Source organism: Bartonella sp. AA2SXKL (assembly GCF_042197205.1).
Taxonomy (GTDB): domain Bacteria; phylum Pseudomonadota; class Alphaproteobacteria; order Rhizobiales; family Rhizobiaceae; genus Bartonella.
This window is the reverse complement of sequence record NZ_JBHIRN010000001.1, coordinates 1-50,452: the sequence shown is the minus strand read 5'-3', so window position 1 is coordinate 50,452 and position 50,452 is coordinate 1. Positions and strand designations below refer to the sequence as shown.

General features: G+C 36.2%; 29 protein-coding genes, 3 tRNA genes and 3 pseudogenes. 18 read left to right on the top strand and 17 right to left on the bottom strand.

Translation table 11 applies throughout. The annotated features are described in order from the left end of the window. Window positions 1-248, top strand: a pseudogene (locus tag ACFINS_RS00175) (cytochrome o ubiquinol oxidase subunit IV); the annotation flags it as partial. 232 nt (window positions 249-480) lie between these two features. After that, a complete protein-coding gene (gpsA, locus tag ACFINS_RS00170) occupies window positions 481-1,488 on the top strand; it encodes an NAD(P)H-dependent glycerol-3-phosphate dehydrogenase (RefSeq protein WP_375629261.1) in 1,008 nt (335 codons plus the stop codon). A gap of 1,938 nt (window positions 1,489-3,426) precedes the next feature. On the opposite strand, the gene fabI is transcribed toward gpsA, so the two are convergent. Genes fabI through fabA form a run of 3 tightly spaced genes read right to left on the bottom strand, consistent with a single transcriptional unit; the run spans window position 3,427 to window position 6,081 of the window. Continuing rightward, a complete protein-coding gene (gene fabI, locus ACFINS_RS00165; RefSeq protein WP_375611437.1) occupies window positions 3,427-4,245 on the bottom strand; it encodes an enoyl-ACP reductase FabI in 819 nt (272 codons plus the stop codon). Between the two features lie 48 nt (window positions 4,246-4,293). Further along, complete coding sequence (gene fabB / locus ACFINS_RS00160) at window positions 4,294-5,514, bottom strand: beta-ketoacyl-ACP synthase I (RefSeq protein WP_375649182.1); 1,221 nt, start codon at window positions 5,512-5,514, stop codon at window positions 4,294-4,296. Between the two features lie 57 nt (window positions 5,515-5,571). Further along, window positions 5,572-6,081: a 3-hydroxyacyl-[acyl-carrier-protein] dehydratase FabA gene (gene fabA / locus ACFINS_RS00155; protein WP_375637191.1), complete on the bottom strand. Its 510-nt coding sequence runs from the start codon at window positions 6,079-6,081 to the stop codon at window positions 5,572-5,574. A gap of 233 nt (window positions 6,082-6,314) precedes the next feature. On the opposite strand from fabA, the gene irrA reads away from it, so the two are divergent. Next, window positions 6,315-6,827: an iron response transcriptional regulator IrrA gene (irrA, locus tag ACFINS_RS00150; RefSeq protein WP_375611439.1), complete on the top strand. Its 513-nt coding sequence runs from the start codon at window positions 6,315-6,317 to the stop codon at window positions 6,825-6,827. 46 nt (window positions 6,828-6,873) lie between these two features. Here the strand turns inward: irrA and ACFINS_RS00145 are convergent, their stop codons facing one another. From ACFINS_RS00145 to ACFINS_RS00130, 4 genes are all read right to left on the bottom strand, one after another. Then, the gene (locus ACFINS_RS00145) at window positions 6,874-7,440 is read right to left on the bottom strand and encodes an SH3 domain-containing protein (RefSeq protein WP_375611440.1); all 567 of its coding nucleotides are present in this window, start codon (window positions 7,438-7,440) and stop codon (window positions 6,874-6,876) included. 1,470 nt (window positions 7,441-8,910) lie between these two features. Then, window positions 8,911-9,144 (bottom strand): 30S ribosomal protein S21, encoded by a 234-nt coding sequence (gene rpsU / locus ACFINS_RS00140; RefSeq protein WP_012754552.1) that lies wholly within the window; start codon window positions 9,142-9,144, stop codon window positions 8,911-8,913. Between the two features lie 188 nt (window positions 9,145-9,332). Next, entirely contained in the window at window positions 9,333-11,006 is a 1,674-nt protein-coding gene (locus tag ACFINS_RS00135; RefSeq protein ID WP_375638168.1) for a formate--tetrahydrofolate ligase, read from the bottom strand. Window positions 11,007-11,762: 756 nt separating this feature from the next. Beyond that, window positions 11,763-11,839 (bottom strand) — tRNA-Arg (locus tag ACFINS_RS00130). A gap of 367 nt (window positions 11,840-12,206) precedes the next feature. Here ACFINS_RS00130 and ACFINS_RS00125 point away from each other — a divergent pair. From ACFINS_RS00125 to pgi, 3 genes are all read left to right on the top strand, one after another. Further along, the gene (locus ACFINS_RS00125) at window positions 12,207-13,346 is read left to right on the top strand and encodes an efflux RND transporter periplasmic adaptor subunit (protein ID WP_375705744.1); all 1,140 of its coding nucleotides are present in this window, start codon (window positions 12,207-12,209) and stop codon (window positions 13,344-13,346) included. Then, complete coding sequence (locus ACFINS_RS00120) at window positions 13,343-16,477, top strand: efflux RND transporter permease subunit (protein WP_375611443.1); 3,135 nt, start codon at window positions 13,343-13,345, stop codon at window positions 16,475-16,477. Before ACFINS_RS00125 ends, ACFINS_RS00120 begins: the two co-directional genes overlap by 4 nt. A 189-nt stretch (window positions 16,478-16,666) precedes the next feature. After that, window positions 16,667-18,331, top strand: a complete 1,665-nt coding sequence (pgi, locus tag ACFINS_RS00115) for a glucose-6-phosphate isomerase (RefSeq protein ID WP_375611444.1) — start codon at window positions 16,667-16,669, stop codon at window positions 18,329-18,331. 347 nt (window positions 18,332-18,678) lie between these two features. On the opposite strand, the gene ACFINS_RS00110 is transcribed toward pgi, so the two are convergent. Continuing rightward, a tRNA-Ser gene (locus tag ACFINS_RS00110) sits at window positions 18,679-18,768 on the bottom strand. A gap of 285 nt (window positions 18,769-19,053) precedes the next feature. Between ACFINS_RS00110 and rplU the strand changes: the two genes are divergently transcribed. The 4 genes from rplU (at window position 19,054) to ACFINS_RS00090 (ending at window position 25,098) form a co-directional block, all read left to right on the top strand. Continuing rightward, window positions 19,054-19,533 carry a 50S ribosomal protein L21 gene (gene rplU / locus ACFINS_RS00105; protein ID WP_375611445.1) on the top strand — a complete coding sequence of 160 codons (480 nt, stop codon included), beginning with the start codon at window positions 19,054-19,056 and terminating at the stop codon, window positions 19,531-19,533. Window positions 19,534-19,545: 12 nt separating this feature from the next. Further along, window positions 19,546-19,815, top strand: a complete 270-nt coding sequence (gene rpmA, locus ACFINS_RS00100; RefSeq protein ID WP_273723965.1) for a 50S ribosomal protein L27 — start codon at window positions 19,546-19,548, stop codon at window positions 19,813-19,815. A 1,404-nt stretch (window positions 19,816-21,219) separates the two neighbouring features. Beyond that, entirely contained in the window at window positions 21,220-23,751 is a 2,532-nt protein-coding gene (gene ptsP, locus ACFINS_RS00095; protein ID WP_375611446.1) for a phosphoenolpyruvate--protein phosphotransferase, read from the top strand. A 1,257-nt stretch (window positions 23,752-25,008) separates the two neighbouring features. Next, window positions 25,009-25,098: transfer RNA gene (locus tag ACFINS_RS00090), tRNA-Ser, on the top strand. A 475-nt stretch (window positions 25,099-25,573) separates the two neighbouring features. Here the strand turns inward: ACFINS_RS00090 and ACFINS_RS00085 are convergent. From ACFINS_RS00085 to ACFINS_RS00055, 7 genes and pseudogenes are all read right to left on the bottom strand, one after another. Then, a complete protein-coding gene (locus ACFINS_RS00085; protein WP_375705743.1) occupies window positions 25,574-25,864 on the bottom strand; it encodes a hypothetical protein in 291 nt (96 codons plus the stop codon). A 53-nt stretch (window positions 25,865-25,917) separates the two neighbouring features. Beyond that, window positions 25,918-26,286, bottom strand: a complete 369-nt coding sequence (locus ACFINS_RS00080; protein ID WP_375705742.1) for a hypothetical protein — start codon at window positions 26,284-26,286, stop codon at window positions 25,918-25,920. Between the two features lie 184 nt (window positions 26,287-26,470). Continuing rightward, window positions 26,471-26,794, bottom strand: a complete 324-nt coding sequence (locus tag ACFINS_RS00075; RefSeq protein WP_375705741.1) for a hypothetical protein — start codon at window positions 26,792-26,794, stop codon at window positions 26,471-26,473. Between the two features lie 365 nt (window positions 26,795-27,159). After that, on the bottom strand, window positions 27,160-27,330 hold the full coding sequence (locus ACFINS_RS00070; RefSeq protein ID WP_375611449.1) for a hypothetical protein: 171 nt from the start codon (window positions 27,328-27,330) through the stop codon (window positions 27,160-27,162). Window positions 27,331-29,126: 1,796 nt separating this feature from the next. After that, window positions 29,127-29,300, bottom strand: a pseudogene (locus ACFINS_RS00065) (YqcI/YcgG family protein); the annotation flags it as partial. A gap of 76 nt (window positions 29,301-29,376) precedes the next feature. Beyond that, window positions 29,377-29,466 (bottom strand): YqcI/YcgG family protein, encoded by a 90-nt coding sequence (locus ACFINS_RS00060; protein ID WP_375611451.1) that lies wholly within the window; start codon window positions 29,464-29,466, stop codon window positions 29,377-29,379. Then, window positions 29,432-29,692, bottom strand: a complete 261-nt coding sequence (locus ACFINS_RS00055; protein WP_375611452.1) for a hypothetical protein — start codon at window positions 29,690-29,692, stop codon at window positions 29,432-29,434. The genes ACFINS_RS00060 and ACFINS_RS00055 overlap by 35 nt, the downstream gene beginning before the upstream one ends. 848 nt (window positions 29,693-30,540) lie before the next feature. Here ACFINS_RS00055 and ACFINS_RS00050 point away from each other — a divergent pair. Next, a complete protein-coding gene (locus tag ACFINS_RS00050; RefSeq protein WP_375638174.1) occupies window positions 30,541-31,752 on the top strand; it encodes an MFS transporter in 1,212 nt (403 codons plus the stop codon). Window positions 31,753-32,070: 318 nt separating this feature from the next. Here the strand turns inward: ACFINS_RS00050 and ACFINS_RS00045 are convergent, their stop codons facing one another. After that, entirely contained in the window at window positions 32,071-32,340 is a 270-nt protein-coding gene (locus ACFINS_RS00045) for a hypothetical protein (RefSeq protein ID WP_012754562.1), read from the bottom strand. Between the two features lie 2 nt (window positions 32,341-32,342). Beyond that, window positions 32,343-32,789: a hypothetical protein gene (locus tag ACFINS_RS00040; RefSeq protein WP_375611456.1), complete on the bottom strand. Its 447-nt coding sequence runs from the start codon at window positions 32,787-32,789 to the stop codon at window positions 32,343-32,345. A 493-nt stretch (window positions 32,790-33,282) separates the two neighbouring features. Between ACFINS_RS00040 and ACFINS_RS00035 the strand changes: the two genes are divergently transcribed. The 7 genes and pseudogenes from ACFINS_RS00035 to ACFINS_RS00005 all read left to right on the top strand — a co-directional run. Further along, a complete protein-coding gene (locus ACFINS_RS00035; RefSeq protein WP_375705740.1) occupies window positions 33,283-33,789 on the top strand; it encodes a helix-turn-helix domain-containing protein in 507 nt (168 codons plus the stop codon). Window positions 33,790-34,856: 1,067 nt separating this feature from the next. Beyond that, on the top strand, window positions 34,857-41,168 hold the full coding sequence (locus tag ACFINS_RS00030; protein ID WP_375705739.1) for a Vomp family autotransporter: 6,312 nt from the start codon (window positions 34,857-34,859) through the stop codon (window positions 41,166-41,168). A 632-nt stretch (window positions 41,169-41,800) separates the two neighbouring features. Continuing rightward, window positions 41,801-47,296, top strand: coding sequence for a YadA-like family protein (locus ACFINS_RS00025; protein ID WP_375649237.1), 5,496 nt, complete (start codon window positions 41,801-41,803; stop codon window positions 47,294-47,296). 489 nt (window positions 47,297-47,785) lie between these two features. Further along, window positions 47,786-47,995 carry a hypothetical protein gene (locus ACFINS_RS00020; RefSeq protein ID WP_375649240.1) on the top strand — a complete coding sequence of 70 codons (210 nt, stop codon included), beginning with the start codon at window positions 47,786-47,788 and terminating at the stop codon, window positions 47,993-47,995. Continuing rightward, complete coding sequence (locus tag ACFINS_RS00015; protein ID WP_375649243.1) at window positions 47,982-48,281, top strand: hypothetical protein; 300 nt, start codon at window positions 47,982-47,984, stop codon at window positions 48,279-48,281. The genes ACFINS_RS00020 and ACFINS_RS00015 overlap by 14 nt, the downstream gene beginning before the upstream one ends. 4 nt (window positions 48,282-48,285) lie before the next feature. Next, window positions 48,286-48,588: a hypothetical protein gene (locus ACFINS_RS00010; RefSeq protein WP_375611461.1), complete on the top strand. Its 303-nt coding sequence runs from the start codon at window positions 48,286-48,288 to the stop codon at window positions 48,586-48,588. Between the two features lie 426 nt (window positions 48,589-49,014). Beyond that, window positions 49,015-50,452: pseudogene (locus ACFINS_RS00005) on the top strand (hypothetical protein); the annotation flags it as partial.

Genomic DNA, 50,452 nt, shown 5'->3' with positions numbered 1-50,452 from the left:
TAGATCAAGCACCTGGTTCAGAAATGCCCATGGGGCAGGGTCTAGGTACGCAAACTCCTGTAGATCAAGCACCTGTTTCAGAAATGCCCATGGGGCAGGGTCTAGGTACGCAAACTCCTGTAGATCAAGCACCTGTTTCAGAAATGCCTATGGGGCAGGGTCTAAGTACGCAAACTCCTGTAGATCAAGCACCTAGTTCAGAAATGCCCATGGAGCAAGATCCAAATACGCAGTTTCCTGTGGAGTAGTTGTTAGAAATATCTACGGAGCTGATGCGGCATGTATCAGCTTCGTAGAAGAAATTTGTAGGATATAAAGCAGTAGATAAGTACAAGATATCAGTGGAATGAGTATCATTATTTTGAATATACTTTTAATTTTAAAGAGAAAGTCCGTGGGGTATTTAGTATAGCATTAAAATTATTTGTAATAATAATATGCAATTGAAATCAAAAATTTAGAGAATAATCAGAAAATTTAATGAAAACCGTTGCAATGACAGTTATAGGTGCTGGTTCTTTTGGTACTGCATTAGCGATAGCTCTTGCCCGTAATGGTCATAATGTTTTACTTTGGGGATATAGTCCTCAACATATCAAAGAATTACAGGAACAACGTTGTAATCAAGTATATTTACCCGATGTTCGATTTCCTGAAAATTTATTACTTGAAGCTTCCCTTGAAACTGCAATAACGGCAAGTCACAATATATTAATCGCTGTTCCAAGCCATGTATTTCATCAAGTTTTGTATAATATTCAGCCTTATTTAGATCAGCATTCACGCGTTATCTGGGCTACAAAAGGTTTAGAACATGGTACTGGACGTTTCTTACAAGAGGTTGCTCGTGAGATTTTAGGTGAAAAAATTCCTTTAGCTGTTTTTTCTGGACCAACTTTTGCTCAAGAACTAGCTATTGGTTGGCCTACTGCAATGACGATAGCAGCTTCTGATGTTGAGTTTGGTAAAGAATTGCAGCAACTTTTTCATTGTGACAAAAGTTTTAGAGTTTATAAAAGTTCAGATATGATTGGTGTTCAATTAGGGGGGGCAGTCAAAAATGTTATTGCTATTGGTGCAGGAATATCAGATGGCATAGGTTTTGGGGCAAATGCACGAATAGCTCTTATCACACGAGGACTAGCTGAAATCAGTCGTTTAGGGGGGGCTATGGGTGCTGAGCTTTCCACATTTATGGGAATGACAGGCTTAGGTGATCTGGTTTTGACATGTACTGATAATCAGTCGCGTAATCGCCGTTTTGGAATACTTCTTGGTAAAGGAATAGATATAAAAGAAGCAGAAAAACAAATTGGTCAGGTTGTGGAAGGATACTTAAATACCAAGGAAGTATATACGTTGGCGCAGCGTATTGGGGTAGAAATGCCCATTGTAGAACAAATTTATCAAATTCTCTATTGTGGTAAAAATATAACTGAAGCGGCAAACACATTACTAAGCCGCGCTCTCAAGGACGAAATTCAATGATATCCTGTTTTTTAATAATTCCAATCGTAAAAAATAGAAACATGCTATGATAGACATATAAAATAGATTTTATTGATGGTTGTATAAGGCAGTCATATTCCAGAAAATTATAGATTCATATCATTCGATTCTTTATGAAACATGGCTGAAATATAAAAGTTTTGGCTTTTGTCTAAGAGCTATCTCTTTGAAGATAAATTGTCGTTTCCACTTATACGTGTTTATGTAATGTAATGAACAAGATATTTTTATTGTCTCTTAAATTCATCTCACAATGATATTTGCAAACAGAATAATACAAGACTCATTAGGTAGAAGCATCTTATTTATGTAACGTATAAGCTAAGAATATCGGGGCAGGGATATTGCGAATCTCTGTTTTTGTAATTCTTTAAAACAAGAAGACAATCTAATTTGGGAAGAAGATGAAATTTTAAAGCTGAAAATCTGTTCCCATTTCTACAATCATTTTTAAATTCAGTTTTACGCTATCTAAAGCAATATCTTTTAAATAATAGAGATTATCTCACACCTTTATTTTCTCATTTTCTAATGAAAGCATTTCTCTGATGTGTCAGGTAAAATAGAATGCCCAAAAAAACACGATTGCTGTTGTATATTCATGTTCTTGTTTTAAAGAGACCTCTCTCTTAAAACTTCCAAGTCCACTTCGCGACGGTGACCGTGAATAGTATAACGATAAAGCCATTGTGCACATCCCCATCTTTACGTTTATGAAGGAGGAAGCCGAGCATCATTACTCCCCAATGTTGAAACAGCTCTTGGCACTTGAAGCTGTTCAGTAGAGATATTTAAGCCTTTTATTTTCTCACATGTCAATTCTGTTTTTTATATGCAAGAAATGATTTTTGGAATTATAACTTTGAAAGTCTAAGATTGAGAAAATGTTATTGTACTTGTTTGTGACTGTCAGTTAAACTAAAAAATAATGTGATTATAAAGATAAGAAATTGATTTATATAAATAATTCATTTTATTTTTGTATTGAGTTAATTAAAAATATGTGTTTGCTTGTCACAAGCGGGTTAGTACGTGGATAAAAATTATTAAAGATACTTCTAATGAATCATCTCAAGTATCAAGGGTTGTTTCAATATTAGAACATGGCAAGTAAAATGATGGTGTCGGTTTGTCATCTGTATAAACATTAAAATGGTGGTAAAAAAAGGATTTTATATACTTCACAGGGATTTTTTATACGTTTTACAGGTACCATTGTGAAATGGAATGGCATGCATTGAGAGATATCTTAAAAAAATGCATGAAGGAGCAACAGCTATAGTGTTTTTGGGTGTTCTATTTTACCTGACATATCAGAGAAACGCTTTCATTAAAGAACGAGAAAAATAAAGGTGTGAGGTAAAGAGTAATCTCCATTATTAAAAAAACATTGATGTAGATGCTTTTAAAATCGTAAAGTCTCATTAAAGAATAATAGTAAAATTAACGATTGATTTCTTTACGCCTTCATATTCTTCCTAAATTAGATTGTATTTGCGTTTCAAGAATAAATCAAACGGTAGAAATATTTTTTTTCAATTTGCTACACAAAAGCTGAAACTAAAGATTTTAATAATTCTCTAATCTCTGTCTCAAACTGCGGTGGCATGAGGGTTGGATATTGATTTATAAGCAATGGCAAAAGCGTATACTTTAGTAAGGTAAATGACGTCATAAAACACAAACTTTATCAACCATGAATTGAAGAAATACTCCGGCTTTTTATAAAATATTTTGCGAAACAAGGCATCGTACATCTGGTTTTGTATTCACTTATTCTTACAAACATTTGCACATATTCCTTACGTCATATTATTATAAGTCAATACACTATTATATAGCTGAGAAAGTACTCAATACCCGATTAAAGCACTATGCACATGATTGATTTTCTTTTTTAGTGCAATGAAATAAATTTTATTCTTCTTGGGAATCGTCACTTTTTTTCAGTTCTTCAAGTATTGGCATAGACATGATGTTATAGCCTGAATCAACATAATGGATTTCACCTGTAACACCTGATGACAAGTCAGAGAGTAGATAAAGAGCAGATTTTCCAATTTCATGAATATCTACAGTACGACGTAATGGGGCATTACGGCGTTGATGTGAAAATATTGCCCGTGCAGCTGCAATACCATTACCTGCTAAAGTTCTAACAGGACCAGCGGAAATCGCATTGACACGAATATTTTGAGGACCAAAGTCCGCTGCTAAATAACGTACCATAGCTTCTAAAGCTGCTTTAGCAACACCCATGATGTTATAATTAGGCACAACTTGCTGTGAAGCACCATAGGTAAGAGTTAAAAGTGCTCCTCCATTCGGCATAAGCTTACCCGCGCGCTGGGCAATTTCAGTAAAGGAATAAGCTGAAATAACCATCGTGCGTTGAAAGTTTTCACGTGTTGTAACATCAACGTAACGCCCTTTTAGCTGAGTTTTATCTGAAAAACCAATGGCATGGACAATAAAATCAATTGTTTTCCATTCTTTTTCAAGTTGCTCAAAGACGTAATCAATATTTTCACTTTTTTCAACGTCACACTCTAGCACTAATTTGCAGCCAAGTTTATCTGCTAGGGGATGAACACGTTTTCCAAAAGCATTTCCTTGATAAGTCAACGCTAATTCCGCTCCTGCTTGTGCGAGCTGACAGGCAATGCCCCAAGCAATTGAATGGTCATTCGCAATTCCCATAATAAGGCCGCGTTTGCCCTCCATCAAACCTTTCATATTATTCTCCGTAAGACCGTACTTTTTTCAATTACTAAGAGCTTTTGTTTATACATAACGTTGGAAAACAAGCGTTGCATTGGTACCGCCAAAGCCAAAAGTATTCGACAATACGGTATTCAGTTGTTGATGATCACGTCGTTCACGAACGATTGGCATATCAGCAAAAGCTGGATCAAGTTCTTCAATATGGGCACTTTCACAAATAAAATTATGATTCATCATTAACAATGTATAGATTGCTTCGTGAACACCTGCTGCTCCCAAGGAATGTCCTGTTAGAGACTTGGTAGCGGAAATGGGGGGGCATTGATCACCTGCTCCAAAGACACGACGGATAGCTTCTATCTCAGGAGGATCACCAACAGGAGTTGCTGTCGCATGGGGATTGATATAATCAATTTTATTATTGATTGTTGCAAGAGCCATGCGCATGCACCGCTCTGCTCCCTCTCCTGATGGGGCAACCATATCATGTCCATCGGATGTCGCACCGTATCCAACGATTTCTCCGTAGATTTTTGCACCACGTGCTTTAGCAAGTTCTAAATCTTCAAGGACTAAAACGCCAGCCCCTCCAGCAATGACAAAACCATCACGATTAACATCATAAGCACGTGAAGCTTTGTGAGGGGTGTCATTATATCTGCTGGACATAGCACCCATGGCATCGAATAAAACAGATAGTGTCCAATCCAAATCTTCACAGCCTCCGGCAAAGATGCGCTTCTGTTTACCATATTGAATCATTTCGTAAGCATTACCAATACAATGATTGGAGGTAGCACAAGCTGAAGAGATTGAATAATTGATCCCCTTTATTTTAAAGAAAGTTGCTAATGTTGCAGATGCTGTAGAACTCATCGCTTTAGGGACAACAAAAGGTCCAACACGTTTTGGGCCTTTTTGGCGTGTAATGTCAGCAGCTTCTACGATTGAATGTGTTGAAGCACCTCCAGAACCCATAATAATACCCGTGTGTTCGTTCGATACTTCATGCGGTTCTAGACCCGCATCAGCAATTGCTTGATCCATGGCGATATGATTCCATGCTGTTCCACGCCCATGAAAACGTAGAGCACGTCGATCTACGAGTTCTTCTATATTAATATCGGGCTTGCCATAAACTCTGCTACGAAAGCCTAATTCAGCATATTGAGGTGCGTAAGAAATTCCGGATTTTGCTTCACGTAAATTGGTTAAAACAGCTCCAGGGTTATTTCCAATTGCGGAGACAATTCCCATTCCGGTTACAACAACTCGACGCATTCATACCTCCTCGTTCCATACAGAATAGTGAAAAGTTCTTTCTGACGGAAATAACGTTCAATCTTCTTTGAATAAAGCAACGCGTAAATCGTTCGCCTTATAAATAGTCTCTCCATCTGCTTTTAGCCACCCATCAGCTATTCCTAAGACTAAATTTCCACGTCGAATACGCTTAAAATCTATTTCATATTCAAGAATTTTGGTTTGTGGAGTTACCATCCCTGATAACTTTACTTCACCTGTTGATATTGCTCTTCCTTTACCTAGTTCGCCTAGCCAACCAAGAAAAAAACCTGTTAATTGCCACATACCATCCAGTCCGAGACATCCTGGCATGACGGGATCGCCTATAAAGTGACAATTAAAGAACCACATGTCTGGTGTAATGTCAAATTCGGCGCGAACCATTCCTTTATCGTATTTACCATCAGTTTCACTAATTTGAGTGATTCGATGAATCATCAACATTGGCGGTGCTGGCAATTGCGCATTACCTCTACCAAACATTTCGCCGCGAGCGCAGCTTAGAAGCTCTTCATATGTGTAGCGAGACTTTTGTTCAGCCATTGTTACTCCATTTATTTGCATATATCTTTAATTTCTGCGCTTTTCCCAACCTACTTTTAGAGCAAATTTTAAAGAGAGGGAAATGATTTTATATCATTTTTAATGACAAAAGCCTTTTTTTATGTATTCTACATAGGTAATTATTTAAAAATGGAATACAAGATTACACCATACTATTCCCATTTTTTTGTATTTTGATCTTATTTAGCAGGAATGTATTTGGGTTTGTAATTATGTCAGTGAGTGCAGACAATTTAGATATGAATGAAGAGCAGCAGTTCACAAAAGAGTGTGGAAAAATTGTGCAATATTATTCCATTTCTATGTTAGAAAAACGTTTGCGTCAAAATGGTCTGCGTCCAACACGTCAGCGGTTGGAACTTGCACATATGATTTTTTCTCAAGGAAATCGTCATATTACTGCTGAAGAGCTCTATGAGGAAGCGATGAAGGCAGGTGTACCTGTATCTTTAGCAACGGTTTATAATACGCTTCATCAATTTACGGAAGCGGGATTATTACGGATTATTGCCGTAGAAGGCTCAAAAACTTGGTTTGATACAAATACCTCTGATCACTACCATTTTTATATAGAAGGTGAAAATCGTATTCTTGATATTCCTTACAATTTGGAAGAATCTCCCATTATTAGAAATTTGCCTAAGCCACCAGAAGGTATGGAAATTTCACATGTTGATTTAATCGTGCGATTGAAACCAAAAAATCAATCTTGTGATAGGCAGTGAGGATATTCAATGAGGAATAAAAATTAAACTTGTTGAGTTTGATTATTCACCAGCCTTTTACTTTTACTTTTTCATCAGGATAGATTCCCCATAACTGGGGTTGTTGAAGCCATCCGCGTGTATTATTAATGTTTAATTCGCACCATTGTCCATCACATTGGCGGATATTACCAATGACATTAGGTTCTACTTCTGCCACAAGTTCTGCGTTGTCGGTGGGATTTTTTCGTAGCATTAGTCTTTTAGTTTTATCTTTTTGCCATGGAATAGTTATAGCAGTTCGCTTTCCCGATAAAAGCGATTGATACACCCACCCCTCATCGCCTTCGGCATCACGAATTTTGCGCCATTGATCATATTCTTGAATGATTTCAATAGGTAAGCCCTTCTTTTTGTAGGTAAAAATGATAGAATAGTTGCTTCCTGGTCCGACGCGTACATTAACGCTGGTGGGTTTAATCGAAGCAAATCGCGGAAGTGGTAAACCACTGGGCCCTAAATTTTGATTAAATGTTTGTGCATGCAACAAATGAGGTGAAACTAATACAATGACTGTTGCTATTAAGATACATGATGCGAGTATTGAAACGCGAAACAAACGAGAATTTTGCACACCGAACTCCTTTATTTCATCATATATTGGAAATTTAAAATCTGAAAGATAAGACTGGAAACTGATAAAAAGTATGACACACTGCTCGTTAAAGAGATCTAAACGATGAGAAAATTGCTACAAAAATATCAAAATAAGGAAAACAAAAGCTTGTATCTCTTTTCTGGGTTTATTTTTCGAAATAAAAATATAGGTATACATATTATGAACAAAAAACTGTTCAGTGAAGGGGTTATTGTATAGCTTGAAAAGAAATTTTAAATGAACCAAATAATACGATGAATGAAACATTTAAGCGTAAAAATATGAGCAACATTATAGAGTAGATTGATATATGAAGGGCTAACAGAACACTTTTTCGTGATAATCCATTTTATAAAATTTGCTATAATCTTATGCCATGATAATGCTTATCCGTATTAGTAGATAAGCTGGCTCCATTGTTCTATTTACCAGCTTTCAATGTTATGCAGTTCCTATTATTTATGGTGTTCATAGGAAGCCTTTTTGTTTTTTCTTAAATAGCTTTTATTCTATTTGCGTACGAATCCCGCTTATGATGTACAAGAAAATAATCTTCATTGATTCAATATGAGAAGGTGTTGAGAAATTTTATGTTATTAAGAATTATTACTTAATATGAAAAATGATTACTTATAATAACAAATCTCCGCGTTAAAAACTTTAACTCGTTATTTAAATTTTAAAAACATTTCCATCAAAAATGGTAATAAAAGGCACATTCATCCATATTAAAAAACAGTGTTTTCTCTGTTTATTATCAATTTTCTTTTCTCTAACTCAGTATAGAAGAAAGTTGAATGAAATAGAAAGGCTTATTCGATACACTGATGAGGGTAATTACATAAGTGATGAATAGAAGAATTTTATCAAGAAAAAAGAATCTGTAGTGCAGTGGTTGAAATTCGTCATCCTTTAGAGAGACAGAATCAAGGGATATAAAAGTTATGGAATTATATCGTTTTGTTACATAACTGAAGGTAAAGAGGATTATGCATTTAATATCATATACTTACACACAATCGCATATGGCGATAGTTGTTTTTGTTTTGTAAAAAGACCTAGGATGATCGAAAGATGTAGAATATTTAATGACAAAAAAGAAATTCATCATGAAATTTATACATAAGAAGCGGTTATTTAAGAGATATCCAGAAGGAAAAAATTATAGCGAGAAGTGATAATAAAACATCCCGCACTCAATTTACATAGGAAAAAGTCGCTTAAATATCTAAAGTGTAGTTTGTTATCTATTTTTTGAAATATAAGAGTGAAATAAAAACCACCTCTATGATAGAAACCTTATTATTTTCAAATAACTAACATATTAGATAACATTGTATATAAAAAAATACACACACGCAATTCATCGCAATCGCCTATGAAGATAAAATTCTCTAGTAGCTTACTATCTATTGCTTATGCAATTATATAATATCATAAAGTATATTACTTTACTGCAACAGTTCGTCCGTTACTAACAAAACCTTCTCTTTGTGCACGCTTACGAGCAAGCTTACGTGTACGACGAATAGCTTCAGCTTTTTCACGAGCACGCTTCTCAGATGGCTTCTCATAATAACTACGCATTTTCATTTCACGGAAGATACCTTCACGCTGCATCTTTTTTTTCAACGCACGGAGCGCTTGGTCAACATTATTATCACGAACGAGTACTTGCACTATCTATCCTGCTTTTTTCAGTGTCATAAATGATAGGAAAAAACCTACGTCCTTTTAAAGGCATATCCAAAAGGACAAACACTTATATCATATAAATGAGACATTTGTCTATATCGCTTTTTAAAATTCTATTTTTTTTACAATAAAAACGCTTTTTATAATGAATGATAGAATTTACGGTTATAAATTTATGAAAGTCCTTGTATTTGATCATTTTCGTCAAGATGAATTTTTTCAGCCGTGGGATAATGGGGTAGTCCCGGCATGGTCATAACATCTCCACAAATGACAACAATAAAACCGGCTCCCGCACAGAGACGAACTTCTCGTATGGGAATTTCAAAATCAACAGGAGCTCCGTATTGCGTGGGATCAGAAGAAAAAGAATAAGGTGTTTTTGCCATACAAATAGGGTAGACGCCAAAACCTTCTTTTTCCCAAGTTTCAAGTTGTTTGAGAATAGGGGCTGAGATGATGGCGCCACGTCCACCGTATAGCTTTGTTATAATACAATTAATTTTTTGAACGAGTGGAATATCATCTTGATAGAGAACTTTAAAATCAGAATCGTGCTTTTCAATCAAGGTAACGAGTTCTTGTGCAAGTTCTATAGCGCCTTTTCCACCTTGTTCCCAATGCTTACAGATAATAGCTTTGTGTCCAGTTGTTGCAACTATTTTTTGTAATGTTTTTATTTCAGCATCGCTATCGCTGTCAAAATGATTGATAGCCACAACACAAGGAATACCGTAGTGCTTCATATTTTTTATATGTCGTAAAAGATTGGCTGCTCCTTTTTCTAAAGCGGTGATATTTTCTTCTGTCAGGTTATTTTTATCCAGACCACCATTCATTTTTAATGCACGAATAGTTGCGACGATCACTGTAGCATTTGGTACAATACCTGCTTGCCTACATTTGATATTGAAGAACTTTTCTGCTCCAAGATCTGCTCCAAACCCTGCTTCTGTGACAACATAATCAGCAAGTTTTAAAGCAGTTTTTGTTGCTATAACTGAATTGCAACCATGAGCAATGTTGGCAAAAGGTCCTCCATGAACGAGAACAGGATTATTTTCAATTGTCTGTACGAGATTGGGTTGTATAGCATCTTTGAGAAGAACTGCCATTGCACCTTCCGCATTGAGATCAGCAACGGTGATGGGCGTTTTATCATAACGATAAGCAACAATAATTTTTTTGAGTCTTTGTGTAAGGTTTTCTAAATTTTCAGAGAGACAAAGAAGCGCCATAATTTCTGATGCAACAGTAATATCAAAACCTGTTTGACGTGGAAAACCATTTGTTATGCCCCCCAATGAAATGACAATATCGCGCAATACACGGTCATTCATATCAAGAACGCGTTTCCAAACAATGCGACGTGGATCAATGTTTAGAGTATTTCCCCAATAAAGATGATTATCTATCATTGCGGCAAGAAGATTATGAGCAGATGTAATAGCATGAAAATCACCGGTAAAATGTAAATTAAGGTCATCCATTGGAATGACTTGTGCATAACCACCACCAGCAGCACCACCTTTTACACCAAAACAGGGACCTAAAGATGGTTCTCTCAAGGTAGCTATTGTTTTTTTACCAATAAGATTAAGAGCATCACTTAGTCCAACTGTTGTTGTTGTTTTGCCTTCTCCCGCAGGTGTGGGATTGATAGCTGTGACAAGGATAAGTTTACCATCTGGATTTTTATTAAGCGATTTTATGTATTCAGAAGAAATTTTAGCTTTATCATGACCATAGGGAATGAGATTTTCATGTGAAATACCAATTTTTTGTGCAATTTCAATAATATGTTGCTTTTTAGCAGTGCGAGCAATTTCAATATCAGTTTTAGGCATGGAAAAATTCTTTAAATTCAGCTTTTATTAATGTTTGAGATCTGTACTCCATGGATTAATTAGAAAAATTCATAGAGAACAGAAAAATATTAAGATATCATAGAAATCGATGATATGCCATGCAAGAGATAATGCTAAAGAAGCACAAGAAGAGTTTTATTGTTTTTTAGGAAAAAGAATCTTTTTGCTTTTAAGCAGTAAAAATACGTTTAATTCAATTAAAAATATTGCGAAAAGAAGCTTTGGTTTGCAACAAATGCTGATGACATTAATGGATACCATAAGTGTTTCATAGTAGTACGTTTGAGAAGTAGTTTATTTATTCTTTCCAACAACACACTGAAAAAGTTTCACATGGTGGTAAACCGGAATTTATGGCGGCACATCTGAAGTCCCTCTTAAGATGGGACTGCTAGGAATAAAATATCCAGAAACATCCAGTTATGGAACAATTAGAAATAAGCACGTAAAAAATTACCTAACTGAGTAGAGAGTATAATCCGGAAGAGACCAAAAACAAGCGCATAGATTGAAAAAAGAAAACAACAACATACGCTACTCATGCAATCGCTACGATTATAAGCTAATAAAAGCACCTTAGAGCTGAATTGAAGGACTCATAACATCTTATTCTAGCAAAATGGCTAAAGAAACGACTCACAACAGAATGAAATAACAAAATACAAAGATAGGTAAAAATAAATCACAAAATAAAGAATTTAAAAAGTCTGACTTTATAAGTAAGATATTGATAGATGGCGCACCCGAAGAGATTCGAACTCCTGACCCCCAGATTCGTAGTCTGGTGCTCTATCCAGCTGAGCTACGGGTGCATACATTTCAATTTTTTACATTGTCTAAGACAAAGGGTTCCTAATCGTTTCATTAAAGAAATGCAAGTGAAACTTGAGTCGTCATAAAAAAAATCTCTCTTTTTTTATGATATATTTTAAAAAAGATATAATATATTATGGCTTCAGTTGGTTTTGATATGAACATTTTTTTGTCATGACCATACAAAGCAATATGAACGATAGTTAACTTGACGTTTTAATCTATGAAAGATAGTCAAGCAGAGATGAGATGTGTTTTTTGCGGTGGGGATAAGATATACACACCCGCTGTTGGGTTTTTGTGTAAAACGCCGATATTACTGTTGAAAACTATTTCAGATGAACATGACACAGCAAGGGCGGATGTATGGCGTTATTAAAAAAGAGCTTTCCATTAGTGTTTTTAATCGTTGTTTTAACGGTTACTTATTGGGCTGGAAAAAAGAGTGCAGACCAACCCATTTCTATGGTGGATAAAACAAGAGTATCGGATAAAGCTTCAAATGAAAAAATGGGAAGGCCACCGGTAAAGGTTGTCGTTGATCTTGTAAAAATTCAAGATTTTTATGAACAACTTAACGTTCTTGGGAGTGGACAAGCACTTGCAGAAGTCGAGCTTACCCCTTTATCTCTAGGTGTTATTGATAAGCTTTTTGTGTCAGCGGGTACAAAAGTACAAGTAGGTGATGTGATTGCAAAGCTTGATTCTAAAAAAGAGGAAATAGCGGCTGCAAAAGCAAAAGTACAACGTGATAATAATGCGTTAACGCTTTCGCGTATTCTTAAGTTACGTGCCAGCAATACAGCAACGGAAGTTCAAGAAATTACAGCACGCTTAGAGTTGGATAACGCAAATTTAGTTTTGCGTAATGCTGAATTAGATCTCGATCGGCGAACAATTCGTGCACCGATTCCTGGAGTTGTTGGTATTTTGCCCGTTGATGCAGGGAATAACGTGACCCTTAATACTGTAATAGGCCGTATTGAGAATAGAGAACGTATTTTGGTCGATATATGGGCCCCTGAACGGTATGTGTCGCGCATCCATAAAGGAGATGAGGTAACGGCAACGTTAATCGCGCAGCCAGATAGATCTTTTGTTGGTCATATTTATGCGATTGATAATATCGTTGATCCAGAAAGTCGCACACTTCATGCTCAGGTTGAAATCAATAATGAAAAAGATACGCTCATGTCTGGTATGTCTTTTTCTGTTGCCTTGCAATTTCATGGTGGTTCTTTTCCTGTCGTTAATCCTCTTGCAGTTCAATGGAATAGTAAAGGGTCATTCGTTTGGCGTGTGAGAGAAGGGAAAGTAGAGGCTATACCCGTATCAATTATTCAGCATAAAGCAGATCAAGTTTTCGTAAAAGCACCCCTAGAAAATGGTGATCAAGTTGTCATTCAAGGAGTACAAATGCTTTATCCAGGAAGTAAAGTAATGATTGATGACCCAAAGTCTCATCAACAGCAATTACCAGTAGTTTACGGAACGGATATACAATGAGCCAAGAATTGAGCACAAAACAGCCGATGTCACAGGTCGAGCAAGGTGGTCTCATTACCTTATTTATTCGCAGACCGGTTTTTACTTTTGTTTTAAATGCTATGATCATCATTGCAGGATTTGCAGCATGGTTAAATGTTGATGTAAGAGAATTACCCGATGTTGATACTCCCGTAACAACGATTGTGACGGTGTTTTCAGGTGCGTCGGCAGAAACAATTGATCGTGAAGTTACAAAAATTATAGAAGATGCTGTTTCTCGTGTTTCAGGTGTTAAGACGATTTCTTCAACGTCTTCTTTTGGGCGCTCCCGTGTGCAGATTAATTTTAATGTTGGTGTTGATTTGAATGTTGCAGCATCTGATATTCGTGATGCTCTCTCCCGTATTACCTATTCTTTACCGAAAGATGCGGATTCGCCTTTGATTATTAAAGCAGATTCGAATGCTGCTGCCATGATGTATTTGGTTGTGACGTCACCAACAATGAGTGTTGATGATTTAACCACGATTGTAAACGATCAGATTGTTGATGCAATTTCTGCTGTTGATGGTGTTGGTGATGTACAGGTCGATAGTGCTCGCACAAAGATTTTTCAGATTGATATAGATCAAGCAAAACTTGCCAGTTATGGATTAACTGTAGCAGATATTTCACGTGTTCTTGCTGATATGACAACGGATGTGCCAGTAGGATCATTACGCAATTCTAAACAAACTTTAGTTGTGCGTGCTACTGCACGTTTAACAACACCAGAATCTTTTGAACAAGTTGTTTTAAAGCCTCGTGTGCATCTTGGTGATGTTGCGCATGTTACTTTATCGCCGGATATAGAAACGGTTATTCTTCGTATTAATGGAAAGACAGGTATTGGATTAGGGATTGTGCGTAAAGCACAATCCAACACTCTTAATATTTCTGAAGGTGTGAGAGCCGTTGTTGATAATCTCAAAAGTATTGTTCCTTCTTCTGTACATATAGACGTTATTAATGACGATGCAATTTTTATTAAAAGCGCTCTTCATGAGGTTGAAGTTGCGTTGGTTATTGCTATTTTGAGTGTTATCTTAGTCATTTTTCTTTTTCTCAGAGACATTCGTGCAACACTGATACCTGCTGTATCTCTTCCTGTCGCTTTGATTGGTACCATTGCAGCTATTTATCTTGTAGGATTTTCATTGAATATTCTCACATTTTTAGGACTTGTTTTAGCAACAGGGCTTGTTGTGGATGATGCTATTGTTGTTCTTGAGAATATTGTTCGGTGGCGCAACATGGGTTTAGGGTCTAGGGCTGCGGCGGTGATAGGAACACGTGAAGTATTTTTTGCTGTTTTAGCAACAACATTGACTTTAGTGGCTGTGTTTGTTCCTATTTCCTTTCTTCCTGGGCAAGTTGGAGGTCTTTTTAGAGAATTTGGTTTTGTTTTGGCAATTTCTATTTTGCTTTCTTCAGTTGTTGCCTTAACGCTTTGTCCCATGTTGGCTTCGCGTTTTCTCAAAGAACATATTGAGGAGAAAGAGGAAGAGTCCCATCATTTTGCTTTTTTATATAAATTAGGTACTTTTTTTCATAAGGCATATACTTACAGTTTGCATAAGTGTTTAGAAAAGCCTTGGGCTGTTGTTTTTGCTTCACTTATTTTTGCGGGTCTTTGTGTTGGAGGCTATACGAAGCTACAACAGGAATTAACGCCAGCAGAAGACAGAGCTGTGATCTTTTTGGTTATTAATGGACCACAAGGTATTTCAACACAATATTTGAACGAGCAAATAGAGCAAATTGAAGCAAGTCTACAGCCATTACGTGATGCAGGGGAGATTGCTAACAGTTACTCTATTGCGGGTGCTGGCGGTTCACCCAATACTGCTTTTTTAATTTTATTGCTTTCATCTTGGGATAAACGTTTACGGAGTCAGCAAGAAATCGTGAAAGATATTAATGAAAAAGTTAAACAGTTTCCCGCAGTTTTTGTGTTTGCTGCGCAGGGAAATTCTTTGGGTGTGAGAGGAACTGGGCAAGGATTACAGTTTGCAATTCTTGGCAATGATTATGCAACATTACAACCCATTGCTGATAAGCTGGTGAGTACTTTACAAGATGATCCGCGTTTTATTCGCCCACGCCTTACTGTTGATGCAACACAACCGCAATTTTTCATTGAAATCAACCGAAAAAAAGCCTCCGATTTAGGGATTGATATCACCAATTTGGGCGATACATTACAAGCAATGTTGGATGGTAAAAAGATTGGTTCTATTAACGTGGATGATCATTCTTACGATGTTAAATTGATGTCGCGTAAAAATTCTATGAAGAGTCCTAATGATTTAGAAAACATTTTTTTAAAGACCAAAGACAATCGATATGTTCCTTTATCGGTTATTGCGCGTTTACATGAAAAAGCTATCTCTCCCCAATTAAAACGGGAAAAACGCATGAGTGCTGTTATTTTAAGCGCAAATCTTGCTCCGGGTATTGCTTTAGGGGAAGCTTACCAAACGGTACAGAAAATTGCTTCTCCTTTGTTATCGAAAGGGACCTATGTAGTTCCCTTAGGGGAAGCTGAAACACTTAATGAAACATCCTCCAGTTTTATGATTGTTTTTGGCATTGCCTTTTTGATTATTTTATTGATTTTGGCTGCTCAGTTTGAAAGCTTTATTTCAGGATTTATTATCATGGCCACTGTCCCATTAGGGATTGGTTGTGCTGTAATTGCTATGCTATTGAGTGGTGTGAGTCTGAATATTTACAGCCAAATTGGATTAATTTTGTTAATTGGTGTTATGGCAAAAAATGGTATTCTTATTGTTGAATTTGCAGATCAATTACGTGATCAGGGAAGAAGCGTGCGTGAAGCCGTAGAAGAAGCAGCAAACATTCGCCTTCGTCCAGTTTGTATGACAATGATTTGTGCCATTTTAGGAGGTATTCCTTTGGTTTTAGCCAAAGGTGCTGGCGCAGAGGCGCGTATAGCTTTAGGTTGGGTTATCGTGGGTGGCTTAGGTTTAGCAACTATTTTTACGCTTTATGTCACACCGGTTGTTTATCTTTTTTTAGGGCGTTTTATAAGACCAAAAGCAGAAGAAGATTTACGTTTAACAAAAGAACTCAATCAAGTTAAATGACGTATATGATAGAAAAGATTTGAAAGTTTATTCTTGTAAAAATATCATTTTCGGATCTTATCCTTTTATTTTGTATATTCTTTCATTTTTATGTGAGCAGTAAAAATAGCGAGCAATAAAGGAGGTGTTTTCTGCTTTGTTATTGTTTGGGCATAGATTTCATTATCAATAACCGTATAGGATAAGCTTATGGGAGATAGCTTTTCGATTCGAAATGAAATGGCTTTTGAAGCCACATTAAAAGCTTTAAGAAACCATGCTGCAAAGGATGGGGTCTATGATATTCGTCGGCATTTTGTAGAAGATGAACAGCGTTTTTCCCATTTTTCTCTCAGACTTGATGATCTTCTTTTCGATTTTTCAAAATGTGGTGTGACATTTAAAACATTGCAACTTCTAGATGATTTAGCGGTCGCAGCAGATGTGTTAGGCCGGCGTGATGCAATGTTTTCTGGTAAGGCGATTAATACAACTGAAAAACGCTCAGTTCTTCATATTGCATTACGTTTACCTGCTGATGAAATTTTCATGTTGGATGGTCATAATCTTATTCGCGATATTCAAGACGTCCTTGACGATATGGAAAGATTTTCTGAAAAGGTGCGTGATGGAAGCTATAAGGGAAGCAGTGGCGAGAGAATAAGTGATATTGTCAATATTGGTATTGGTGGTTCTGATCTTGGTCCTGCAATGGTCACGTATGCTTTAAAACCTTATCATGATGGTCCACAGTGTCATTTTGTTTCGAATGCTGACAGTGCCCATATTTCTGATACTCTCTCTATTTTGAATCCAGCAACAACGCTGTTTGTCATTGCTTCTAAAACTTTTACAACGGCTGAAACAATGGTCAATGCTCAAGTTGCACGTCAGTGGATTTGTTCACATTTAGGAGAAGAAGCCGTTTGTACGCATTTTGTTGCTGTTTCAAGTGCGCTTGATAAAGTGGCAGAATTTGGCATAGATTCCACAAGAGTTTTTAAATTTTGGAATTGGGTTGGAGGACGTTATTCAATTTGGTCAGCCATTGGACTTGTTGTTATGTTTGCAGTAGGTGGTGGAAATTTTCGCCAATTTCTCAATGGTGCTTTGCAAATGGATCAACATTTTAAAACTATGTCTTTGCATAAAAATATTCCTATTCGTTTTGCTCTTTTAGGATTCTGGCATCGTGTTATTTGTGGTTATTCATCACGTTCGATCATTCCTTATGCACAGCGTTTAATACATTTTCCAGCTTATTTACAACAGCTTGATATGGAATCAAATGGTAAGCAAGTCTCGCTGGATGGAAAACCATTAAGTTTTTCAAGTGGTCCAATTGTTTGGGGGGATTCAGGAACAAATAGTCAACATGCTTTTTTTCAGCTTCTGCATCAAGGAACAGATATTATTCCTGTAGAATTTATTTTATTTATAAAAGGGCATGAGAAAAAATTACATTCTATGTATGAGATGTTGCTAGCAAACGGTTTAGCACAATCAAAAGCCTTGATGAAGGGGCGTAGTCTTGAAGATGCTCGGCATATCTTGATAAAAAATGGAGTTGATGAGGGTGAAGCAGACCATTTAGCACGTCATAGAAGTTTTAAAGGAAACCGTCCCAGCATTACGCTGGTTCAAGATTCATTAACACCTTTTGCACTCGGTCGTCTTATTGCGCTTTATGAACATCGCACTTTTGTTGAAGGGATTTTAATGAATATTAATTCATTTGATCAATGGGGTGTTGAACTTGGTAAAGAATTAGCAAACGAGTTACTACCAATTCTTCGTGGAGAAAGTAAAGCGGATAATCGTGATAGTTCAACATTAGGGTTGCTAGCACATATTCAAGCAAGACGTGCAAAATAAATATAATTTTACAGTAGGTTTTGTACTAACTAAGCAAAAGTAGAATGAGAGAGAAATATGAGATAATTCTTTAATTTTACTATGCCTTCTCTTATTATCTGGATTAGATTTATGTAACAGAAAATCAAAAAAGTGCAAAAATTGTAAAAATGAGAATTTATTCGCAAAAACGATAAAGACCTTTGAGAGGTCTTTGAAGACCCTTTGAGAACCCCTTAAAAACTCTTTGAAAAAAATAAATTGGTACAAAACCTAGTGTCAAAATATACAAAACCCGCTGGCAAGCTACAGCTACAACCGGAAAGCTAGGATTAAAGACAGTTTTAATAATATCGCTTTATAAACTGTGGCGGAGAGAGAGGGATTTGAACCCCCGATAGAGTTGCCCCTATGCCGCATTTCGAGTGCGGTGCTTTCAACCACTCAGCCATCTCTCCATAATAAAGTGAAACAAAAATCGGCACTATTTGAGTGTATAAGGGGTAGATAACCTTCAATTGTTTTTGGTACAACCTTTTTTTCTTTTTTATGGGACTTTATTGACAGAGAATAGAAATTCCTTCATATATACAAAATATAAGCGTGGGGAAATCTGCGCATATTTGTGTTGAAGAAGGTTTTATCCTTCTTTGGGATCTATTACGACTGATAAAAAGCAGCCTATTTTCCCTTATTTCAAGGCAGAAATTAAATAAGAGCTGGAGTGAACGGAAGGATAAAAAATGTTCGCAGTCATTAAAACTGGTGGTAAGCAATACCGCATTGTTGCTAATCAAGTGGTAAAAGTTGAAAAAGTTAGTGGAAATGCGGGTGATGTGGTTGAATTCAATGACATATTAATGGTTGGGCAAGAAGGTAATGCGGTTATTGGTACCCCTGTCGTTGCTGATGCATTGGTGACAGCTGAGATTTTAGAACAGGCACGTGGGCGCAAGGTTATCGCATTTAAGAAGCGCCGTCGTCAAAATTCTAAACGCACGCGTGGCCATCGTCAAGAATTTACGAGGCTTCGTGTTTTAGAAATTTTAATGGGTGGTTCAAAACCTAAAAAAGTTGCTGCGAAACCTATAAAAGAAGAAGAAACTACACCAAAAGAAACAAAAGCTGCTGCTTCTGTTGAGAAGACGGCTAAAAAAACGGTTGAAAAAAAGACTGCGTCGCAGAAGAAAGCATCTGTAGCATCAAAGAGTAAGAAAGATTAAAGGAGAGCGTCTATGGCACATAAAAAAGCTGGTGGTTCCTCGCGTAATGGTCGTGATTCAGAATCGAAACGTCTAGGCGTTAAAAAATTTGGTGGTGAAACCGTTATTGCCGGAAATATTATTATTCGCCAGCGTGGTACACGTTGGCATCCTGGAAACAATGTCGGCATTGGAAAAGACCATACGCTTTTTGCATTATCAAATGGAAAGGTTTCTTTTCAACGCAAAGCGGGTAATCGTTCCTATGTTTCAGTCATTCCTATGGTGGAGGCAGCAGAGTAATCTGTAACACTCTCTAGCCATCAACGGGATTTCATTGAATTGTAGTTGTGGTTTTATAAGTATTCAAAGGGAAAGATGAATCTCATCTTTCCCTTTTTGCGTTGGTACTATAATAAATGTAGAAGATAAAAAGGTAGAATCGGGGAAATGGCTTTTCTCAATGAGGGAAAAAGTTTGTGCGCTGTTATGTTAGTATTTAAGTACTGAACATATTGATATTATGATAGAGTTTGTTGATAAGTTTCTGTATAATAATCAGTGAGGAGAGACTTTCTTTTTATGTATGAAGAAGCGTCGAGTAATTTCTTATAAGAGAAGCAGTTTGTTTTCAGAAAATTATGAGAAATTTAATGAGAGCATTATTGATGTAATCATTTTGATAAAGATGGATCTTTTTATCGGCATTGTGGTATTGATGAGTTGTCATACTGTTTTTAGGTGGTAGTGTGGGTAGGTGGGGCTATTCATTTAAAAAGACATAGGGATAAAAAATCCATAAGAAGGTAGTCAAAACTACTTTGAAAGTGACGTGCATTAAGGAATTTTCGGTAAATCGAGAGTGAAATTATATTTTTAAGGAGTACGGTGTTTAAAGATATAAAAATAACCAACTTGCAATCAGCGCCCTTCAAGAATATTTTTTCTGATTTCACTATTATTGTGTATTGTTGAAAATAGACAAGCATAAGAGCTAGGGTTAAGGCAATAATTGCTTTTCATTTTTTACTTTATTTATCTTATTTGTAGAGTTTTTCTTGATTTTAGTAGTTGGTGATGGTGCTTGGGGGGGGGATGTCGTACTTTGCAAATGTGCGACAGAGGGCATTGTGTATTTGCGATATTGATTGAAGTAAAGGTGTAGCTTAAAATATATAAATATTATATATCGAGAGTTTGATATCATAAGATGGGTAGCACGGAATTTTAAAGATGATAAGTTGCATGGAGCAATTTGTAATTATGTAATGAACTTATAAAGAGGGATAATAGGTTAAATAAACTTTGAGGAATCAATTAAAATATTAGCTGAAGTTACGGATGATTGGGAAGGATGCTTTCTTGTAGGGAGAATAGTGAAAAGTTATGTTGGATAACTTAGGATAATGAGAGCATTTTGAAAGCATAGTTTTTCAGGTGATTAGTGCTGTAAAAAACGGGGTTTTGTCTTTGTAAAGTAAAAGAGTAAGAGGCGGACTTGTTTATGATGGTTTTAAGCACTTAGGTGGATAATAATATCTAATTGTTTTATCGGTTATATTGAGGTATTTAAGCACCTCACTTAGCTATATTCTGTAAATATAAAGAGAGCTGTGGTGGTATTTATAGCTTGTATTTTGGGAAATGCAGCTTTGAAAAGGAATGTATCAGAGATATTGGTGTTCAAATGTGAGGCAATTTGAATTCATGATGAGATATGAGAAAGCAGAAGCAATGAATGTAGATTTTACTGATGGTGAAATCTTGTCTATAAGATCTGTACAACTTGCAGCTGCTTTTGATCATAAAAATGATGCAATTTATGCTGCTGCTGAATTGCTTGTGCAGGTTGGTGCAGTTGATAAGTGTTATCTGGCAAGTATGCTTGCACGTGAAGAAACAACCAATACTTGGCTTGGAAATGGTATAGCCATTCCTCATGGTATGGCTGAAAATCGTGATTTAATTATCAAGGATGCTGTTGCTGTTATACAGGTGCCTGCTGGTGTTGAGTGGCAGGATGGCAAGAAAGCATATTTGGTTATTGCCATTGCAGCGTGTCCAGATCGCTATAGAGAAATTTGTAAAAAATTGACGTCTCTTTTATTTGATAAAAAACAGCTTGAAGTACTTGCAACAACTATGGACAAACAGCAAATTGTTACAACTTTGTTTGACCAAGAGATGAAGATAGAAAAAACTTTTATTGGTGACCTTTCGGTGTGTCAGGAATGGACTTTAGATTATCCAAGTGGTCTTCATGCACGACCAGCTTCTCTATGGGTTGATTTTGCGAAAAAGGCTCAAAACTCTATCAGAGTTCGCCATGGTCAATATACCGTTGAAATGAAAAATTTGGTTGGTTTATTGCAATTAGGAGCAAAAAACGGTGATGTTCTGATTTTTTCTACAGATGCTACAGAAGGAGCACAACTTCTCAATGATGCCATTGCTATTGCAAAAAAAGTGAGTATTAGTGAAAAATGTCTGATGAGAGCAATGGAATCTCAAACAAAGGCTTTTCATGGTTGGTATCCACGCTCTATGCAAAAAGGCATTTCTGGTGTTGGAGCGAGTTCAGGATTAGCATTTGGTAAGATTTTTGTTTTAAGGCAAAATGATATTTCCATAATAGATCAGCCAATTGATTTTGCAGCTGGTGCAGCATGTCTTGAAAATGCTCTTACAAAAACAAAACATAAAATGGCATCTGTGATTTCTGATATTACAGTGCGTATGGGAGCAGATTCTGCTGCGATTTTTTCTGCGCAAATGGTTTTGCTTGAAGATGAAAATTTAATAGCTCAAGCTTGTCGTTTTATAGCGGAAGGTCATGGTGTCGCTTGGTCTTGGGATAGAGCGGTTCGTCAATTTTCAGATATGTTTTTTAAGGTAGATAATCCTTTGTTAGCAGCACGTGCTGTTAATTTAGTTGATGTTGGTCGACGTGTTTTAGGTGAAATCAATCCATCCTATAGATCGTTCTTTTTAAATGATATTCCACATGGTGTAATTCTGGTTACAAATGACCTTTCTCCTTCTGATGTAGCACAACTTGATTGTACAAGGGTAAAAGGATTAGCAACAGCATGGGGAGGTCCATTATCTCATACAGCTATTTTGGCGCGTACTCTTGGTATTCCAATGGTTGTTGCTGCAGGTGATGATATTTTAGCAATTCAGTCTGATATTCAGGCTATTATTGATGGCGATAACGGGTTTATTTACCTTAATCCTACGCTTGAAGACGTTGAAGATGCTCAAAGGCATATTGATACTGTTGCGCAAAAACGTGTCAGTGAAATAAATGCATGTAGATTACCAGCGCAAACGACAGATGGTCAAAGAATTCGTATCATGGCTAATGTCAACTACGCAAATCAGGTTCCTGTTGCGCTTGATTTAGGGGCTGAAGGTGTTGGACTCATGCGCACGGAATTTTTGTTTTTAGAGAATCCATATATTCCAGATGAAGAGCTACAATTTAATATATATCGGGCGATGATTACAGCTGTAGGAGATAAGCCATTAATTATTCGTGCACTTGATATTGGTGGAGATAAACAGGTTACGCATTTACATTTATCTAAAGAGGACAATCCTTTTTTAGGTGTTCGAGGAACGCGGCTTTTGTTACGTCGACGTGATCTTTTGGTGCCTCAATTACGTGCTTTATATCGAGCGGCAAAAGAGGGTGGAGATCTATGGATTGTGTTTCCGATGGTCATGTCTGTTTCAGAGATTGTCGCTATAAAAAAGATTGCAGAGGAAATCCGCAACGATGTTGATGCACCAAAATTAAAACTTGGTATTATGATCGAAGTTCCAGCAGCGGCCATTATGGCAGATGTATTAAGCGCCCATGTTGATTTTTTTTCAATTGGAACCAATGACCTAACACAGTATACAATGGCTGTTGATCGGCAAAATCCGTACCTTGTGTCTGAAGCTGATAGCCTTGATCCAGCAGTTTTGCGTATGATTTATCAGACTATTCAGGGAGCTGCACAACATAAGTGTTGGGTGAGTGTATGTGGTGGTATGGCTGGAGATCCTTTTGGTGCAATGATTTTGACTGGATTGGGAATTAATGAGCTTTCTATGATATCTTGCGATATTTCTCCAGTAAAGGCGTGTTTACAGACTCATAGTTTTGAAGATATGAAAATTTTAGCACAAAAAGCATTACAATGTGAAACTGCACGAGCTGTACGTGCTCTAAGCAAGGATATAAGGTAATAAAGAACATTAAGGGGAAAGAACGAGCTGCATTTTGCAGACTAATCAGATCTTTAGTGTTGTAAAACATTAATACAGTATATTAATTTATAATGGTAATTTATCGTTTTACATAATGAGAACCCTGAATATTGTAGGGTTTTTTCGTTTTAAATTTCTCTATATTTAATTAATAAAAATTACTCTTTTATACATTACAAGGAGGAGTAATGTATGGATAAAAACACTCTAAGAAAGAATAAATTCCTTTTATGCATTCTCTCAAATAGCAATAGATATTGTAACATTAGGCGACAAATAGCGTGATAGTACTTGGCTTTTACTTTTTATTTAAGGAAAGATGATGTTATCCAATAGATTTTATACCATTCATAGATACCGTATGAGGTAGATGTGGCAAGCTTTAAGAGATGTTTTTTTACAAACGTGTGGATGAGAAAGAAAATAGTATTTTTAGAGTATTCTGTTTTGTGATGAGACCATATCACGCTTAAAGAATGCGATAATCAAAAGTATAAAGTAATACGTAATTTTTTTAAATAATGGAGACTACTTTAGATATTTTGAAAACTGTAAAGCTGAATTTAAAAATATATGGTAAAAATGAAAACAGGTTTGCATTTTTATGATTTTGTATTTGATCAAAATGAGACTATTTTTTCATTTTAGAAAATAAAATATATTCATACATATTAAATTAAAAATGCAAAGTTTTTTCTGAATTTTATTTTCTTTAGTATCAACTAAATATAGAAGTGTGAAATTGAATAGAGGATTTAGAATAGGGCTTATTATGTAATCCTATGAAAGAGAAAACTGATACCATCACACTATTTTACAGCTCTCAATGTTGCAAAAATTCGTGCTATTTAAGAAAATGCATAAGAGCCGCTTATCCTCTCTTAAAATGTTCTTCCCCCACATACCATCCCTTCCTATGACGTATAAGTAAGTGATTTTAATTATTTGGTTGTGTAAAACTATGGGCTTTATGCTAATTTTAAGAGAAGTATTTTTTTTGTGAAGCAGAAAGTGCGTAAATGAGCATGAAAGTTTATAACTGGTGACAATCTTTTTATTCTCATTATTGTATTCTACAAACCTATCCACGAAAAAAGTTTTTTCTTAAAAAGAAGGGATGTGCTTGTTATTCAACAGATAAAAGCTCTTACTTTAATAAATGAATTTGTTTTTTGGGTTTTGAATGTGTAGTTTAGACTTGCACGTTATTTCTTTCTGGGTATAGTGCGAACTTCTGGAGAGGTGGCCGAGTGGTTGAAGGCGCACGCCTGGAACGCGTGTATATGGGAAACCATATCGAGGGTTCGAATCCCTCTCTCTCCGCCATTAATTTAAAACGAACTTTCATATGCTTGATATGACATAGTTTAAAAAGCTCAGCATTTGCAGGATTTTTTATTGTTTGCAATTCACCAGTTCGCGTCGATCTATGCTTATCATTATGTACACCTAGAAATTGCTGTTGAATTTCCATGAATTTTATACTTTTTAAGCTCCTCTCCTCTCGATCTTGAGATAACCTGATCTAGTATAAACGATCTTTTCAAATATCATCACAGGATTTTTGCCATTATCACTAACTTCTGGTAGAGCTTTTAGAATTAATGGTGATCATAGTGCTATTTGCAATTTCGTTGATTAACGCGCTAAATGCGTTTTATCCCACATGAGAGGTAACGAATACCTCAGCTTTTCTCACGCAATGTGTTTATTTAAAATTAATGTCATGAATATTTGTACAAAATTTTTATCTATACGATAATCAAAAAAAGGCTGACGTAATATAATAATTGAACATCATTCATGCGGCGCTTTCTTTTATCTCTAAGCTTTGTATGTAAATAGATAGTCCGTGCAAAATAAATAAAGGGGCGCAAAAGCCTATAAATACACACAGGACGTATAATATAGAAAATGAAAAAAATTTTCCTGCATATAAAAGTACAATAGAGAATAAAGCTGTTATGATGCGTACACTGGCATCGCCTGCCAAAATCACCTCGGCTAAATTTTCACTAGGTGTGATAGCTTGTCCAATTGTTATTCCCGATACCCTAAAATAAAATTGCCCAATACCTAATAAAAATCCCATAATATAAAGGGAATATTGAGTAAAATTTAAATATAAAACAAAAGAGATTGCGATCACGGCAAAAGCCGGTGCCCCCATACAAAAAAACGAATTAAAGATGGAAATTTCCGTAAATAATAAGATAAGATAAGACCATTGATCACAAAACCCAGTGCTGACAAAGCAAAAATAGAATTTTGAATGGCTGTAAATTTTATATTATCTGATGTTATAGAAGCAAGAACAAGTGGCAATAAAACAATAGGCCCCGTATAGAGAGAATTATTCAAAATACGATTAATCGTTAAAAAACGCAACGCAGAAATCCGCCAAAGGCACCTGAACCCAACTCCATAAGCTTTTTGAGATGGCTTTTTTAATAGCTCTTTTGCTCTGTTTAGTTGTTGTATAGACTTTATACGAAACCATAAGCAGGCATTCAAAAGATAGATAAATACAATAAAGGCTATGGCTATTTTGTGCCCCAAATGCGCAATTATAAAATATATAAGCAATGGGGATATAATAACAAAAAACTGACAGCAACTAGTGTAAAATGCAAAAATTCCAGCTTTTTGTTTGGGAGCTGGAATCAGCTGATTCAAGGCACTATTGTTATTTAGGTTATCAGCCCCCATCAAGAGAGCAAGTAAAAAAAAATACAAATAAAATAAGTACTGGATTGTTCATAAATAATAAGAAAGACAATAAACAAGCGCCAATAATTTGACTATAAAACCCAATTATAAAGCCTTGATAGTGCGCCAACACGTTTCCCAAACATAAGCCAGAAATTCCAATTGCGATTAAATTAACGACATTTAAAGTAGCAGACGCTTCTCCCGTTGTATCTTGGAATTGTAACAAAGAAAGGCCAATAGATAATACACCACTAGCACAAAAACTCGTCAAACAACCAATCACAATCATAAGAAAAACAGAATTATGCAATAGCCTCCTCCCTCTTAAACAGAGACTCAAGCCATTTTATGATTTTCTCCATTGTCGAATATGGTTCGGTACTAAATTCCAGTTTTTCATAAAAGTTTAGTTCAAATGCGTTATAGGCACTTATTTTTTGAAAGTCATCTGTCAGCATGAATTCTATACTTGGCAACGTTGTACCCATAGATTGAGACAAATAATAGGAAATTACTTTCCAATACATATAGGTACACTCTCTTGCCAAATAATTTTCCAAGGCATATTTCAAGTGACAACCACTTAAAATATATTTCGGACAATGGTGCAACGGATAATAAATACAAATAGCACCGGCTTCATGTCCCAGACAAGAAGAAATATTAATATTTTTATCATTTCATAATATTATAAAAACGCTCAGTGAGCAGATCTTCCAAATTTAGTCTAGTCACAACAAGATTGGTTGCTAATTTTTGAGAAACATGAGACCAAGCCAATCTTACTACTAAAGTTCCAATAACCTTTAAGTCAGATTCTGGATAAGCTTTTTTTAAATTTTCCACCCATATGTCTCTGTGACATATAATAATTGGCTCATCTCGTCTGAATGAACAAGATGTAATTCTAAACCAATATTATCACAAAGTTTTGAGCTCTTGAATTCTCCGTATCCTAATCTGGTATTCTTAAATCATCATAGGAACTAAGAATTTTTAAGTATTCCAACTTTTATTAAACTTTGTAACAATCTATTAGAATCTCCCCTTCACTGACTTCGACAATTATTTTCTCACCACTACAAGAACAAAAAATTATCTTTGAATTTGCTTACTTTTAGAAAGAAAAATGAGCAATACTTTTCCTTAACTAAAAGAAACACGCTCTATACCTTTTTCTTTATGATTATCAAAAAACTATCCCGTTACAATTAACCATCAATTATTAGAATAATATTCTGCGTTTAGCCTAATAAACTGTTATAATCAATGTTTTTCTCTGTTCTAAAAATCAGTGCTTTTCATTCTAGAGATACTCGTAATTGCTGTAAAATCTTTCCCAAATAACACGATCACCCTGAGAAGTTTTATACATACACACTACATTATACGGAATGCTATGTATTTTTTAACTTACTCAACTAACAAACATCTTTTAATGGACAAAATAAATCACGAAATTTCTGTGCTGTCACAATTCGAAAAACAATCATATATCTCCCTCCAATGATAGACGATGTCATTAGAAGAAAGCTTTAATGATATTGGTAGAATAAATTAACCAGAAAAAATTGCAGCGTTGATGGAATAAATTCTATTTTATACCTTGTAATTCTATCTAAATTTTAATCATTTTTGTTAAAGGTTCTTATGCAATTTTTTCTACATTCAGCATCATTTTACCACTTGTTGGCAACAAAAGATTAATAGCTAAATTCACCTATGTCATAATAGTTCTTTTTTGGGTAAAATAGGACATCTTCAATTTCGATATATAAATATTTTAATTCTTTAATATATTCTCTTCACATGCTTTAGATTAACAACACAACAAAACCCAAAATAAAAATATTTATTTTACTTAAGTTATTGAATATTATTTAAAAAGTATGGAAATAAAGTGATGCAAGAGTTAAAAATTATTTAAAAATTCAAATCCATCTACATTTTAGAGCCATCACGCATGGTAATAGCAGTTTTCATTAGGTATACTAAATATGCTTGATAACTTTTCTGCTTCATGCTTGTAGGGAATTTCAGATAGAGATAATACCAGAATCCATTCGTGAATGCTCGACAATAAAGCTGTAAACAAAATTATTTCCTTTTTGTTTAATCCGTTAAGCTTGATCCATTTTTTATTCCTAAAGAATAACGTTCTATTTTGTACTGTAAAATGCGGTTTCTGAAAAGTTTCTACGTTGGTTTGGGTAGAGGACGTAAATTTCATAGCCTTATTTTCCGCAGAATCTATGGGCGCATTATGGGAAGCAGGAGTAAAAGAATAAAATCCTGTATGAGAAAGAATCCATTAAAGAGCGTGCGGTTACCCATCTCTAATATCTCCAATAGTGAGATTTTCTGTAGCAATTGCATATATGCATCCTACATCTGCCGCAATTGATTTGTGCCTTGTATTGGCAGGTAGATGTATAATATCTCCTAGTGTACAGGTTATATGTTTTTCGCTATAGAAAAAATCTAACTCTCCCTCTATAATTAAGAGAGTTTCATCGACCTAGTGAATATGCCAATCGTGTATTTTTTTTGGAAAATCTCTTTGTATCTCTATTGATCCTTGCTCTGGAAGCATCATTTTGAATATATCATGGATATTTTTATTTAATTTAATTTTAGAAAATTTAGTCATTATCGTGCTCCATTATATGATATGGGCAAGGTGGGGATTCAATATTATTATCTTGCAGGAAGTATTGCGTCCATTCTCTATTTTGGGGGGCGCCATATTTTCCTAAAAAAGGAGATTTTGTGATAATATCAAAAGGTTCAAGCTTTTTTCCTACAACGAGAATGCATTTTTTGCTTTTTGTTCTGTAGAGAGAAGATCAGAAAAAACCCACCTAGGCTGGAAAGTTAACATAAATATAGAACTTACTTAATTCTGTTTATATAAGACGGGGTATTGTAAACTATGAATATAGGTTCGCTATGAAAGCAGAACTCCCATAGACGATTGTACATATTTTTTGTATATACTTAGGTCATTCTCGGTTGTCAAAATCTCGCAAGTTTTTAAGCATAGATCAGAATTTTTCTCTATAAACTTCGATACTTTGTATGGGGCCGGCTCCTCGAATGTAACAAAAGATGTGTTTTTTCCAAAACTTTTATAATTATCGCAATAAGTTATCAGGTCTTCCATCATATTTTTTGCGGTCAACTTATTGTAGAACCCAAATCTAAGCATATTTTTTGAGTATCCATTTACACCGAATAGGCAGAAAAGGCCTAATTGTGTTATTCATGGTTGTATTGAATTCTTTAAAAATGACTTGCTTCCATTTTTAATACTTGTCTATATTTTCAATTGACTGCGCTTCTGAATTCATGTTTTCCTCCCAATTGCTGTATTTTATAAGAAATTGCTACGAATAATCCTCTCCAAAGCTGATAATTCATCATCAAATACGACATCATATAGATAAGTTTTTTTGATTATGAATAAAATCATTTATTAATCAATTTATCCACGATAAATCCTCCTTTATGTATTCTTACTCTAAATCTGAAACTTTAGAGATGTGATTGCAATAATTTAACTGCTCAGGAAAAATATCACGTTATATATTTTAATTAGAAAACTAACTGTAATGGGCTTGTTTTAAAAGATTTAGAGAAGGGGAGTAGAAAAATTAGCAATATTTATTGTGAGGATAATAGTATGTTTATTCTTTTAGAGACGAAGTGTGGTGATAGAAGAACGACATGGAGGAATATACTCGAGCATATTTTAGTGCACAGAATAATAAGGACAATAATGTGAGTGAAGCTTCCATACCGTAAAATTGTTTCACAGATGTATAAAGGTGTAGCTTCTGAATAAAACGCACATAAAATATTAATTTTGTTTTTGTCCATAAATGTTCCGTTTTCATAGAAGAATTAATCATAAAACAGCACAAAGATTGTAAAAGCCTCAAAAAAGAAATTTTGCTTTCTTAAATTTAATGATCTAAAATAAAAATTGTAAGAATGCCTGTTTTTAAACAGGATGTATCATGCATATCGACTGGTATTCATTTTAGAGGATAATTTATGTTCACTTCAAATTTGAAGGAACGCATTGCTTTATTTGAAAATAGAACTTTTCTCTATTTTACTTTGAGCGGCTTATTTGCTACATTTGGAAGTGGACTAAATTATATTACATTGTCATGGATTGCTTACAATCAGACGGGCTCAATCCGTGGTGTAGCGTTGATGATGCTTTTTCTTTGGACGCCTGGCATTATTTTTGCGCCTATTTTTGGCATATTGGCAGATAAATATAACCGTAAAACGCAGATTATTATTTCAAATCTTGTGAGAGGTTTGGTAATCGTGGGCTGGGTAATGCTTTGGCATTTTGGTATAGAAATTGAATTGATGGTCTTATCTGCTCTTTTGGGTATTTTTATTCCTTTTTATATGCCATCAGCTATTTCTTTAATTCAAAGTATTGTGCTGAAGGAACAGCTCATCAATGCAAATGCAACCATCGATATGGTTTATGAACTTGGCACTATCGTAGGTATGGGCTTAAGTGGATTTATACTGTCCTATGCAGGAACAAAAGGAACTCTTCTAATAGGTGGTATATTCTTTATCATTGCTGGTTTATTTAATTTTGCAATGAAGGTACCTAAAAACCGAAGATCTAAAAAACAAAACCAGCAAAATTGGTGGGAAAATTATACAGCATCTCTTCATTATTTTAAACAGAATCCGGCTCTTTTTGTACCTTATATAAGCCAGATGATTATTATGACTCTTTTGATGACCATTCCTGTTATTCTCGTTCCTTATATACAAGAGGTTTTACATGCGGATAACAGGACCTTTGCAATATTTGAGGTGCTTTATTCTATGGGTGTATTGACAGGTGCGTTTTTTTCACCACTTCTTTGTAAAGTTTTATCCATAAGGAAAACATTAGCCATTTTATTAGCTTTTATGGCTATTGGCCTCGCTATTTTATCTGTTAATACACACAATTTTGTTGTTTTTCCTGTTTACTTTATGATTGGATTTGGACTTTCGAGTTGGGCTCTTTCGATTTCTTTATCACAACTCTCTTGTGATCCTGAATACCAAGGAAGATTGCAGGCAAGTTTTAATGGTATCTCTGGATGCTTGATCCTCGGAGTCTATCTCATCATGGCAAGCGATAACAGTAACATATCACCTCAATCGATATATTTTTTTCAAAGCATTGTTGCGTTTGTTGGAATACTCATAGTGCTGTTTTATAAACATGAAAAACAATAAATTACATTTAAGAGTGGTCAATATACGCTATTTTTAAACATTTACGCTGCAGCACATTTCATATTTTGCTTTTAAAGGAGAGTTGAGAAAATGTAAAAGTTGGTGCTTAATGAACAAAGCATAAATTGATGTATGCTAGAGAATACTCTCTATTTTTTGATAATGATCTAAAAGAATTGATGCGTTTCTTTAATTCATCTCACTGTTGTTAAGAAGACGAAAACGTAACACTTTAAATCTTCTTGAAAGTTTTTTGTTTAAGCGTAGCAGAAAGTAAAGCGATGAGGTAATATCGTATCATATGGGGAGAGTATTGTATTATTTTTGTTTTTCAAAATCCATATGAAAAATTGTATCAATTTCATCTTCATTGGAATGAGTATTTCTACGACGATGCAAGGTTTGCACAATCTCTTTTTTTAAAACAGCATCTGTTTCACTTAAACGGTGAATACTGAGTTCCAATTCAAGAGATAACGCCAAATCCACGCACAGTTTAAGCTCTTCTCCAATGTCGAAACCGCGTTGATAGTCGTCATAAAGACCAACCAGTGTATCAGATAATTCTTTATCGCATAAAGAGGTCATGCTTAATTCCTCAACGTTGCGGGTTTCCATGCAGCTTTTTTAAGTATCACTCCACTATCATCACTTAGAATTGCCATGTATACGAACCTCATGGTTTTGTCAATTTTCTGCAAAATACGCGCTTTTAAATCAAAGCCTATTAAAGATTTTATTACTCCAAGATTTTGAAGCGCCCAATTGTAAATATGGATGGCAATGTGTTTACTATAGAATTTATAGCATTTAAAATACATTGCCAAAAGGCTTTTAATATGCGTAGAGGAAGAGTATTCTGACGATAAACCAAACACCCTGAAATCTCTATTGCCAGTTACAGCTAAATCAGTGCCATTAATATATAAAATAAGCAAACAGGGTTTGTAAACGTCTAACTTTTTAATAACGAGTGATAATCTCGTTTTTTGTAGAATACCAATTATTTTGCCTATTTTATATTGATTTTTAGACATTGATAAACTTTTTACCTTATAAAAACCTATGGGAAATGCATTAGCATATTTTTGTAATAAGATTTCAGTGGTATATTACACAGCATGAAATGAAGAGAATCGTATTAGGCTTTTTGCTTTTGAAAGAATATGACTGCAACTTTTGAGAAAGCAGTTGGCAAGAATTGGCTTGGCATGCAAACTGATAGAGTTGGCAGGGGCGCATTTAGTTTTTTCATTGGCCTGTGTCCAAATGTTTTTGACTCTGGAAAATAGCCTCTGATAGGCTTGAGTTTTTCCAAGGTTATATTACAGGGGGCGCAGCTCAGAAAAATACCACGGCGATTGCATTTTTGTAATTGTCATAATTTTCGCTCCTGCTTGAATGGATGCTGTAACATCCGTTTTTGTGGGGTTATGTATGTGATAACTGCTCTTCTTAAGGGGCAGTAATGATAGATGTAAATCAATATAATTATTTAGTCAGCAATTATATTGATTTTGGAGTGTTTTTTTGGCTCGTCCGGAAGCAAAACCTAAAACTGAGTTGGCAAAACGTTTTCGTGAAGTGCGTCACGCTCTTGGTTTTACAGAGCGTAAGCAGTTTGCTGAACATCTTGGTATCACTGCTGGCTCTATAGGAACTTATGAAACTGGTATAAGTGAGCCTACAGCCTCTGCGCTCTCCAAATATCAAGAAATTTGTGGTGTTTCATTAGATTGGCTAGTAACAGGCAATGGTGATATGTTTTCAGATATGGCAAAGGCGAAAGCAGCTGGTTTTAAACCGCAAGCGATACCTGTTGGGCTGATGAAAAAGCTTGGACATTTAGCTTATACGACCTATCATGATGCAAAAATAACACTTTCTCCTGAAGATGTTGCGGAATTAGCAGCAGAGCTTTATGGAAGATTGCAAGAGCTTATTCAAAACCTCAATGATATAGAAGAAGTCGAAGCCACTTTGCCACTTTTAAAATTACATTTAAAGCGTAAAATCGAAACTGAAAAGCACATCTAGAAATTTCATAAGATACGAATGAACAGCCTTTAAAAAAAATAAAACTTTTTTGATTTTCTGCTGTATAACCAAGTTTGGAATGTGAAGATCTCACGATCTTCGAGTCTCTTATTCGATCTGAAAAACGAGAAACTATCATTATAAATCAATAGACTGTTCTGATTAAAAATGAAACGGTTCATAAAAAGAACGACGGGTAGCAATACAAACAAAATTGATTCAAAAGGAAGCGAGTATAGCATCATTCCTGAAATATTTGTTGGTTGAAGAAAAGATACGGACAACAGTGAAAATACAGTGGGTTCTGTGAGAGGAAAGAGTTTAGAAAACAGCTTCTTTTCGGTTTGTGATATTAAAAAATTTATACAATAGTGAAAATACAATGACGATGTTTTGTTCCTATAGAAGGGTAACAGATATATAAGAGAGAAGAACGAAAGACTATTTATAGATGCGCTTTTGTCTTTTTATGAAGATGATAAGATGAGTACGTTAAAACTTTTTACAGAGCGTGCATCATTATATTTAAGACAGATTTCTTTCAAAGAGATGTATAGTATATTGAAACAGTTTACCTCGCAACAAAAAGTGAGATTATCATGATAATCATTATCTATTACATTGTGCGATAAGTTAAAAAAATCATAAATTTGTGCGTATAAGAACAGCTAATTTATTGAGAAGTATTTTTACAAATTTATAAAAAATTATTTTTACGCTCTTGCCATTCTTCTGATGCGCTTTATTTGAAAAGTAGAATTGCTCTTTAGTGAAACTATTTTGTTAAGAGATAAATCGCAGTGTTTTTGAATGGAGATTACGGTATATTTTCAAAGTCTTGTGTTTTTATTTATTTTTTAGCTTGAATCCCTCTAGCTAAAAGGGTTGGGGACTTTTCTAGATTCGATGTTGTTGCAGAGATTTTAGGTCGATGCCGGATAAGTATCGGTATCGTAGGGGGGAGTTTTGTCTTGATTTATTGGTTTTTGAAGTGCGCAAACTAAGGGTTTTGCCATGTGTGTTTTCGCGCGTTGTGATGATGTTGAACTCTGTAGGAGGAGATTCTTATGAAAAAAAAATATTCCACACCAAATTTAATTAAAGTTGTCTCTCTTAGTACGGTAATGGCGACACTCTTATCGAGTGTTTCTCCTGTTTTTGCGGCGAATCTTGCGATAGTAGGAGGGGTGAGTCAAAGTACAGCTGGTACTGGTGTTGCATATCTACACGGTAGTCATGGTAGTGTTGTGTTGGCTGGTGATGATGACTACTGTGGTGCAGACAACGTTATTGGTCGTGGCGGCAAACAACAGCAGGGAATTTCCGATAATCAACGAATAACCGCACAAGAACAATATGAGCGATTTATTGGTGAGAAAGTTTTTAATGGTCGTAAACCTTATGGCACGACCACTGAAAAGGTTACTTGGCAAGGCGCTGGGATTCTAACCAACAATGCTACTTATATGGGAACAAACACTAGTGGTATCATTAATGCTATGCCTGAGGCTTATGGTGTTTATTCTTTTGCAACGGGTTGTGGATCTGCAGCGACGGGTAATTATTCAACCGTATTTGGTGCAGGTGCGACAGCAAAGGCAGGGGGTGCACAAGCTTTTGGTGTTTCCGCACTTGCAAGTGGTATAGCAAGTGTTGCTATGGGTGTAGGCTCAGAAGCATCGGGCAAATCTTCAGTTTCTATTGGAGGGCTTGCAACTGCATTAGGTACAAATAGCATTGCTTTAGGTACAAAGGTAAAGGCAGAAAAGAGTTATACGATTGCTATAGGTACAGATGCTGAAGCTAAAGCTTCAGGTGCTATTGCAATAGGGGGCAGGCGCTCTGACAGAACTGAAGAAAATAATCCTAACAGAAAAGTAATCGCGAAGGCAGAAAATGCCATTGCTATAGGTACGCAAGCTTATGCTGAAACAGAAGATTCGGTTGCCATTGGTGTAAATTCGCAAGTGCTTGTTAGAGATGGTGTTGCTGTAGGTGGTGGGGCTATCTCTGATAGAGAGAAGGGTGTTTCTGGTTATGATCCTGCAACAGGTAAAGAGACAACAAAAACCAATATGGCTTGGAAAAGCACAACAGGAGCTTTTAGTGTAGGGGAAGTTGGTGGTATTGGTAATGGTACGCTAACACGACAAATTACAGGGGTCGCTGCTGGAAGTGAAGATACCGATGCGGTAAACGTAGCACAGCTAAAAGCCATGAAAGATTTAGTTTCAGGAGCTTGGAAACTTTCTGCTAACGATACCGATCCGACAGATGTGAATTCAGGCAATACTGTAGATTTTTCAGTGAAAAGTGAAAAAGAAGCGGGAAAAGACAACTTAAAGATTGCAAAAAACACTGCAGATAATAAGCATAAAATTGAATTTACTTTAAATGATCATCTTAAATTGACGCAAGTCACCACAGGCCAAAGCACGATGAGTGATGATGGCTTTTTTGTTAACGGTGAAAGCGGTTCACGCATGACTGTAGACGGCTTTTTTATTAATGGTAATGATGGTCCAAGCATGACTATTGATGGTATTGATGCAGCCAAGCAAAAGATCACAAACGTAGCAGATGGGTCTGAACCTAACGATGCAGTGAATTATAAACAGTTGCAAGAGGTGAAAAACGCGAACAAAACGAGTTGGCAGCTTGCTGTTAACGGTGGAAATGCTACGGCTATTGGTCCAAATGGTACAGTAAATTTTCAGTCAGTTGACAATAAAGGTACAAAAAATATCAAGATCGAAAAAGATAATGATCACAATGTCACATTTGATCTAGCTGATGATATTCAGGTAATGACTGTCACAGCAGGAGACAGCATTATGGATGCTGCTGGCTTTAGATTTGACGGTGATGAGGGGCCGAGCATAACTGTTAATGGCATTCATGCTGGTAATAAAACGATTAAAGGAGTAGCGGCAGGGGAAGAAGATACTGATGCTGTAAATTATAAGCAGTTGACGGAGGTAAGAACACTTGCTGAAGCAGGCTGGAAACTTTCTGTTGATGGGAACAATGCTACAGATGTTAAAGCTGGGAGTACAGTAGATCTTGTTGCGGATGCGGGTGAGGACGGAAGCAAAAATATAAAGATTGCAAAAGACAGTAATAAAGTTACATTTTCTTTGAATGATAACCTTAAGCTTACGAGTGTCACGACAGGCAACAGCATTATGAGTGATGAGGGCTTTAAGTTTATTGATGGTAATGGACCAAGCATAACTTTGAATGGTATTAATGCTGGTGATAAAAAAATTACAGGAGTAGCTAAGGCAGAAGGCAATACTGATGCTGTAAATTATGAACAGCTGAAAGAGGTAAGGACACTTGCAGAAAATGGCTGGAAACTTTCTGTTGATGGTAACAATGCTACAGATGTTAAAGCTGGGAGTACAGTAGATTTTGTTGCTGGTGAAAATGAAGATGGTAGCAAAAATATAAAAATTGCAAAAGACAGTAATAAAGTTACATTTTCTTTGAATGATACTCTTAAGCTCACGAGTGTCACGACAGGCAACAGCATTATGAGCAACGATGGCTTTAAGTTTGTTGATGGTGGTCCAAGCATAACTATGAAAGGTATTGATGCTGGTGGCAAAAAGATTACAAAAGTGAAAGCTGGTACTGATGATACTGATGCAGTAAATTATAAACAGCTGAAAGACTTTACAGCGGGGATGGAAACGGGCTGGAAACTTGCTGTTGAAGATGAAGAAGCTACAGATGTTGAAGCAGGAAGTACAGTAAAGTTTGTTGCAGTTAAGCATAAAGACGATGATAATAATGAGAGTGAGAACACAAATATAAAAATTACCAAAGGTGATAACAATGAAGTAAAGTTTGATTTAAGCGAATATATTAAAGTTGGTCGTGTAGAAACAGGGGACAGCAGAATGAGTAATGCCGGTTTCATGATCAAAGATGGCCCAAGAATGACCAAGGGTGGTATTCATGCCGCCAATACAAAAATTACAGGAGTCGCAGATGGTAGCAATGAGCATGATGCTGTTAATCTTTCACAATTATATAAAATGAAGTTTGAGATAGAAGACAATAGTCTTGTTAAATGGAGTAAAAGTAAAAAAAATATTACCATTGGTGCTGAAAAAGAAGGTATCGAAATCAATATTGCGAACTCTGAAGGCAAGGATCGAATTATTTCTGGCGTTGCAGTTGGAAAAGTCAGTTCCGATTCAACAGAAGCAATAAATGGCCATCAACTGTTTAATTATATTACTAATATAGTGGATTTTTTTGGTGGTGAGGAGACAGATATACTTAATGGTATCAAACCAACTTTTATGGTTCAGAATACAAAACACGACAATGTAACGGATGCTTTCGCTGCTGTTGATACTTCTATCACAGATATTTATAGTCAGATTAATAATGTAACAGAAAATAGTCTTGTTAAATGGAAAGAAGATCAGAAGCTTATCACTATTGGTGCTGAAAAAGGCGGTACGAAAATTGATATTAGAGGTACTGAGGGAGAGCGAACCATTGCAGGTGTAAAAAATGGTGAAATTTCCAAAGACTCCATGGAAGCTGTAAATGGTAGTCAAATTAATACAATCTCTGGAGATATTGCAAAATTCTTTGGTGGTGGTACTTCATTTGAAAATGGTGTTTTTGTTGGACCACAGTATAATTTATCTACCGTTTCTGCAGATGGTAAGGTAGAACAGAAAACCTTTGAAAATGTTGGTGATGCTTTGACTGGGCTTGATGCGAATGTCAAAAATGTGAATAGTCGTTTAACACATGTAGTCAATAATTTTACTGAGGAAATTCAGGGTCTCTCTAAAGATGCTTTATTGTGGAGCAGTTCTGAGAGTGCATTTGTTGCACTTCATGAAAAAGATGGACAGAAGACAGATAGTAAGATTAAGTTCCTTGCGGATGGCGATATTTCAGGAGATTCAACAGATGCAATAAATGGTTCTCAACTTTATAAGATGGGCGATAAGATTGCGAATTATTTTGGCGGTGGTGCTAAATATGAGAATGGAGAATGGACAGGGCCTGTATTCAAAGTTTCTCGTAACGATCCTGATGGTAATATTGTTGAGAATAGGTATACGAATGTTGCTGATGCTTTTGAAGGTGTCGATAGTTCTATTACGGATATCTATAATCAGATTAACAATGTAACAGAAAATAGCCTTGTAAAGCAGGAGGGAGAAGATGGTCTTATTACTGTGGGTAAAGCAACCGGTGGTACTGAAATCAGCCTTGTAAATAAAGATAAGCAAGAAAGAACACTTTCCGGTGTAAAAGATGGAGAACTTTCTCAAACATCAACGCAAGCGGTAAATGGTTCACAGCTTTTTGCTACGGATAAGAAGGTTACAACTGTTACTGACAATCTTAAAACAGTCGCTCAAAATACATCGAAATATTTTGGTGGTAGTGCAGATGTATTGAACGGTATAGAACCAGCTTTCCTTATTCAGGGGGAGACCTATCATAATGTTACGGAAGCGTTTACAGGTGTTAATACTTCTATCACAAATATTGATAATAAGATTTCCGATGTGGTAAAAAATAGTCTTGTTAAGCAAGATGGAGGTGCATCAGGTATTATTACTATTGGTAAGGATACCGCTGGTACTGAGATCAATATTGCAGGTGTTGGTGGTTCAGGACGTAAAATTTCTGGCGTGCGGGAGGCAGAAAATGGTGATGAAGCTGTTAACAAAGACCAACTTGATAAAAGCATAGATAAGATTTCTAAAGATATTGAGACAGTAACTGCTGCTGCGGTTCTCTATGATAAGAATGACGATAATAGTGTTAATTATGGTAGTGTAACTTTGGGCGGCGATAAGAACAACGGACCAGTTGCTCTTCATAACGTAAAAGATGGTAGCATTTCTGAAAATTCCAACGATGCAATCAATGGTAGTCAGATTAATAAAATATCAGCAGATATTGCAAAGTTTTTTGGTGGTGGTGCAAAGTTCATTAACGGTGCTTTTGAAGGGCTGAAATATACTTTATCCGCTATTGTAGGTGGTGAAGTAGGGAAGGCTAATTTTTACAATGTTGGTGATGCTTTAACAGGTCTTGATAAAAATGTTCAAGATGTGAATCAACGCTTAACGAATGTATCCAATGAGTTTAACCAGAAAATTGAAGATTTCTCTAAAGATGCTTTACTGTGGGATGATGAGGAAGAAGCATTTGTGGCACGTCATGAAAAAGATGGTAAGAAAACAAACAGCAAATTGAAGTATCTTTTAGATGGTGAGATTGCTCAAGGTTCAACAGATGCCATTACGGGCAACCAACTTTATTCCATGAATAACCAACTTGCGAATTATTTCGGTGGCGGTGCCAAATATGAGAATGGCAAATGGACAGATCCTACTTTTAAGATTGTTCAAGTCAATGCTGATGGTACGACTGTTGAGACAGAGCATCATAATGTCGCTGATGCTTTTGGTGACGTCAATAAAAATATGTCAAATATTAATAACCGTATTGATGATGTCATCAACAAGGTCGATTCAGATGCTTTAAAGTGGAATGATAAAGAAAAAGCCTATGATGCTGGTCGCGATGGAAAGCCGAATAAAATTATCAATGTAGCTGATGGTAAAGTTGAAAAAGGCTCGAAAGATGCCGTCAATGGTGGGCAACTTTGGGAAACCAATGAACGTGTCACTGGTGTCGAAAAAGATGTGAAACATCTTACCAACAGAGTTGATACCATTTCCAATACGATTGCTGATATTGGTGATACAGTTATCAATATTGATGCCAAAGTTGATAACATCAATAATAGAGTTGACGGCATTGAAGAGGATGCTGTTCGTTATGATAGAGATGAAAACGGCAAAAAAACCAATAAAATCACATTAGCGGGGGGGGATGCCAGTGAACCTGTTCTGATTGATAATGTAGCTGATGGTAAAATTGAAAAAGGCTCGAAAGAGGCTGTAAATGGTGGTCAACTTCATGATTATACTAAAGAACAGATGAAGATTATTCTTGATGAATCCAAGCAGTATACAGATCAACGGGTTAATAATATTGTGATTGATGCGATTGATGATGCTGTTGATCGGGCTAAGCAATATACAGATATGAAGTTTGATATTTTAAACTATAGTATTGAGAGTGTGAAAAAAGAGGCAAGACAAGCAGCGGCTATTGGTCTTGCAGTGTCTAACTTACGCTACAATGATACACCTGGAAAATTAAGCGTTGGATTTGGTACTGGTTTATGGCGTAGTCAGTCTGCATTTGCCTTTGGTGCAGGTTACACCTCAGAAAATGGAAAATACCGCTCTAACATATCCGCAACAACTTCTGGAGGTCACTGGGGTGTAGGTGCGGGATTCAATATGACATTGAATTGATAATAAACAAAATACATAAAAATTCCTTTTCACCCCTGTCTTATGAGGCAGGGGTGAATTGTTGTTACGTATGTAAAAAAATATATATAAATTGATAAGCGCTAACGATAAATACAGGTTTAAAAAACAGAAAAACCGGACGCTTTCAACAAAATGAACCTCTTATTTCAAAATAAGATAATGAGTTTTTTCATAAATTATAAGTTTATTATTTTCTTCTTTAATTTTTAAATCTGAAAAATCTGTAGCACTCTACAGATAAAAAAACCTTTTGCTCTCTACAAATCTATTAAAAAGCTTTCTACTAAGACAAAAATCTCCATTCAAATGTATTTCAACTTTACTGGAAGAAGCTATAAAACAATATGCTAAATTAACTCTACCCCTTGCAAAAAACAACCAATAAGTTTAAAGGTTAAAAAAAACCAATCACCACAAAAAAATTTACTTTCTTAGGAAATGTAAAAGAGCAAAACGCATTAACCATAAAACCTAAAACACAACTTCTCTATCTTTTCAGTCAGGTACTAAATTTTTGAATACGTTTAGAAAAACCAATTTTAGGGGACCTAATAGCGTTTAAATGTGTCTTTTTTGTGTTTATAGTTATTTCTTTCATTGGGGAGTTCATTATGAAAAAATTATATACAAAATTAGCAGGGAGCAATTTAAAATTTTCTCGTTTTCCTTTTATTAAAGTCCTATCCTTGACTTCAATAGCGGCACTTTTAGCCAGTATTTCCCCTGTTTTTTCGAATGATTTGGATTCTTCTAGTTCATCACAGGAAAATTATTTAACAGCGCTGAATGTTGCTTTGACATCCAAGGTAAGTGCTGCTGATGACTATGAAAATTTTTTAACCAAAACTCTTACTGGTGTAAGTGATTATAGTCCTATAGTGAATGTTTTGGCAGAAACCAGCGATTCGATACGTTCAATTGATATGAATGCTGGAAGTAAAAAAATAACAAGAGCAGCTTTAACTCCAAGAGTTGTAAAGGGAGATCAGATAACTAGCAGTCAGGATTTGGGTAATCCTCTTATTTATGGTGAACGAGCTCAGGGAGAAGCGCATGATGCTATTGTTTTCGGGCAGGTAGCGCAGACGAAGGCTGACCAAGGGGTTGCTATCGGCTTAACTGCTTTAGCTGGTAGTAGTAGAAATACTAAAAATAGCATTGCAATCGGCTCTTCTCTAACCGATAGTTCTGATGAAAAAGAGAGAACAGTTTCATTTGGTGATTATAGTAAGGGTATAACCAGACAAATTACAGGCGTAGCAGCTGGTTCTAATGTTACCGATGCAGTGAACCTTAGACAGTTGCAGGACTTAGAACAAGTTGTAAGACAAAACGGTTGGAAATTCTCTGTTGGAGATAAAAATGCTACAACCGTTCTTATGGATAGCGCGGTAGATTTTTCCGCAGGAAGTAGCAACCTAAATATTACAAAGGGCGAAGATAACAATAAAGTAAAATTTGATCTGGCTCAAGACATTACGTTAACAAGCTTAAAAGCAGGTACAAATACCTTCGATGCCACGGGCTTAGTAATTACTGATGGTCCGAAAATAACCACCGGTGGTATTGATGCTGGAAATAAAAAGGTAATGGGCGTTACATCTGGTGATCTTAGTGCAGATTCACAAGAGGCGGCAAATGGTAGTCAGTTGAATGTTGTAGCTACCCATATAGCTGGATATTTAGGCGGTGGTGTTAAATTTACGAATGGTCAATGGGATAATCCAGAGTTCAAAATTAAAACTTTAAATCCTGAGACGAATGAGATGGAAGAAGAAAGTTTTCCAAATGTAGCCAAAGCCTTTGAGGGTGTGGGTAAGTCTTATGTAAATCTTCACAATGAGATTAAAAAAGCTGCCGATGATAGTGTCTTTAAATGGCACGCCGAAACGGAGAGCATTACAATTGCTGCCAGTGAGGGAAAAGGTGGGCAAGAAAGTATTGCTATAGGTAAGCTTTCAAGTGCAACTGCTAACAATGGTATTGCATTAGGTGGTTCTGCAAATGTATCTGGTGAAAATAGTATTGCATTAGGTGGTTTTGCAAATGCATCTGGTGAAAATAGTATTGCATTAGGTGGACTTTCAGCTGCAACAGCTAAAAATAGTATGGCATTAGGTTCAAATGTACAAGTACTTCCTGAGGGTGGTGTTGCTGTGGGTTATAAATCTGTTTCTCGTAACTCAGTGTCCGCAGTTGGCTATGATCCTTCCATAGGGAGCCAGTCAACGGATGATGGTGTGATATGGAAGAGCACTCAAGGAGCTTTTAGTGTTGGTGATACTCCGAATAAGATAACACGACAGCTTACAGGTGTGGCAGCGGGTTATGCAGACACTGATGCCGTCAACATTGCACAGCTGAAAAAATTAAGAGAATTTGTAGCACAAGGGTGGACACTTTCTCTTAATGATAAGGCTGTTTCAAACTTTCAGCCGGGTGATATATTAAATTTGGTTTCTGGAAGCAAAAACTTTGAGATTAAAAATAGTGATACAACAGACAATAAAGACAAAAAAATAACATTTGATTTGGCACAAGATGTCACATTGAACAGTGTAAAATTAAAAGACATCACTTTAGATAAAACGGGCTTAACTATTGAAAATGGTCCCAAAGTAATAGCGGATGGTATTGATGCTGCAGGTAAAAAAATAACAGGTCTTGCAGGTGGAGATCTTAGCACAAATTCGACAGATGCCGTTAATGGTGGTCAGCTTCATACAATTACTGGGGATTTATCAAAAATTTTAGGTGGAGATGTATCCTTTGATGGAAAAAACTTTAAAGTACCAAGGTATAAATTATCGAATATTGATAAAAAAGGTGAAGTAACAGATAAATCTCATACCGATGTTGGTTCTGCCTTTAAAGGACTTGATGATAATATCAAGAATGTGAATGCTCGTATAAAGGAATTTGAAAATGACCTCTCTTCGAATAGTTTAAATTGGGATGGCAGTGTAGGTGATGATGGTGCCTACAATGCTGCTCATGGTGAGAAGGATGCGAGCAAGATTGTTAATGTTGCTGATGGTAAGGTAGAGAAAGATTCGCACGAAACTATAACAGGTTCCCAGCTTTATGCACTGGGCAACAAAGTTGCAGAATATTTTGGCGGCGATGCTACGTATGAGAATGGCGTATTGAACAAACCAACCTTCAAACTCAAAGTTTTCAACTTAGAGAGCAATGAAATTGAAGTTGAAGAAAAAACCTACAATAATGTAGCGGAAGCCTTTGACGGAATTGATAAGAATTTCCAGAGTGTGAATAAGAATGTGCAGAACATCGTTAATGATTTTAATGACAAAGTCACGAATATCAAAGAATCTGTCCAAGGCGATGCTCTGTTGTGGGATGGTAAAGAACAATCCTTTGTAGCCAAGCATGGGGAAAAAGATGGAGAAAAGGAAAACAGCAAGATCACATCACTTGCCGCTGGTTCTATAATATCAGCTTCGAGTGATGCGATTAATGGCGATCAGCTTCATGCAATCACTGAGGATTTATCAAAAATTTTAGGTGGAGATGTATCCTTTGATGGCAAAAACTTTAAAGTACCAGAGTATAAATTATCGAATATTGATGAAAAAGGTGTTGTAACAGATAAACCGCATACCGATGTTGGTTCTGCCTTTAAAGGACTTGATGACAATATCAAGAATGTGAATGCTCGCATTAAGGAAGTCTCAGAAGGAGTTGCACAAGATTCTTTATCTTGGAGCGATGCTGACAAAGCTTTTGTTGCCCAGCATGGGGAAGGTGATGACAGAAAGGCAAGTAAAATCACATCGCTTGCTGTAGGAGATATTACGAAAGAATCGATGGATGCCGTAAATGGTTCTCAACTTTATTCACTGGGCGATAAGGTTGCAAAATATTTTTCTGATGACGCTGAATATAAGGATGGGGAATTGAAAGTTCCTGATTTTAAGCTCAAAATTATCAATGATGATGGCACTGAAGCTGAATCAAGCTATAAGAATGTATCAGATGCATTTTCAGGTGTGGGTAAACTTTTCACAAAGGTTCAAACTGCGATCAGCGATGTAATCAGTAATTTGCTTGTTACGAAAAATGAAGGTATTATCAACATTGGTAAAGGAGTAGAAGGTAGTGAAATCAATATCGCAAACAAGGGTGGTAAGGATCGAACTCTTTCTGGTGTAAAGGCAGCAGAAAAAGCCAATGAAGCTGTGAACAAAGAGCAATTTGATAAAGGTTTGAAGGATCTTTCTGATACCCTTCTGTCGGATAGTTCTTCTGTTGTTCTTTACGATAAAACAACAGATAATCAAACTGATTATACAAATGTAACTTTTGGGAAAGGGAAGGATGCTACACCTGTTGCGCTCCATAATGTAGCCGCCGGATCGATTGCGGAAAACTCAACGGATGTTATCAATGGAGGACAAGTTCACATTCTTTCAATGGATATAGCAAAATTGTTGGGTGGAGATGCTGAATTTAAGGATGGTGCTTTTAAAGGGCCAACTTATAATTTATCTAGTATTGATAAAGGTGGTGAAGTAACAGATAAACCGCATACCGATGTTGGTTCTGCCTTTAAAGGGCTTGATGACAATATCAAGAATGTGAACGCTCGCATTAAGGAGGTCTCAGAGGGAGTTGCACAAGATTCTTTATCTTGGAGCGATGGTGACAAAGCTTTTGTCGCTCTGCATGGGAAAGGTGATGACAGAAAAGCAAGCAAGATCACATCACTTGCGGCTGGCTCTATAGTATCAGGCTCGAGTGATGCGGTTAATGGTGGACAGATTTATGATCTGAATCAATCGCTAGCAAAGTATTTTGGTGGTGATGCTAAGTATGATGGTGATGGCTGGGTCCTTCCAGGTTTCAAGATAATGACTTTCCAAGAAGATGGAAGCTTTGTAGAGGAGGATTATGATAGCATTGCAGCCGCGTTTGCCGGTGTAAATAAGGTTTTCAAGAATCTTCATAATGAGATTTCAGACAACATTGAGCAAAATGCGTTGTTGTGGAGTGATGATGCAGGTGCGTTTGTAGCACAGCATGAGGAAGAAGGTAAAAAGGAAAACAGCAAGATCACGTTCCTTGCGAAAGGAAAGATATCAGAAGATTCGACTGATGCGATTAATGGTGGTCAGATTTATACTCTTCAACAGACATTTGCCTCATATTTTGGTGGAGGAGCTGGTTATGATAAGGAAGGAAACTGGCAAGGACCAAAATTCACCGTTCAGGTCTTTAATAAGGATGGTACGAAAGGTGATAAAGAGGAGCGTAATAATGTCTCTGAAGCATTTGATGTTGTTAATGACAGCATGAGCACTATCAACGATCGTATAAAAGAAGTTGAAAAAGGTACCTCTTCGAATAGTCTGAATTGGAATGAAGAAAAAGGAAGCTATGATGCATCTCATGTTGATGCTCAGGGTGTTAAGAGTCCAAGTAAGATTATCAATGTAGAGGATGGCAAGGTAGACAGAGATTCAAAAGAAGCTGTGAATGGAGGACAGCTTTGGGAAACTCAGCAAATGATTACAGATCAGGTCAAGGATATTGAAAATAAAGTTACGGAGGGATCTGTACAATACGATAAAGATAAAAAAACGGGCAAAAAGACCAATAAAGTTACATTAGTTGGTGGAGATGACAGTTCTCCAGTATTAATAGCCAATGTAGCCGATGGAAAGATTGAAAAGGATTCGAAAGAAGCGGTTAATGGCGGTCAATTAAAAGATAAGATGGATTTTGTGCTTGAAAATGCCAATAAGTATACGGATGAGCAAGTTTCTCATCTTGTAAAAGATGGAGTTAGTGAGGCTAATTCGTATACGGATATGAAGTTTTCGACATTAAGTTATGCTGTTGAGGATGTTCGAAAAGAGGCAAGACAAGCAGCAGCTGTTGGTTTAGCGGTAGCTGGTTTACGCTATAGTGATATTCCTGGAAAATTAACAATCGCATTTGGTAGTGGTTTATGGCGTAGTCAATCTGCTTTTGCTTTTGGTGCAGGTTATACTTCAGAGAACGGTGATATTGGTTCCAACTTGTCAATTACCACTTCTGGAGGTCACTGGGGTATAAGTACAGGGGTTAATGTGATACTCAACTAATAAACGACTAAATCCATAAAATTGATTTGCCTTTTTCTTAATTGAAGAAAAGGGCAAATTTTTTACTTTCTTCCAGAGTTCTCTAAAGCTATTCTAAATGTATAAAACACCCGTAATTATATAAAATCCGAATATAAAAAGCCTATGACAACTTTTTTTGAGAATAAAAGACCTTAATGGTAAAGATTTAAAAAATTGATTGCTATTATTTTGATTTATTAAAATGCTTCAAGAAATGTAAATACGAATATACCCTTTATTAAAAGAAGACAGTTTTAGCTTTTATTTTCGTATAGTTTTAAACGTATGCTTTATAATGCAACGATTTACAGATATGCAACGTACTCCAAACACAAGTATTGCTTTAGGGTAGTGGAGCGCAAACGGAAAAAGAATGAAGCGTTTCTGTAGGCAATATGGCTTACGCTTTAGAGAAAAGCAGTATCGCAATAGGTAGTGAATATAATAAGAAGAGCGAATACGGGGAAAATGATTATACAACTTGCGAAGAGTGATTATTCAACAGTAGTGGGAGCTATTTCTAAAGCTTTAGAATATGGTTCGATTTCACTTGGTCATTCCGTGCTATATGCATTTGCTCAAGAAGCTATTTCTATGGGCTTCTATTCAAAAGCAAATGGGGTTGGAAGTATCGCTTTAGGTTCTTATTCTAAAGTGACGGTTGATGGGGGCTATTGAGAACAACTCTGTGTCCGGTAGGGCTGATGGCGTTTTTGGGTATACGTCTCTTCTGAAAGGACCGGCTAAAAACACTGAATTTCAATGGAAAAGTACGAAATTTGCAGTAAGTATTGGTGTTCCTAGTAAAAACATAACGCGACAAATTATAGGTGTAGCAGCTGGTAGCAAACCTGCCGATGCAGTGAACCTTAGACAGTTGCAGGATTTAGAAGAAGTCGTAAGAAAAAAAGGTTGGAAACTGTCTATTTCTGGTGAGGCAGCTAAAGATATGGGTGCTAGATAGTACAATGAATTTTTCATCTGGAGGAAGTAACTTCAGGGTTAAAAGAGATAAGGACGATGAAAATAAGCTCATATTTGGTTTGGCTAATGATATAGCATTGAAAAGCATAACATTAGGAGAGAAAAGAAAAGTCGATGCAACAGGCTTAGTAATTACTGATGTCCCGCAAATAACCACCGGTAATATTAATGCGGCAAGTAAAAAAGTAACAAATGTTGCAGAAGGAACTAGCAATACTGATGCAGTGAATTTTTCACAACTGAAGGGAATAAAAGAACAAGTAGCAGTGAGTATTTTTGTAAAATAGGATACAGCAACGAGACACATTACCATGAGTAAGGATATAGATGGGGCATTTTAGTAAAAAGCTTTCATAAATCCTCTAATGAAATAAAAGAGCTTATTCACGAAAAATAAACTGATGCCTAAGCGGATGATCAATAGGCACAAAAATTATACCTTTTTCAAAGAGATCAAAGCTAAAAACGACACACAACCTTTGATAGAAAAATGAAATCCATTCTAATATTAAGTATTTTTTTACCTTCCTCAAATTGACTTTCACGAACCTACCCCTAATTACCCTCTAAAGGCGTTGCAGAAACAACAGCTTACGTCTTAATTTTATTTATGTCCTAAAACACGCTGTAAAAGCAGGAACACGCAAGGGAAATAAGAAAGCTCTAGAACACACCTTTTTTGTGTTTTTAATCTATTGTTATGAGGGGGTATTATGAAAAAATATTCAACACCAAATTTGATTAAAGCTGTTTCATTGGGAACAGTTATAGCGGCGCTCTTGTCGAGTGTTTCTCCTGTGGTTGCTGCAAATCTTGCGATAACAGGTGATAAATTTCAAAGTACAAGTGGTCCTAGCGTGTCTTATCAATACGCTAGCCATGGCAGTATTGTATTAGCTGGCGATAGGGATTACTGTGGTGTGTTTAATGTTGTTGATCGTGGTGGAAGCAATCAAGGTACTAATAACCAAATCACTGCAGAGGAACTATATGAAAGAGTTTCTATGAATAAAGAGATTAATGGCAAGCGTCCTTTTAACTGGGCGAAGGTTCAGCTTAATTGGGTTGATGATGGTCTGACCGGTAAGGGGGGATATATGGGAAAAGCAACCGGTGGTCTTTCAAATGTTCTGCCTGAAGCTTATGGTGTGTATTCTTTTGCAACTGGGTGTGGATCTTCCGCAACGGGGCATTATTCAACAGCATTTGGAGCGGCTGCAACTGCAAAGTTTGGGGGATCACAAGCTTTTGGTATTGCTGCACTTGCAGGTGGACAAGCAAGTATTGCTATAGGGGTTGCGTCTGAAGCAGTAGCAAGCAATACGATTGCTATTGGTGGGCGTGCAAAAGCAAAAGGCGTTGATAGTATTGCATTCGGTAACAAATCACTTGCAGGTGGACAAAAAGCAATTGCTATAGGTTATGGTGCTCAAGCTCAAACAGATCTTTCGATAGCGATTGGTTCAGATGCAAGAGCGACTGAGCATAAGGGTGTTGCTCTTGGGAGCGAGTCTGTGGCTGATGTTGCTGCTGGCGCTATCGGGTATAATTCTTTAACTAAAGGCCCTTCAGATTCTGACGACATGATATGGGCGAGTACGCTAGGTGCAGTGAGTGTTGGTGATGCTAAATCAAAAAAAACGCGCCAGATTGTAGGAGTGGCAGCTGGTAGTGGCGACACTGATGCCGTTAATGTTGCACAGTTAAAATCATTACAAAAATACGTAGACCAAGGTTGGACACTATCTGTTGGAGGTAAAAATGCTAAAGCTGTTGGTGTACAAGATACTGTAGATTTGTCGGCTGCAAGCGACAACCTTAAGATTACAAAAGGTGAGGAAAACAATAATGTAACATTTGATCTAGCTAATAATATTACAGTGGAACGAGTTACCGCTGGGAGAAGCTCTATCAGTGATGATGGCATTTTGTTTGCTGATGGGGCTAAAATAACTGTGGATGGTATTGATGCTGGCAATAAGCAGATTACAGGAGTGGCAGCTGGGGAAGAACCTGATGATGCAGTGAATTTTGCGCAGTTGGAGCAGGTTAATCGGGACGTTGCAAGTGTAAGTCAAAATACATCACAATATTTTGGTGGTGGTGCAGATGTATCTAATGGTAAAGCACCAACTTACACAATTCAGGGTA

Bases quoted from the DNA above. Each gene is read 5' to 3' on its own strand.
- gpsA (WP_375629261.1), top strand. From the start codon at position 481: ATGAAAACCGTTGCAATGACAGTTATAGGTGCTGGTTCTTTTGGTACT.
- fabI (WP_375611437.1), bottom strand. From the start codon at position 4,245: ATGAAAGGTTTGATGGAGGGCAAACGCGGCCTTATTATGGGAATTGCG.
- fabB (WP_375649182.1), bottom strand. From the start codon at position 5,514: ATGCGTCGAGTTGTTGTAACCGGAATGGGAATTGTCTCCGCAATTGGA.
- fabA (WP_375637191.1), bottom strand. From the start codon at position 6,081: ATGGCTGAACAAAAGTCTCGCTACACATATGAAGAGCTTCTAAGCTGC.
- irrA (WP_375611439.1), top strand. From the start codon at position 6,315: ATGTCAGTGAGTGCAGACAATTTAGATATGAATGAAGAGCAGCAGTTC.
- ACFINS_RS00135 (WP_375638168.1), bottom strand. From the start codon at position 11,006: ATGCCTAAAACTGATATTGAAATTGCTCGCACTGCTAAAAAGCAACAT.
- ACFINS_RS00125 (WP_375705744.1), top strand. From the start codon at position 12,207: ATGGCGTTATTAAAAAAGAGCTTTCCATTAGTGTTTTTAATCGTTGTT.
- ACFINS_RS00120 (WP_375611443.1), top strand. From the start codon at position 13,343: ATGAGCCAAGAATTGAGCACAAAACAGCCGATGTCACAGGTCGAGCAA.
- pgi (WP_375611444.1), top strand. From the start codon at position 16,667: ATGGGAGATAGCTTTTCGATTCGAAATGAAATGGCTTTTGAAGCCACA.
- rplU (WP_375611445.1), top strand. From the start codon at position 19,054: ATGTTCGCAGTCATTAAAACTGGTGGTAAGCAATACCGCATTGTTGCT.
- rpmA (WP_273723965.1), top strand. From the start codon at position 19,546: ATGGCACATAAAAAAGCTGGTGGTTCCTCGCGTAATGGTCGTGATTCA.
- ptsP (WP_375611446.1), top strand. From the start codon at position 21,220: ATGATGAGATATGAGAAAGCAGAAGCAATGAATGTAGATTTTACTGAT.
- ACFINS_RS00085 (WP_375705743.1), bottom strand. From the start codon at position 25,864: ATGGGATTTTTATTAGGTATTGGGCAATTTTATTTTAGGGTATCGGGA.
- ACFINS_RS00060 (WP_375611451.1), bottom strand. From the start codon at position 29,466: ATGTACAATCGTCTATGGGAGTTCTGCTTTCATAGCGAACCTATATTC.
- ACFINS_RS00055 (WP_375611452.1), bottom strand. From the start codon at position 29,692: ATGCTTAGATTTGGGTTCTACAATAAGTTGACCGCAAAAAATATGATG.
- ACFINS_RS00050 (WP_375638174.1), top strand. From the start codon at position 30,541: ATGTTCACTTCAAATTTGAAGGAACGCATTGCTTTATTTGAAAATAGA.
- ACFINS_RS00045 (WP_012754562.1), bottom strand. From the start codon at position 32,340: ATGACCTCTTTATGCGATAAAGAATTATCTGATACACTGGTTGGTCTT.
- ACFINS_RS00040 (WP_375611456.1), bottom strand. From the start codon at position 32,789: ATGTCTAAAAATCAATATAAAATAGGCAAAATAATTGGTATTCTACAA.
- ACFINS_RS00030 (WP_375705739.1), top strand. From the start codon at position 34,857: ATGAAAAAAAAATATTCCACACCAAATTTAATTAAAGTTGTCTCTCTT.
- ACFINS_RS00025 (WP_375649237.1), top strand. From the start codon at position 41,801: ATGAAAAAATTATATACAAAATTAGCAGGGAGCAATTTAAAATTTTCT.
- ACFINS_RS00020 (WP_375649240.1), top strand. From the start codon at position 47,786: ATGATTATACAACTTGCGAAGAGTGATTATTCAACAGTAGTGGGAGCT.
- ACFINS_RS00015 (WP_375649243.1), top strand. From the start codon at position 47,982: ATGGGGGCTATTGAGAACAACTCTGTGTCCGGTAGGGCTGATGGCGTT.
- ACFINS_RS00010 (WP_375611461.1), top strand. From the start codon at position 48,286: ATGAATTTTTCATCTGGAGGAAGTAACTTCAGGGTTAAAAGAGATAAG.